General features: G+C 63.7%; 39 protein-coding genes and 1 pseudogene (1 of these 40 running past the window's edge). 28 read left to right on the forward strand and 12 right to left on the reverse strand.

Annotated features, from left to right (window positions below; genetic code table 11):
* From YH64_RS21195 to YH64_RS21280, 18 genes are all read left to right on the forward strand, one after another.
* The coding region (locus YH64_RS21195) for an autotransporter-associated beta strand repeat-containing protein (RefSeq protein WP_185975409.1) at window positions 1-2,548 on the forward strand (2,548 nt) is incomplete at its 5' end.
* Window positions 2,545-5,265: an autotransporter domain-containing protein gene (locus YH64_RS21200; RefSeq protein WP_052946083.1), complete on the forward strand. Its 2,721-nt coding sequence runs from the start codon at window positions 2,545-2,547 to the stop codon at window positions 5,263-5,265. The genes YH64_RS21195 and YH64_RS21200, both read left to right, overlap by 4 nt.
* 136 nt (window positions 5,266-5,401) lie before the next feature.
* Window positions 5,402-6,199, forward strand: coding sequence for a GntR family transcriptional regulator (locus YH64_RS21205; RefSeq protein WP_143215481.1), 798 nt, complete (start codon window positions 5,402-5,404; stop codon window positions 6,197-6,199).
* 18 nt (window positions 6,200-6,217) lie between these two features.
* The gene (locus tag YH64_RS21210; RefSeq protein WP_046806403.1) at window positions 6,218-7,423 is read left to right on the forward strand and encodes an ABC transporter substrate-binding protein; all 1,206 of its coding nucleotides are present in this window, start codon (window positions 6,218-6,220) and stop codon (window positions 7,421-7,423) included.
* A gap of 8 nt (window positions 7,424-7,431) precedes the next feature.
* Complete coding sequence (locus YH64_RS21215; RefSeq protein ID WP_046806404.1) at window positions 7,432-8,304, forward strand: branched-chain amino acid ABC transporter permease; 873 nt, start codon at window positions 7,432-7,434, stop codon at window positions 8,302-8,304.
* Between the two features lie 2 nt (window positions 8,305-8,306).
* The gene (locus YH64_RS21220; RefSeq protein ID WP_104144943.1) at window positions 8,307-9,275 is read left to right on the forward strand and encodes a branched-chain amino acid ABC transporter permease; all 969 of its coding nucleotides are present in this window, start codon (window positions 8,307-8,309) and stop codon (window positions 9,273-9,275) included.
* Window positions 9,268-10,023, forward strand: coding sequence for an ABC transporter ATP-binding protein (locus YH64_RS21225; RefSeq protein WP_046806405.1), 756 nt, complete (start codon window positions 9,268-9,270; stop codon window positions 10,021-10,023). Before YH64_RS21220 ends, YH64_RS21225 begins: the two co-directional genes overlap by 8 nt.
* A complete protein-coding gene (locus YH64_RS21230) occupies window positions 10,020-10,730 on the forward strand; it encodes an ABC transporter ATP-binding protein (RefSeq protein ID WP_046806406.1) in 711 nt (236 codons plus the stop codon). Before YH64_RS21225 ends, YH64_RS21230 begins: the two co-directional genes overlap by 4 nt.
* A 2-nt stretch (window positions 10,731-10,732) precedes the next feature.
* The gene (locus tag YH64_RS21235; RefSeq protein ID WP_046806407.1) at window positions 10,733-12,043 is read left to right on the forward strand and encodes a 3-isopropylmalate dehydratase large subunit; all 1,311 of its coding nucleotides are present in this window, start codon (window positions 10,733-10,735) and stop codon (window positions 12,041-12,043) included.
* Window positions 12,040-12,603 carry a 3-isopropylmalate dehydratase gene (locus tag YH64_RS21240; protein WP_255444633.1) on the forward strand — a complete coding sequence of 188 codons (564 nt, stop codon included), beginning with the start codon at window positions 12,040-12,042 and terminating at the stop codon, window positions 12,601-12,603. Before YH64_RS21235 ends, YH64_RS21240 begins: the two co-directional genes overlap by 4 nt.
* Window positions 12,604-12,613: 10 nt before the next feature.
* Window positions 12,614-14,293 (forward strand): hydantoinase B/oxoprolinase family protein, encoded by a 1,680-nt coding sequence (locus YH64_RS21245; protein ID WP_046806408.1) that lies wholly within the window; start codon window positions 12,614-12,616, stop codon window positions 14,291-14,293.
* A complete protein-coding gene (locus YH64_RS21250) occupies window positions 14,290-16,371 on the forward strand; it encodes a hydantoinase/oxoprolinase family protein (protein ID WP_046806409.1) in 2,082 nt (693 codons plus the stop codon). The genes YH64_RS21245 and YH64_RS21250 overlap by 4 nt, the downstream gene beginning before the upstream one ends.
* A gap of 9 nt (window positions 16,372-16,380) precedes the next feature.
* Window positions 16,381-16,989 carry a cysteine hydrolase family protein gene (locus tag YH64_RS21255; protein WP_046806410.1) on the forward strand — a complete coding sequence of 203 codons (609 nt, stop codon included), beginning with the start codon at window positions 16,381-16,383 and terminating at the stop codon, window positions 16,987-16,989.
* Window positions 16,986-18,434 (forward strand): FAD-dependent oxidoreductase, encoded by a 1,449-nt coding sequence (locus YH64_RS21260; RefSeq protein ID WP_046806411.1) that lies wholly within the window; start codon window positions 16,986-16,988, stop codon window positions 18,432-18,434. Before YH64_RS21255 ends, YH64_RS21260 begins: the two co-directional genes overlap by 4 nt.
* Window positions 18,431-19,291: an oxaloacetate decarboxylase gene (locus tag YH64_RS21265; RefSeq protein ID WP_046806412.1), complete on the forward strand. Its 861-nt coding sequence runs from the start codon at window positions 18,431-18,433 to the stop codon at window positions 19,289-19,291. The genes YH64_RS21260 and YH64_RS21265 overlap by 4 nt, the downstream gene beginning before the upstream one ends.
* A 79-nt stretch (window positions 19,292-19,370) precedes the next feature.
* The gene (locus YH64_RS21270; RefSeq protein ID WP_255444635.1) at window positions 19,371-21,113 is read left to right on the forward strand and encodes a mechanosensitive ion channel family protein; all 1,743 of its coding nucleotides are present in this window, start codon (window positions 19,371-19,373) and stop codon (window positions 21,111-21,113) included.
* Between the two features lie 214 nt (window positions 21,114-21,327).
* Window positions 21,328-23,019 carry an aspartate-alanine antiporter gene (gene aspT / locus YH64_RS21275; RefSeq protein WP_046806413.1) on the forward strand — a complete coding sequence of 564 codons (1,692 nt, stop codon included), beginning with the start codon at window positions 21,328-21,330 and terminating at the stop codon, window positions 23,017-23,019.
* Window positions 23,020-23,047: 28 nt separating this feature from the next.
* Window positions 23,048-24,781: a SulP family inorganic anion transporter gene (locus YH64_RS21280; protein WP_046806449.1), complete on the forward strand. Its 1,734-nt coding sequence runs from the start codon at window positions 23,048-23,050 to the stop codon at window positions 24,779-24,781.
* Window positions 24,782-24,815: 34 nt separating this feature from the next.
* Here YH64_RS21280 and YH64_RS21285 read toward each other — a convergent pair whose 3' ends face one another.
* A complete protein-coding gene (locus tag YH64_RS21285; protein ID WP_046806414.1) occupies window positions 24,816-25,436 on the reverse strand; it encodes a chorismate lyase in 621 nt (206 codons plus the stop codon).
* 56 nt (window positions 25,437-25,492) lie between these two features.
* Between YH64_RS21285 and YH64_RS21290 the strand changes: the two genes are divergently transcribed.
* Window positions 25,493-26,224: a pseudouridine synthase gene (locus YH64_RS21290; protein ID WP_046806415.1), complete on the forward strand. Its 732-nt coding sequence runs from the start codon at window positions 25,493-25,495 to the stop codon at window positions 26,222-26,224.
* 110 nt (window positions 26,225-26,334) lie between these two features.
* Here the strand turns inward: YH64_RS21290 and YH64_RS21295 are convergent, their stop codons facing one another.
* On the reverse strand, window positions 26,335-27,240 hold the full coding sequence (locus YH64_RS21295; protein ID WP_046806416.1) for a LysR family transcriptional regulator: 906 nt from the start codon (window positions 27,238-27,240) through the stop codon (window positions 26,335-26,337).
* Between the two features lie 271 nt (window positions 27,241-27,511).
* On the opposite strand from YH64_RS21295, the gene YH64_RS21300 reads away from it, so the two are divergent.
* The 3 genes from YH64_RS21300 to adeC are packed head-to-tail and all read left to right on the forward strand — an operon-like array spanning window position 27,512 to window position 33,380.
* Window positions 27,512-28,687 (forward strand): efflux RND transporter periplasmic adaptor subunit, encoded by a 1,176-nt coding sequence (locus tag YH64_RS21300; protein ID WP_104144953.1) that lies wholly within the window; start codon window positions 27,512-27,514, stop codon window positions 28,685-28,687.
* 14 nt (window positions 28,688-28,701) lie between these two features.
* Complete coding sequence (locus YH64_RS21305; RefSeq protein ID WP_046806418.1) at window positions 28,702-31,881, forward strand: efflux RND transporter permease subunit; 3,180 nt, start codon at window positions 28,702-28,704, stop codon at window positions 31,879-31,881.
* Entirely contained in the window at window positions 31,881-33,380 is a 1,500-nt protein-coding gene (gene adeC, locus YH64_RS21310) for an AdeC/AdeK/OprM family multidrug efflux complex outer membrane factor (RefSeq protein ID WP_046806419.1), read from the forward strand. The genes YH64_RS21305 and adeC overlap by 1 nt, the downstream gene beginning before the upstream one ends.
* 79 nt (window positions 33,381-33,459) lie before the next feature.
* Here the strand turns inward: adeC and YH64_RS21315 are convergent, their stop codons facing one another.
* Window positions 33,460-33,711 carry a GlsB/YeaQ/YmgE family stress response membrane protein gene (locus tag YH64_RS21315; RefSeq protein ID WP_046806420.1) on the reverse strand — a complete coding sequence of 84 codons (252 nt, stop codon included), beginning with the start codon at window positions 33,709-33,711 and terminating at the stop codon, window positions 33,460-33,462.
* A gap of 136 nt (window positions 33,712-33,847) precedes the next feature.
* Window positions 33,848-34,462 carry an SCO family protein gene (locus YH64_RS21320; RefSeq protein ID WP_046806421.1) on the reverse strand — a complete coding sequence of 205 codons (615 nt, stop codon included), beginning with the start codon at window positions 34,460-34,462 and terminating at the stop codon, window positions 33,848-33,850.
* Between the two features lie 303 nt (window positions 34,463-34,765).
* Between YH64_RS21320 and YH64_RS21325 the strand changes: the two genes are divergently transcribed.
* Window positions 34,766-35,524 carry a bifunctional 2-polyprenyl-6-hydroxyphenol methylase/3-demethylubiquinol 3-O-methyltransferase UbiG gene (locus YH64_RS21325; protein ID WP_185975411.1) on the forward strand — a complete coding sequence of 253 codons (759 nt, stop codon included), beginning with the start codon at window positions 34,766-34,768 and terminating at the stop codon, window positions 35,522-35,524.
* 223 nt (window positions 35,525-35,747) lie between these two features.
* On the opposite strand, the gene YH64_RS21330 is transcribed toward YH64_RS21325, so the two are convergent.
* The 4 genes from YH64_RS21330 to YH64_RS21345 all read right to left on the reverse strand — a co-directional run bounded on the left by YH64_RS21330 (window position 35,748) and on the right by YH64_RS21345 (window position 41,240).
* The gene (locus YH64_RS21330; protein ID WP_046806422.1) at window positions 35,748-37,814 is read right to left on the reverse strand and encodes a M3 family metallopeptidase; all 2,067 of its coding nucleotides are present in this window, start codon (window positions 37,812-37,814) and stop codon (window positions 35,748-35,750) included.
* A 200-nt stretch (window positions 37,815-38,014) separates the two neighbouring features.
* Entirely contained in the window at window positions 38,015-38,866 is an 852-nt protein-coding gene (gene folD / locus YH64_RS21335; protein ID WP_046806423.1) for a bifunctional methylenetetrahydrofolate dehydrogenase/methenyltetrahydrofolate cyclohydrolase FolD, read from the reverse strand.
* Window positions 38,863-39,489, reverse strand: a complete 627-nt coding sequence (locus tag YH64_RS21340) for a response regulator transcription factor (protein WP_006219003.1) — start codon at window positions 39,487-39,489, stop codon at window positions 38,863-38,865. Before YH64_RS21340 ends, folD begins: the two co-directional genes overlap by 4 nt.
* A complete protein-coding gene (locus tag YH64_RS21345) occupies window positions 39,486-41,240 on the reverse strand; it encodes a PAS domain S-box protein (RefSeq protein ID WP_006219004.1) in 1,755 nt (584 codons plus the stop codon). The genes YH64_RS21340 and YH64_RS21345 overlap by 4 nt, the downstream gene beginning before the upstream one ends.
* Window positions 41,241-41,593: 353 nt before the next feature.
* Between YH64_RS21345 and aceE the strand changes: the two genes are divergently transcribed.
* From aceE to lpdA, 3 genes are read left to right on the forward strand one after another with little or no spacing between them, the layout of a single operon-like run.
* On the forward strand, window positions 41,594-44,302 hold the full coding sequence (gene aceE / locus YH64_RS21350; protein WP_046806424.1) for a pyruvate dehydrogenase (acetyl-transferring), homodimeric type: 2,709 nt from the start codon (window positions 41,594-41,596) through the stop codon (window positions 44,300-44,302).
* Window positions 44,303-44,314: 12 nt separating this feature from the next.
* Window positions 44,315-45,997 (forward strand): dihydrolipoyllysine-residue acetyltransferase, encoded by a 1,683-nt coding sequence (gene aceF / locus YH64_RS21355; RefSeq protein WP_046806425.1) that lies wholly within the window; start codon window positions 44,315-44,317, stop codon window positions 45,995-45,997.
* A gap of 12 nt (window positions 45,998-46,009) precedes the next feature.
* Window positions 46,010-47,803: a dihydrolipoyl dehydrogenase gene (lpdA, locus tag YH64_RS21360; RefSeq protein ID WP_046806426.1), complete on the forward strand. Its 1,794-nt coding sequence runs from the start codon at window positions 46,010-46,012 to the stop codon at window positions 47,801-47,803.
* Between the two features lie 139 nt (window positions 47,804-47,942).
* Here lpdA and YH64_RS21365 read toward each other — a convergent pair whose 3' ends face one another.
* Together YH64_RS21365 and YH64_RS21370 are read right to left on the reverse strand one after the other, a co-directional pair.
* A complete protein-coding gene (locus YH64_RS21365) occupies window positions 47,943-48,134 on the reverse strand; it encodes a putative motility protein (RefSeq protein WP_046806427.1) in 192 nt (63 codons plus the stop codon).
* Between the two features lie 207 nt (window positions 48,135-48,341).
* Entirely contained in the window at window positions 48,342-49,256 is a 915-nt protein-coding gene (locus YH64_RS21370; RefSeq protein ID WP_255444636.1) for a hypothetical protein, read from the reverse strand.
* A gap of 340 nt (window positions 49,257-49,596) precedes the next feature.
* On the opposite strand from YH64_RS21370, the pseudogene YH64_RS30615 reads away from it, so the two are divergent.
* Window positions 49,597-50,716, forward strand: a pseudogene (locus YH64_RS30615) (IS3 family transposase).
* A 160-nt stretch (window positions 50,717-50,876) separates the two neighbouring features.
* The gene (locus YH64_RS30845) at window positions 50,877-51,143 is read left to right on the forward strand and encodes an integrase core domain-containing protein (RefSeq protein ID WP_082134588.1); all 267 of its coding nucleotides are present in this window, start codon (window positions 50,877-50,879) and stop codon (window positions 51,141-51,143) included.
* A gap of 323 nt (window positions 51,144-51,466) precedes the next feature.
* Here the strand turns inward: YH64_RS30845 and YH64_RS21390 are convergent, their stop codons facing one another.
* Window positions 51,467-55,783, reverse strand: coding sequence for an FkbM family methyltransferase (locus YH64_RS21390; protein ID WP_052946084.1), 4,317 nt, complete (start codon window positions 55,781-55,783; stop codon window positions 51,467-51,469).
* 304 nt (window positions 55,784-56,087) lie between these two features.
* On the reverse strand, window positions 56,088-57,671 hold the 3' portion of the coding sequence (locus YH64_RS21395; protein ID WP_046806431.1) for a flagellin. Its footprint extends 144 nt past the window's final position; the window shows 1,584 of its 1,728 coding nt (coding positions 145-1,728); the start codon falls outside the window, past its right edge; the stop codon is at window positions 56,088-56,090.

The following is a 57,671-nucleotide window of genomic DNA, read 5'->3' on the forward strand; positions in this document are numbered from 1 at the left end:
AGCCAGCGGGCCGGCCGGTGGCAGCAACACTGGTATCGACGGCGGCGCGGGCGGCGCACCCGGAACCTTGGGCGGCGCAGGTGGCCTGGGCGGCGGCGGTGGTGCCGGCGGCCCCAGCGGCGCCACCGGAGGCGGTGGCAGCGGCGGTGGTGCTCTTGGTGCAGGAGGCGGCCAGGGCAACGGTGGGGCCGGCGGCGACGGCGGGGCCATTGTCGACATTGACGGAACGTCTTTTGCAGGCACGGCAGGCCAGGGCGCCCAAGCGGCTTCCTCGGGCGTCATTACCTTGCCGGCCACCTACGACTATGTCGGCATCGGCGGCGGCGGCGGCGGGGCCGGAAAGATCGTTGCGGGTGGCGCCGGCACGGCCGGCGACCTGACCGTCAACAATGCGACGCTGACGGTGAACCGATCGCTGTTGCTGGGCGGGTCTGGCGGAGGCAGCAGCTACGGGGGCATCGGCGGACGCGGCGGGGATGGCGCATTGACGCTGATGGGGTCGTCGCTTTCCGTCGCGGGCGCCCTTCTGATCGGCGGCGCGGGCGGGGGCAGTGCCAATGTCTCGTACATAGGCGGGCAGGGCGGCAACGGTACGCTGACTGTTGGCGGTAATTCCACCGTGGCGATCGGAAGCGGCGCGCGCGTCCAGCTTGGCGGCGGCACGGGCGGCGGGACCGGTGTGTTCAACCTGGGCCCGGGCACGGCCAACTTCGCCGGGGGCGGCGGGTTCACCATCAACGGCAACGGCACGCTCAATATCGGTGGCGCTTCGCCGGGCGTTGCAACGGGCGGCACGATCGTCAACCTGACCTCGTTGGTCAACAACGGGCTTATCAATTTCAACCAGTCCGATGCCGGCTCTTATGTGTTGACACCGGCCATCGCCGGGTCCGGTTCCGTGGCGGTCAACAGCAGCGGCACGACGGTCCTGACGGGCAATAACACCTACACCGGCGGAACGACGGTATCCGCGGGGACGTTGCAAATCGGCGCCGGCGCCACCACGGGTTCGATCGCCGGCAATATTGTCAATAACGCGTCGGTGGTGTTCAGCCGGTCCGACACCGTTGACTATGCAGGCGCCATGAGCGGCAGCGGCAACCTTGCCAACAACGGTACGGGCATGCTGCGCCTGTTGGGCGCGAGCACGGGAACAGGCGACGTCTACGTGAATCGCGGCACCGTCGAGCTCACGGGCGCCACGGCGCGGCTGGGCAGCGGGACTTCGGAAATCATCGTCGGATCCACGGCCGACGCGACCTTGACCGTGAGCGCCGGCGCGCAATTGAATTCCCATGATATCCAAATCGGTTCAAACGGTACCGGCACTGCCATCGTCACCGGTGCAGATTCCAAATGGACTGCCTTTTACTTCAATGTAGGCGCCGGCGGCCTGGGCGAGCTGCGATTGCTGGACGGCGGCCAATTGTCCGTCGCGCGAGTCTTCGTCGGTTTGTATTCCAACGGCACGGCCCTGGTCTCCGGCGCGAACTCGCACCTGGACACTGCAACCGGAATCCTGTTGGGCAATCTGCCAGGGACGACGGGCAGCGTGGTTATCGAAAAGGGCGCCACGGCTAGTGCACCCCGGGTCGAGATCGGGGGGCAAGGCGGGTCGCTGTTTGTCTATGGCCTGGACCCGGCGTTGCGGGGCGTCCTGGAAACGGGACCCATCATCCGGCATGCCGGCACGGCAACCGGCACTGTCGATTTCGATGGCGGCATCTTGCGCGCGACTACCGCGCAAGCGGATCTCTTCCAGGGATTCAGCGCGGGCGACGTCACGCTGGGTGCCAACGGCATGTACCTGGATTCCAACGGCTTCGACGTGGGCATTTCGACGGGGCTGGGCGGCACCGGGCGGCTGACGAAAACAGGCGGGGGCACGTTGACCCTTGCGGGCGTCAATACGTATTCGGGCGGCACCGAAATCCAGAGCGGTACGCTATCGGTTGCGTCGGACGCCAACCTGGGGGCGGCCGGTGGCGCGCTGGCGATGGCCGGCGGCACGTTGACCACGACGGCCAGCTTTGACTCGGCGCGCGACGTTGCCCTGGTCCAGAACGGCATCTTCAATGTGGCGGCCGGTATCGAACTGGGCTTGGCCGGCACGGTTTCTGGGGCCGGCGCGCTTGTAAAGGATGGCGCTGGCACGCTGACGTTGTCGGGTGCCAATACCCACGCCAGCACACAAGTGCTGGCGGGCAGCTTGATCGGCGACAGTGCGTCGATCCGGGGCAATCTGCTCAACAACGGTACTGCCATCTTCAACCAGAGCGTGGACGGCAGCGCGTCGGGCGTGTTCACCGGCAGCGGCGCATTCGAAAAGCGAGGCATGGGCGTGCTGAGCCTGACGGCCGACAGCAGCGCATTTGCCGGCTCGACGCGCGTGCGCGGTGGTGTGCTGACGGTGGCCAACCAGCTTGGCGGCAGCGCCGACGTGATCGGCGCTCGGCTGAACGTCACGGGAACGCTGCTTGGCGGCGCCACCATCGCAGCCTTGGTTTCCTATCGGGCAGTGGCACGATCGGCCAGAACGTCAGCGTGACGGGCGGCACGCTGCAAGGCGCGCAAGGTGGCACACTGACCATCAACGGCGACCTTGCGCTGGACAGCGCCAGCCGGGTCAATGTGGCGCTGGGTAGCGCCCCGTCATCGAACGCGTTGTTTGACGTGGGTGGCAACCTGGCTTTGGCCGGCACGCTGAACGTCAGCGACCAAGGCGGATTTGGCCCCGGCATCTATCGCCTGTTCAACTATGGCGGTGCGTTGACCACGAACACGCTGGCCCTGGGCACCGCGCCGACGGGCGTATTGCCCGGCGATCTGCGCATTCAGACCGCCGTGGGCGGCCAGGTGAACCTGGCATCCACCAGCGGCGCGACGCTGGGTTTCTGGGACGGCGGCAACAGCGCCGGCCACGACAACGGCATCATCAACGGCGGCACGGGCGCGTGGCGCGCCGACGGCCGCAACTGGACCAATCTGGACGGCACGCTGAACGGCGTGTTTCAGCCCAACCCTACCTTTGCCGTGTTCCAGGGGCAAGCCGGCACGGTCACGGTCGACGCGTCGGCCGGCGCCATCGGCGTCACCGGCATGCAGATCGCAACCGACGGCTACCGCATTGAAGGTGACGATATCGCGCTGCAAGGCGCAGGCGGTGAAAGCGTCATCCGAGTGGGGTCGGGCCTGGCTGCCGGGGCTGGCATGACGGGGACCATCGCCTCGCGTCTGACCGGCGCCAGCACGCTGGCCAAGACGGATTACGGCACCCTTATTCTGGCGGGCGACAACACCTACAGCGGTGGCACCGATGTGCGCCTGGGCACCGTGTCGGTGTCGAACGACGCCAACCTGGGCGCCGCCACCGGCGGTTTGACGCTGAGCGGCGGTGTGCTGGCGACCACGGCCAGTTTCAACACGAATCGCGCCGTCACGCTGACGCCGGGGCAGGCAAGCGGCATCAACGTGGCATCGGCCACATCGCTGGGCTTGTCCGGCACGATCACCGGCAGCGGTGACATGAGCAAGACGGGCGCGGGCGTGCTCAACATTGCCGGGGACGGCAGCGCGTATGCCGGCAACCTGCTGGTGCAGGCCGGTGTGCTGAACATGGCGTCCGCCGGCAAGCTTGGCGGCACGTTGACCATGGCCAACGGCACGCTGTTGCAAGGCACGGGCCAGGTCGGCACGACCACGCTGCAAAACGGCGCGGTGCTGGCCCCGGGTAACGCCAACAGCACGCTGAAGGTGGCGGGCGACCTGACGTTCATGCCGGGCTCGGTCTACCAGGTGAGCGCCGACCCGGCCTCGTCGGCAAGCTCTCGGGTGGCGGTCAGCGGCGCGGCAAATCTTGCCGGTTCGCTGGTGCACGTCGGGCCGGAAAGCGGTTTTGAAAGTACGCGGCAATACACGATCCTGACGGCCGGCTCGGTCAACGGTCAGTTCAACGCCGTGTCGTCGAACTACGCTTTCCTGGCCCCGACGCTGCGCTACGGCGCGCAGGACGTCACGTTGCAACTGGGACGCAAGCAGGTGCCGGTGGACCCCGCGACGCCGATCACGCCGACCCCACCCACCGAGCCGGCTGCGCCCACCCCGCCCAGCCGTCCGATTGCCTTTGCCGACGCCGCGCGCACCAGCAACCAACGCGCCGTCGCCAACGCGCTGGACAGCCTGCCAGCCGGCAATGCGCTGCACGAGTACATCCTGACCTTGCCTGACGGCGCTCCGCCCGCCGCGTTCAACAGCCTGTCCGGCGAAGCGCACGCCAGCGTTGCGTCCAGCCTGATGGGTTCGGCCGGCACGACGCGCACGCTGCCGCTGTCGCACCTGCGCGCAAACCTGAACGCCGGCATGCGCCCGGGGTCGCCTACGGCGCAGGCGGGCGGCACGCTGTCCGCCTCTGCCTTGCCGTCGTCAAACGCGCAGCCCGCCTGGGCCGAGCTGGTTGGCAATTGGCAAACGCAGAACGCCACCGACAACACGGCGCAAGTGCGTCAGCACACCGGCGGGCTGTTTGTGGGCGCCGACCATGCCGTGGGTAACGGATGGCGGCTGGGTGCGGCGCTGGGCTACACGGACAGCAAGATCCGCGTCGACGACCGCGCCTCGAAGGCGGACGTGTCCGGCTACAGCGCCGCTGTCTATGGCGGCAAATCGTTTGACGCCGGCTCGGGCAAGCTGAACCTGCTGGTCGGCACGTCCTACACCTGGCACGACGTCGCCAGCGAGCGCTACGCCTCGGTAGCCGGCGCCTCGCAAAAGCTGACCGCCGACTACGGCGCCAGCACGACGCAGCTTTTTACCGAGCTGGGCTATGCGCTGCCTTTGTCCGACCGCACCACCCTGGAACCCTTCGCGGGCGTGGCCTGGAGCGACTTGCGCAGCCGCAGCTTCAGCGAGTCGGGCGGCTCGGCGGCGCTTAGCGGCCAAAGCAGCAGCAACAAGCAGACCAGCAGCACGCTGGGCGTGCGCACGCAAACGAACGTCTCGTTGGCGGGTGCCGAAGCGCGCTTGCAAGCCACGCTGGGCTGGCGCCATGCCTTCGGCGATGTACTGCCGCGGTCCACCATGGCGTTCGATGGCGGGCAAGCGTTCACGGTGTCGGGCGCGCCCATCGCCCGCAACGCCGCCATCGCCGAACTGGGCGGGGAAGTGGCCGTGTCGCGTAATGCGACGCTGGGCTTGAACTACAGCGGCCAGTACGGCGGCGGCAACCGGGAACATGCAGGGTCGTTGAACGTGCGCTGGCGGTATTAAGGCGGTATTGAGCCGGGACCGAGGCGGGATCGAGGCGGGGTCGCTCGAACCCGACCTCGGTGTTTTCCCGATAGAACAACCCATCCGGCCATTTGTTCCATTGACGGTACATTAGGACACCCCTAGAGTTTCCGGCATGGGAACCACACTGCCTCTGCCGAAGTACCACCAGATCTACCTTGTGTTGCGCGAGCAATTGCAAGAAGGTCGTTTCGATCAGGACGGGCTGCCGGGCGAGCACGCGCTGGCGGCGCAGTTCGACGTGGCCCGCATCACCATCCGCAAGGCGATGGAGATGCTGGTGTCCGATGGGCTGGTGTCTCGCCGCCCAGGGTTGGGCACCTGGCCGTTGCGCGCGTCCACCGCCGCGCAGGCCGTGCCCGCCGCCAATGCGTCGCAAAAGGCGCACCTGACCGGGCTGCTTGAGAACATCGTCAACATGGGCCTGTGCACCTCGGTGCAGGTACTGGACAGCACGCTCGTGTCCGCGCCGCCAACGGTGGCCGAGTCGTTGCGTATTCCCGCGGGTGCGCCGGTTCACAAAAGCCTGCGCGTGCGCAGCACCGAGGCCGGGCCGCTGTCCCACATCACCACCTACGTGCCGCAAGCGGTGGCCGACTTCACACGGGAAGACCTGGAACGCGAGCCCTTGCTGATGCTGCTGGAAGCGGCCGGCGTGGAATTTGGCGGCGCCACGCAGACCATCTCGGCGCGTCTGGCCGATGCGCAGGTGGCGCGCCATCTGGATGTGTCCGTGGGTTCGGCGCTGCTGGCCGTGACGCGAGTCGTGCGCGACGTGAATGATCGCCCCGTCCAGCTGTTGCAGGGCCTGTACCGGCCCGACCGATACCAATACCAATTGCAGCTGTCGCGCGTCGGCAGCATCGACGCCAAGGTCTGGGTCAGCGAAGAGCTGTCGGCCCAATTTCATTGAACCCTTCGGAGATCACCCATGAATTCGCGCCGCACCTTCCTCTATCGTTCCGCCGCCGCCACGGCGCTGTTGTCCGCGCCCTGGGTGGCGCGCGCGCAAGGCGCCGCGCCGGTCAAGATCGGCGTGCTGCATCCGGTGACGGGCGCCTTGGCGTATTCGGGCCAGCAATGCCGCTTGGGCGCGCTGCTGGCCATTGAAGACATCAACAAGGCCGGCGGCATCAAGTCCCTGGGTGGCGCGCCGTTGTCCGCCGTGCTGGGCGATGCGCAGTCGCGCCCCGAGGCCGGTTCCGCCGAGGTGGAAAAGATGAATGAGGCGGGCGTGTCGGCCATCGTCGGCGCGTATGCGTCCGCGATCTGCCTGGCCACCACGCAGACGGCGGCCAAGTACAACCTGCCGCATGTGGTGGACGTGGGCGTGGCGGATCAGATTGTCGAGCGCGGGCTCAAGAACACCTTCCGCTTCGGGCCGGGCTACCGGGCTTGCAGCGAGCGCGCCATTACCGACCTGGTGGCGTTGAACGAGGCGGCCGGCAAGCCGGCCAAGACCGTGATGATCGTGCACGAGGATTCGCTGTTCGGCACCGGCACGGCGGCCCTCTTGTCCAAGTCGTTGCCGCAGCACGGCTTTGAAGTGAAGGAAGTGGTCAAGCACCCGAACCCCACGCGCGACTTCAACAACATCGTGCTGCGCATGAAGTCCGTGAATCCGGACATCGTCATCCCCGCCAATTACTACAACGAATACGCGCTGTTGCTGCGCGCCATGAAGCAGCAAAAGGTGCAGCCCAAGGCGATTTATTCGGTGCTGGGGGGCGCGGCCTCCAGCTACAAGTTCTTGAAGGAATTTCCGGATATCGCCAACGGCATCATTGACTGCAACCACTGGTTCAATCCAAAAGACCCGCGTGTTGCGCCGTTGAAGGCGCGCGTCGAGGAAAAGGGCGCGTACTTCAGCTACGAAGTGTTCATGACGTACGTGGCGGTGCAGTTGCTGGCGGATGCCATCGAACGCGCCAAGTCCGCCGACCGCGCCGCCATCATCGACGCCCTGGCGGCCAGCACCTTTCACGACAACCTGATGCCCTACGGCCCAACCAAGTTCGTCAACGGCCAGAACACGGGCGCGCAGCCGCTGCTGACGCAGGTGATCGGCGGCGACATCAAGGTGATCATCCCGGCGGAGTATCGCCAGGCCGACGCGATTTTTCCGTTGAAGGGCTGAGCGCAAGCATGCTGGACCCGGCCATCCTTTTCTCGTCGGTGCTGAACGGCCTGACGACCGGCGCGGTGTACGCGCTGATCGCCCTGGGGCTGACCCTGATCTACGGGGTGCTGCACATCATCAATTTCGCCCACGGCGCCGCGCTGATGGTGGCGCTGTACGCCGTCTATCTGCTGAAGGACCGGCTGGGTATCGACCCGTATGCCGCGCTGCCCCTGGTGGTGGCGGGCATGTTCGGGCTGGGCTATGCGCTACAGCGCTTCGTCATCAACCGGGCCAGCCATGGCAAGGACGAGAACATCCTGCTGGTGACGCTGGGCCTGGCCATCGTGCTGGAGAACCTGGCGCTGGTGTGGTTCAAGTCCGACACGCGCAGCATCGACACCGCCTACACCCTGTCCACGCTTGAAATCGGCCCGGCCATGATCGCGCTGCCCAAGGTCATTGCGTTCTTCGGCGCGCTGGCGGTGGCGGCGGTGCTGTTCTGGATCATCCGCGGCACCGACCTGGGCCGCGCCATCCGCGCGGTGGCGCGCGAAAAGCAGGGCGCCAAGCTGATGGGCATCGACGTGGAAAAAGTCTATGCGCTGTCGTTCGGCATCGGCATGGCCTGCCTGGGCGCGGCGGCCTGTTTCCTGCTGCCGGCCTATTACGTGAACCCGCAGGTGGGCAGCGGCTTCGTGCTGGTGGCCTTCACGATCGTGGTGTTGGGCGGCATGGGCAGCTTCGTGGGGGCGCTGGTGGGCGGGCTATTGATCGGCGTGGTGGAATCCATCGGCGGCCTGTTCCTGGGCGATTCGTTAGGCCAGATGGGCATCTTCGCGATCTTTATCGCGGTGCTGCTGTTTCGCCCGCAGGGGCTGTTCGGGGCGAGGGGCTGAACATGAATAGGGATCTTTGCGCCATCGCGCTGTTCGGCCTTGCGTTGGCCGCCTTGGCAACGTTTGCGCAATCGGGCGTGCTGCTGACGTTCGTGATGATGTCGTTGTACGCCGCGCTGCTGTCGCAGGCCTGGAACATTCTGGGCGGGTATGGCGGGCAGCTGTCGTTCGGCCATGCGCTGTTCTTCGGTGTGGGCGCTTATGCGCAAGCGCTGGGGCAATTGAACTTCGGCATCAATCCGTGGCTGGCGTTGCCGGTGGCGATTGCACTGGGCGCGCTGGTCGGCCTGGCGGTGGGCGGGCTGACGTTTCGCTACGGCCTGAAGGGGTCTTACTTTGCCCTGGTGACGCTGGCGTTTGCCGAAGTGTTTCGCATCCTGGCCTTGTCCGCGTCCTTCACGGGCGGCGGGGTGGGGCTGATGGTGCCGCTGCAAGAGGGCGCGGCAAACATGCAGTTTGCGTCGCGCCGGGGCTACATCTATCTGCTGCTGGCGTTTGTGGTGCTGGCGTTGCTGGTGACGGCCTGGCTGCGGCATTCGCGCTTTGGCGCGTACTTGCAAGCGGTGCGCGACAACGAAGACGCCGCGCGGGCCATCGGCGTGAACCCCTTGCGGGTGAAGCTGGGCGGCATTGCACTGTCGGCGGCGTTCATGAGCGCGGCGGGCGCGTTCTATGTGCAGGTGTTCCAGTACATCGACCCGGGCATCGCCTTCGGTTCCGCCGTATCGGTGGAAGCGCTGGTGGGGGCCATCGTGGGCGGCATGGGCACGTTGTGGGGGCCGGTGCTGGGCGCCGTCGCCCTGCATGGGCTGGCCGACCTGACGCGCAATCTGTTTGGTGAATTGCCCGGCATCAGCATGGTGATCTACGGCGTGGTGCTGATTTTGATCGTGATGTTCCTGCCGCGCGGCATCAGTGGCAGCGGCCAATCGTTGGGCCGGCTGTTCGGCAAGGAGCGCGCCCGTGCCTGACATCCTTTTGCAAGCCAGCAATCTCTCGATTTCGTTCGGCGGCCTGAAGGCCGTGCAGGACGTGAACCTGGCCGTGCCCGAGGGCTCGTTGACCGCGCTGGTCGGCCCCAACGGCGCAGGCAAGACCACGCTGTTTGCGCTGCTGTCCGGCTTTTTGAAACCGGGCGCCGGGTCGGTGCGCTTTGCCGGGCAAGACATCACCGGACGCGCACCGCATGAATCCGCGCAGCTGGGCCTGACCCGCACTTTCCAGATCGTGCAGCCGTTCGGTGCGCAGACGGTGCGCCAGAACATTGCCGTGGGCGCGCATCTGCGCCTGCGCGATCGGCGCGCCGCCCTGGCCGCCGCCGAAGACGTGGCCGCGCGCGTGAACCTGCACAAGGTGCTGGACAAGCCCGCCGCCGACTTGACCGTGGCCGGGCGCAAGCGGCTGGAACTGGCCCGCGCGCTGGCCACGCGCCCGCGCCTGCTGCTGCTGGACGAAGTGCTGGCCGGCCTGAATCCAAGCGAGATCGACGAGATGATTCCGGTGGTGAAAAAGCTGGTGGACGATGGCGTTACCGTCTTAATGATCGAACACGTGATGCGCGCGGTGATGAGCCTGGCCGAACACGTGTGGGTGCTGGCGCAGGGGCGTTTGATTGCGTCCGGTACGCCGGGCGAAGTCACCCGCGACCCGACGGTGGTGGAGGCCTACCTGGGGCATGGCGCGGCCGCGCGGCTGGCCGCACAAGGGGCGCCGGCATGAGCGCGCTGCTTGAAGTGACCGGCTTGCGGGCGGGCTACGGGCGCATGGAGGTGCTGCGCGGCGTGGACCTGGCGGTGGGCGAAGGTGAAATCGTCGTCCTGCTGGGCAGCAACGGCGCCGGCAAATCCACGTTGAACAACACCGTCTGCGGGCTGTGCAAGCCCTGGGGCGGATCGGTGCGTTTTGACGGTCACGACCTGACCGGCAGGCACTACCGTGACGTGGTGCGCGCCGGGCTGATCCAGGTCCCTGAAGGCCGCCGCATTTTTCCCAACCTAAGCGTGCGCGAAAACCTGGAGCTGGGTTCGTTCACCCGGGCGCGCGAGCATCGCACGGGCAACCTGGACAAGGTGCTGGATATTTTTCCGCGCCTGCGCGAACGGCTGGCGCAGCTGGCCGGCACCATGTCGGGCGGTGAGCAGCAGATGCTGGCGATCGGACGCGGCCTGATGGCCGAACCGCGCCTGTTGATCCTGGACGAACCCTCGCTGGGCCTGTCGCCCTTGATGGTTGAAGAACTGTTCGGCCTGATCCAGCGCCTGCACACCGATGGGTTGGCAATTCTGCTGGTCGAGCAGAACGTGGGGCAATCGCTGGAAACCGGGCAGCGCGCCTATGTGATGGAAAACGGGGCGGTGCGCTATAGCGGATCGTGTGCGCAACTGATGGCCAGCGACGACGTGCGCCGGGCCTATCTGGGGATGTAGCGATGCCTGTTGTTGACCAAGCCCTCCGGCCCCAGGATTCACCGCAGCGCTCGCCGCAGACCCTGGCCCAGAAGTTGATCGCCGCCGCCTGCGGACGTGCCTCGGTCCAGCAGGGCGAAATCGTGACCTGCGCCGTGGATCTGGCGATGTTCCATGACTCCAGCGGGCCGCGCCGCTTGCAGCCGATGCTGCAAGAGCTGGGCGCGTCGCTGTGGGACCCGAAGAAGATCGTGCTGGTCATCGACCACTACGTGCCCGAATCCGACGACGAATCGCGCCGCATCGTGCGCATTGCGCGCGACTGGGCGGCGGGGCAGCAACTGCCCAATGTGTATGACTCGGTTGGCATCTGCCATGTGGTCGTGCCGCAGCATGGCCACATCCGCCCCGGCATGTTCTGCGTGGGCGGGGATTCGCATTCGCCCACGGGCGGTGCGTTCGGCGCGTATATGTTCGGCATCGGCAGCACCGAAATGCTGGGCGTGGCCGTCACCGGCAAGATCTGGGTCAAGGTGCCGCAAACGTTGATGATGCGCTGGAACGGGCGGCTGGCCGCCGGCGTGACCGCCAAGGACATGATGCTGCACATGATCGGCCGCTACGGCATGAACGGCGGGCGCTACCAAGCCGTGGAGTTCTGCGGCGAGGCCGTGCGCGCGCTGCCCATGCAGGAACGCATGACGCTGTCCAACATGAGCGCCGAGCTGGGCTCGCAGGTGGGCCTGATCGCGCCGGACGAGACCACGGCCGCCTACTTGCGCAAGGCGGGGGTGACCGACAGCCTGGACTTGGCGCGCTGGCAAAGCGACGCGGACGCCGACGCTGAATGGCACGACTTTGACGCGGCCTCGCTGGCGCCGCAGGTGGCCGCGCCGCACAGCCCGGCGAACGCGCGCGACGTGGACCAGTACCGCGATGTGCCGGTGCAAGTGGCCTATATCGGCGCGTGCACGGGCGCCAAGCTTGAGGATCTGCGCGCCGCGGCCAGCGTCTTGCGCGGGCGCCGCCTGGCGCCGGGCATGAGCCTGATGGTGGCGCCGGCCAGCCGCCTGGACCAGCAACAGGCCGAACAGGAAGGCGTGATGCAAGTGCTGCAAGACGCCGGCGCAGAGGTGCTGGCCACGTCATGCGGGGCCTGTGCGGGCTATGGCGGGTCCATTCCCGACGGGGCCAGCGTCATCTCCACCACCGCGCGTAATTTCAAGGGCCGCATGGGCTCCGAGACGGCGCGGGTTTACCTGGCGTCGCCCTACACCGTGGCAGCCTCGGCCGTTGCCGGCCGCATTGCAGACCCGCGCGAGGTGATGGCATGACGGACCGCACTGCAACAACTCCCATCGCCGTCGAAGCCGGCGCGGCGCGGACCACGTCGACGCCCGCCACATCGACCCATCGCGTCTGGCGCGTGGGGGCCGATATCGACACCGACGCGCTGGCCCCAGGCGCCTACATGAAGTTCGGCATCGACGAAATCGCGCGCCACTGCCTGCAACGCGTCCGCCCGGAATTCGCGGCGCAGGTGCAGCCGGGCGACGTGTTGGTGGCCGGGCACAACTTCGGCATCGGCTCCTCGCGCGAGCAAGCCGCATCGGCGCTGGTGCGCCTGGGCGTAGCCGCCGTCATCGCCCCGTCTTTCAACGGCCTGTATTTTCGCAACGCCTTCAATGTCGGCCTGTTGCTGTTGACCTGCGCCCAGGCGGATGCGCTGGCCGAAGGCGAACGCATCACGTTCGACCCCATCGCCGGGCGTATCGGCCGCGCCCAAGCCGCCGACCCCGCTGCATTGCCTTGCGAGCCCGTACCTGACTTCCTGATGGACATGGTGCGGGCCGGCGGGCTGCTGAATCTGCTGAAACAGCGCCAAACCTCCTAGGAAGAACACGATGCTAGATCCCGTCACCCTGGCGGTCCTGAAGGGCCGTCTGGAACAGATTGCCGATGAGATGGACGCGACGCTGTACCGCAGCGCGTTCAACCCCATCATTGCCGAGGCCCACGACGCCTGCCACGGCATGTACGACGCGGCCACGGGCGCCACGCTGATCCAGGGCAAGTCCGGCCTGCCGGTCTTCGTGGGCGCGATGGCGTTTGCCGTGAAGGCGGCGGCCAAGGTGGCGGCCGAACGCGGCGGCATGGTGGACGGCGACGTCTGGCTGTTCAATGACCCGTACGAAGGCGGCACGCACGCCAACGACTTCAAGCTGGTGCGCCCGGTGTTCCGCGACCAGAAGCTGTTCTGCTTTCTGGCGTCGGCCGCGCATTGGCACGACGTAGGCGGCGCGGTGCCCGGCAACTACAACCCGGCAGCCACCGAATGCTGGCAAGAGGCGGTGCAGATCCCGCCGGTGCGCATCGTGCGCGCGGGCGTGCTGGACCCGGACGTGCTGGCCATCCTGAAGGCCAACACCCGCTTGCCGGACAGCTTGTGGGGCGACCTGAACGGGCAATTGGCCGCGCTGGAATTGGGCGCGGGGCGTCTGGACGGGCTGCTGGACGAATATGGCGACGCCACCGTGCTGGAGTCGCTGGACACCTTGCGCCAGCGCGCGCGTCGTTTGATGCGCGACCACATCGCGCGCCTGCCCGACGGCGACTACGCGTTCGAAGACATGCTGGACAACGACGGTGTGCGCGACGTGGCGCTGCGCATCGCGCTGAAGCTGTCGATCAATGGTGACCGGCTGACGCTGGACTTCAACGGCACGTCGCCCGCCTGCGCGGGGCCCGTCAATATCTCCCGCGCCACTGCCATCGCGGCGTGCTACGTGGCGCTGAAGCACCTGTTTCCCGACGTGCCGGCCAACGCGGGCGTGCTGGACGCGGTGGACGTGGTGTTGCCCGATGGCCTGGTCATCTCGGCCGACCGGCCGCGCCCGGTGGGCGGCTATACCGAAACCATCCTGCGCATGATCGACGTGATCTTCTGCGCGATGGCGCAAGCCGCCCCAGAGCGCGCGATGGCCCAGGCCTACGGCACGATCAATGCGCTGTCCATCGCGGGCTATCGCAGCGACGCCGCGCGCAAAGGGCAGCGCTGGGTGATGTTCAGCTTTTTCGGTGGCGGGCACGGCGGGCACGCCGATGGCGACGGGCTGAGCCATGGCAATGCGCCGATTTCCACCGCCACCATTCCACCGCTGGAGATCCTGGAAGCCGCCTATCCCGTCCGCTTCACGCAGTGGGCGCTGCGCCCGGATTCGGCGGGCGACGGCAAGCATCGCGGCGGGCTGGGCGCCATCTACGAAATCGAATTGCTGGAAGACAGCGCCGAAGCGTTCATCTTCGGGGAACGCGGGCGCAGCGCGCCCAAGGGCATCGCGGGCGGCGGCCAGGCTGCACTGAACGTGTTCCGGTATCAGCAGGACGGGCAATGGGCATCCCCCCCGATGAGTTCGAAGATGCTGGGCATTCAGCTACAGCGCGGCGACCGCGTGCGGCTGGAAACGCCGGGCGGTGGCGGCTACGGCGATCCTGCCGGCCGCACGACGGCCGCGCGTGAACACGACCGCAAGATGGGCTATGTGGGCGATATCGCCGGCAACAAGAAGGAGCAGTTGGCATGAGCACGGCAGATCGGGGTTTCGTCCCAGGCAACAACGCGTCGCGGGGGCTCGTGGTGGGCGTGGACGTGGGCGGCACGTTCACGGACCTGTTCGTGCTGGACGAGGCAGGCGGCACGGCGCGCGTGGTCAAGGTACCGTCCACGCGCGGCGAAGAAGCGCGTGGCTTCATGAACGGCATTGCGCGCGTGGCCGACGGCGCGGGCGCCATCAACACCATCGTCCATGGCACCACCGTGGGCACCAACGCGCTGCTGGAGCGCAAGGTGGCGCGCACCGGCATCATCACCACGGCGGGATTCCGCGACGTGCTGGAGATGCGCCGCCGCGACCGACCCCAGACCTGGGGCCTGCGCGGCAATTACGAACCGGTCGTCTCGCGCGACCTGCGCCTGGAAGTCAGCGAACGCGTGCTGGCCGACGGCACCGTGCACACGCCGGTGGACCTGGGCCAGGTCGAGGCCGCGGCGCGCGCGCTGCTGGAGCAGGGCTGCGAGGCCGTGTGCGTGTTCTTCGTCAACGCGTATGCGAACCCGGTGAACGAGGCGCAGGCGGTGGCGCGCGTGCGCGCGATTTGGCCCAACGCCAATGTCACGGCGGCCACCGAAGTGCTGCCCGAGATCCGCGAATTCGAACGCTGCTCGACGGCGGTGCTCAATGCCGCGTTGCAGCCGGTGGTGGGCAGTTATCTGACGCGATTGGAATCCGATTTGCGCGAGAACGGCTTTGACGGCGAGCTGCTGGTCGTGCAGAGCAATGGCGGCGTGATGTCGCGGCAGACGGCGTGCGACGTGCCGGTGCGCACCGCGCTGTCGGGCCCGGCGGCGGGCGTGATTGCGTGCGCGGCGATTGCGCGCGCTTCCGGCTTTCCCAACGTCGTTACCGGCGACATGGGCGGCACCTCGTTCGATGTGTCGCTGGTGGCGGGCGGCGAGGCCTCGCTGTCGGCGCAGACCGTGATCGACTTCGGCATGGTGGTGCGCGCGCCGATGATCCAGATCGAGACCATCGGCGCGGGCGGCGGGTCGATCGCCAGCGTGGACGCGGGCGGCCTGTTGCAGGTGGGGCCGGAATCCGCGGGCAGCGTTCCGGGCCCGGCCTGCTATGGGCGCGGCAATACCCGGCCCACCGTTACCGACGCCAATGTGCTGCTGGGCCGCATCTCGGCAGAGCGGCCGTTGGGCGGCGGCCTGCTGGCCACCATGAACGTGGAGCTGGCGCGCGCGGCCATCGAAGAACATGTGGCCAAACCGCTGGGCCTGGAGGTGCACGCGGCCGCCGAGGCGATTCTGACCGTGGCCAACGCCAAGATGGCCGGCGCGATACGCGTGGTGTCCATCGAACGCGGGCACGATCCGCGCAAGTTCGCGTACATGCCCTTCGGCGGCGGTGGCGCCTTGCATGTGTGCGCCATGATGAATGAAGTGGACGCCGCGCACGGCATCGTGCCGCGCTACCCGGGCGTGACGTCCGCGCTGGGCTGCGTCATGGCCGACATGCGGCACGACGGCGTGCAGACCTTGAACACCGCGCTGGACGCGCTGGACACCGACGACCTGTTGGCGCGTATCGATGCCCTGGCCGCGGCCTGCCAGGAACGCCTGGATTCGGCGGGCGTGGCATTTGAAGGCGTGCGTGAAAGCATCGAACTGGACATGCTTTATGTGGGCCAAAGCCACACCGTCTGCGTGGAAGTCACGCGCGATGCATTGACCCGGCCAGGCATTGCAGCGGCCTTCGACCGCGCCTACCGCGCCGCATTCGGCCGCAGCTTGAGCGGCATCGCCGTGCGCATCCTGAACCTGCGCTATGCGCGGATCGGCCAGCGCCCCAAGTTCGATTTGTCGCTGCTGGCGCCCACCTGCCGCGACATGCCGGCCGCGCTGGGCACACAGCGCGTGTTTCACGCGGGCCAGTGGCGCGACGCCGTGCGCTATGCGCGGCTGGACCTGCCGGTAGGGGCCGAGGTGGCCGGCCCGGCGATTCTTGAGCAGCCCGACACCACCATCTGGATCGAACCGGGCTTTACCGGCCGCGTCGACGCGTTGGGCAATTTGCTGATTACCCGGCAGGACGCCTAGGAGACAAGCATGCAGGTTCTGGACCCTCGTACCACCGCCTTGCTGGTGATCGATCTGCAAAACGATTTCCTGGCGCCCGGCGGCGCCTATGATCGCGGCGGCGCGGTCAGCCCACAGGCGCGCGCCTTGCCGGCCCGCGTGGCGCCCGTTGCCCGCGCGTTGAAGTTGCAAGGCGGCTTTGTGGCGGCCAGCCAGTTCACGCTGTGGCCCGACGCGCACGGCGAGCCCATGATCTCGCCGCATTTGAAGCAACTGCGTCCGTTCCTGGCCAAAGGCGATTTCGCGGCCGGCTCCACGGGGCAGGCCAATGTGGCCGAGCTGGACGGGTTGGTGGACGTGGCGGTGTGGAAGGTGGCGTATTCGGCCTTCTTCAACACGCAGCTGGATTGGGTGTTGCGCCGCGCGGGCATCTCCAGCGTGGTGATTGCGGGCATCGTCACCAACGGCGGCGTGGCCAGCACCGCCCGCGATGCGCACATGCGCGACTATCACGTGACCGTGCTGGCCGACGGCTGCGCCGCGCCCACGCCCGCCATGCACGATGCCGCGCTGGCGGACCTGCGCACGGTGGCGGACGTGATCACGTGCAAGGATTTCATCGGCAGGCTGGCGTCGTGAGCGCGGCTGTCGTCAAACGCGGAAAGCCCGGCGGCCCTTCGGACGCCGACATGATGCAGGTGCCGGTGCTGATCATCGGCGCGGGCGCTTGCGGGCTGACCGCCGCGCTGCGGCTGGCGCAGGCGGGCATTGAAACCGTGTTGATCGAACGCGACGCCGCGCCCAGTGGCTCGTCGGCGTTGTCCTCGGGGTTTATTCCGGCAGCGGGGTCGGCGGTGCAGCGCGCCGCCGGCATCGATGATGACGCGGCGCGTTTCGCCGCCGACATCCAGGCCAAGGCCCATGGCACGGCCGCGCCGCACCTGGTTGCCGCCTACACGGGCGCGGCGGCCCCCGCCATGGATATGTTGGCGCGACATGGCCTGGCGTTCGAGGTCCTGGACGGTTTCCTGTATCCGGGACACCGCGCGCGCCGCATGCATGCCTTGCCGGAACGCACGGGCGTGGCCTTGGTGACCGCGCTGGAGCGCGCCGCCACGGCGGCGGGCGCGCATCTGTTGACGCGCGCGCTGGCCCGCGACATCTGGGTGGAAGCGGGCGAGGGCGACCGTGGCGGCGTGGACGCCGGCAGCCGCATCACCGCCGTGGGCTGCGAACGGCCGGACGGGTCCGTGGACGTGATCGGCTGCCAGGTGCTGATCCTGGCCTGCAACGGATTTGGCGGCAACGCGGCCATGGTGGCCGAACATTTGCCCGCCATGCGCCAGGCCGTCTACGGCGGCCACGTCGGCAACGACGGCAGCGCCATCGAATGGGGCAAGGCCCTGGGCGCACGCCTGGCCGACCTGGGCGCCTACCAGGGGCACGGGTCCTGGGCGACACCGCAAGGCGCGTTGATCTCCTGGGCCGTCATGATGGACGGCGGGGTGCAGATCAATCGCGATGGGCGGCGCTTTCATGACGAAACGCAGGGCTATTCCGAAGCCGCCGTGCATGTGTTGTCCCAGCCGGGCGGCGTGGCCTGGAACGTGTTCGACGACCGCACGCTGGCATTGGCACGCGGCTTTCCGGATTTTGTGGCGGCCGAAGCGGGCCAAGCAGTGAAAACCTGTGCGGATCTGCCCGCCCTGGCCACGCTGATCGGCTGCGATGCCGGCGTGTTGCAACAGACCTTGCAAGCCGTCGGCCCGGATGGGGCGGACCCCCATGGGCGCCGCTTTGAACGCACGCTGCAAGCGCCGTACCACGCCGTCAAGGTCACGGGCGCGCTGTTTCATACGCAAGGTGGCCTGGATATCGATGCGCAATGCCGCGTGTTGACCCGCGATGGGCAGCCGCTGCCGAATTTGCTGGCTGCCGGTGGCGCCGCGCGCGGCGTGTCGGGCAACGACGTGTCGGGCTATCTGTCCGGCAATGGATTGCTCAGTGCGGTGGCGGGCGGCTATATCGCCGCCGCGACCGCCGCATCGCTGCTGGGGCACGAACTTGTACAGGAACCCTCATGAAGCAAACCCTGAAAACGCAATTGGCAGCGGGCGCCGTGCTGGCCCCCGGCATCTACGACCCCCTGTCGGCGCTGATCGCCGAGCAGGCCGGGTTTACCGCGCTGTACCTGTCGGGCGCTTCCATCGCTTACACCCGCTTGGGCCGTTCAGACATTGGCCTGACCACGTATTCCGAGGTCGAGGACACGCTGGCCCGGATCACCGAACGCGTCGCCACGCCGGTGATCGTGGATGCCGACACGGGCTTTGGCAACGCGTTGAACACGCAGCGCACCGTGCGCGGCTTCGAACGCGCGGGCGCGGCCATGATCCAGCTGGAAGACCAGACCTTTCCCAAACGCTGCGGGCATCTGGATGGCAAGGCGGTGATACCCGCGACCGAGATGTGCGGCAAGCTGCGCGCCGCCGTGGACGCGCGGGTGTCAGCGTCCACGCTGATACTGGCGCGCACCGACGCGGTGGCGGTTGAAGGGCTGGAGGCCGCGCTGGACCGCGCCGAGCGCTATCTTGAAGCCGGCGCCGACGCGCTGTTCATTGAAGCCTTGCGCACGCCAGAGCAGATGCAGGCGGCCTGCGCCCGCTTTGCCGCGCGCGTGCCGCTGTTGGCCAATATGGTGGAAGGCGGCAAGACGCCGGTGCAAAGCGCGGACGCGCTGACCGCCCTGGGCTTTCGCATCGTCATCTTTCCCGGAGGCACGGCGCGCGCCGTGGCGCACACCTTGCAGGCTTACTACGGCAGCCTGCGCCAGCACGGCACGACTGCGCCATGGCAGGAACGGATGCTGGATTTTGACGGTTTGAACGCGGTGATCGGTACGCCTGAACTGCTGGAGCAGGGGCGACAGTACGAGGGGTAGGGCAAGGGTAGGCCACGCGCGCGGCCCGATCAGAAATTCCCCCAAAGCGCATCGCATTTCGCGGATCAATAGCGCTAAGATGGATTCGCTGCAACCGCCGGGCCAACTATCGTGCTGGCCAGGCAATCGCCGTCATCGCAAGACGAAGACGGCGGCATCGGCGCGAGAGGGAATCATGACTGGAATCATCCGAGTCTCCATTCTTGCTGTGTTGCTGCTGATCCTGACGCCTGCACTGTCCGCTGGGGCAGAGGACGCGCGTCCGGAACCCTCTCCCCTTGAGCTGGCGCTTGAGACCGCCCCGGTCGAGGTGGACGGCCAGGTGCTCTTCCGGGTCCGAGGGCTGTCCTCATTTCCCGCCGAGCGGCGCGCCGAGGCCATCCGGGAAAGAATCACGAAGGTCGCGGCGGATACCTCATTTTCAAGCGCCGGCCTTCGGACCGAGCCCGTTGATAACGGCACCGTCATCATGGCGGGGGCAACCGCGCTGATCATCGTCAGCGACGCCGACGCCCAGCTTGAACAAACTACCCGTGACAATCTCGCGGCGTTGCATCTGCTGCGCATCCGGCAAGCCATAGACGACTTCCGGCGGGCGCGCGGCACCGAAGCCCTGCTCAGGGCCGGCCTTTACAGTGCCGGCGCAACGGTATTGCTGGCCCTGGGTATCGCCGTTCTGCTGTTGCTTAACCGCTGGCTGGACAAGGCGGTGTCCCGGCTTTTGAAAAGCCGCGTCCGCGCGGTGGATATCCAGTCATTCGAGCTGTTGCAATCGGACACCATCTGGAAGGCGTTGCACGCGCTGGTGCTGGCGGTGGGCGCCGCCACCATCGTCATATCGGTGTATGCGTACCTGCAATACGTGCTTGCGCTGTTTCCCTGGACGCGCTCGCTTTCCAACGACCTGTTCGACCTGGCCACCGGCACCGCAGAAAGGCTGGGAAAATCCGCGGCCGCGGTGATCCCCGACATTCTTATCCTTGTCCTTATCTATTACGTGGCCCGTTTCGCGCTGCGACGGGTCCGCACTTTCTTCGATGCGGTCGAACACCGGCGCGTGAGCTTCGCCCAATTCGAGCCGGAATGGGCCATCCCCACCTACAAGCTTGCGCGGATATTGATCCTGGCGTTTGCGCTGATCGTTGCATACCCGTATATCCCCGGTTCCGAGACTGCCGCGTTCAAGGGCATTTCGATCTTCATCGGCCTGGTGGTGTCGCTGGGATCTTCCACGGCAATCTCCAACTTTATCGCCGGCTATCTGATGACCTATCGACGCGTGTTCAAGGTGGGGGACAGGGTGAAGGTGGGTGACGTGGTGGGGGAAGTGGTGTCGGTGCGCCTACAGGTGACCCACGTCCGGACGAACAAGAATGAAGAAATCACGATTCCGAATTCGCAGATCCTGAACAGCGACGTCACCAACTACAGCTCGCTGGCCGCCTCCCAAGGCTTGATTCTTCACACCAGTGTCGGCATCGGCTACGAAGTCCCGTGGCGGCAGGTTGAAGCCATGCTCCACGCCGCCGCCGCCCGCTGCGCGGTGGTACTGGCCGAGCCCGGCCCCTTCGTGCTGCTGACCAAGCTGGGAGACTTTGCGGTTACCTACGAGCTGAACGCCTACACCCGCGATACGCAAAGAATCGCCAAGACCTATGCCGAACTGCACCGCCACATTCTTGACGTCTTCAACGAATACGGCGTGCAGATCATGACGCCTGCCTACGAAGGGGACCCGGACCAGCCCAAGGTGGTGGCGCCGGCGCAATGGTATACGGCGCCGGCGGTGCCGGCAGTATCGGATGATCGCGCGGACCGCTGATCGGTTCGGCGTCAAACCCGTGGTCGGCCGGCCTGGGCGGTGCGCACACCCACGGACGCGGCCGATTGCCGGTCTGACGGAATTTTGCCGGATATAGCATGGACTTTGCGATCCGTCGGTAGCAACAATGCCATGCAGGTTTCGCACTTGAGGGGGCTTCCCCGGAGGTGGTAGGTCGGGGGTCCAGAACGTCGTCTTTCGAGGGCCGAACGCCATGGACTTCTTAGGCAACTTGCTGCAGCGCTACCCCGAGCTTGCCGTTTTCCTGGCGATCGGCCTGGGCTATTGGGTCGGCGGATTCAAGATTCGCGGGGTCGGCTTCGGGCCGGTGACGGGGTCTTTGCTGGCGGGGTTGCTGATCGGCTATTTCTTTCTCATACCGGTATCCGACACCGCCAAGCAGGTGCTCTTCCTGCTGTTTATGTTCGGAATCGGCTACTCGGTGGGGCCAAGTTTCTTTCGAGGCATGAAGGATGGCGGCTGGCGGTGGGCGGTGCTGGGCGTCGTCATACCCGTTGCGGGGCTGCTCACGGCCTGGGCGCTGGCGCTCTTGCTGAAGCTGGAGCTCGGTTATGCCGTGGGCTTGATCTCGGGCGGCTTGACCGAGTCGCCCGCTATCGGCACGGGTAGTGAAGCCATCCGCAATCTTCCCATCGGCGCTGCCGAGAAGGATCGCCTGATCAGCCAGATCGCGGTTGCCGATGCGCTCTGCTACATCTTCGGGACGTTCGGAATCATCTGGTTCTGCTCCAGCCTGGGGCCGAAGCTATTGCGCGTGGACCTGAAGGCAGAGGGCGCGCGGCTTGAGCAGGCGTACGGCATACAGCGTCAGAAAGCCGGCGTGGCTTCGGCGTGGCGTAAATTCGACTTGCGCGCCTATCTTCTTCAGCCCGACCACCCCGCCGTGGGCCATAGCGTTGCGCTGGTCGAATCGCGATATGCCCCGGACCGGATGTTCGTGGAACGCATCCGGCGTGACGGCAGCTTGCTTGCCGTCGAGCCCACGACGGTCCTGCGCGCGGGCGACGTGGTGGCGGTCTCGGGCAAAAGCGAAGTGATACTGAAATGGCTGGACGGCCACGCCGTCGAACAGGCAGACCGCGAACTGCTGGATATTCCAAGCGCGATGTACGACGTCGTGTTGTCCAACCCTGCGCTTGTCGGCAAGACAGTGGCTCAGATTGCGGAGCAGGCACAGGAAGTGCGCGGTGTGTTCCTGCGCGACATCCGGCGCAACGGCGTGCAGATACCGGTGGGTTCCAAAACGGTGCTGTTGCGCGGCGACGTGCTCAGTATCGTCGGGCTTGAACCCGCGGTTGAACGCGTGGCCGAGCGCATGGGCAGCATCGTGCGGGAATTGAACGCCACGGACTTTGTTGCGCTGGGATTCGGCATATTCGTCGGCGCGGTGGTGGGGACGTCGCTGGTGCTGCCCATCGGCAGCATGCATATTGCCATTGGCAGCAGTGTCGGGACACTGATTCTTGGGCTGCTGGTGGGCTGGCGAAATTCCGCCAGGCCTTTGTTTGGGCGCATCTCCCACGGCGCCCTTGAATTCATGAAGTCCATCGGGTTGGCGGGCTTTGTCGCGATGATCGGGCTGAAGGCGGGGCCGGTATTTGTGCAAGCGCTTCAAGAAGTCGGGCTGACGATTTTTCTGGCGGGCATCGTGGTGACGATGGTTCCGCAGTTTGTCGGCTTGCTGTTCGGGCGCTACGTGCTGGGGCTTGAGCCCCTGTTGCTGCTGGGCGCGCTGGCCGGCGCGCAAACGATGACGGCCGGGCTTGCCGCGGTGCAGGAAAAATCACAGAGCCCGGTCGCGGTCATCGGGTATTCCGGCACGGTGGCGTTCGGACACATTTTGATCACGACGTGGGGAACGGTGATCGTCTGGCTGCTTTACTGATCGACCCCGCGACGGACGGTTGCCCACCATGCCCGCATCCTCGCCCACGCCTGCCCCCGTCGACTCGGCGGTTACGCGCTGGATGCCCGGGCTGTCTGTACTACGGTCATATCAAGCGGCTTGGCTACCCAACGACCTGGCGGCGGGCCTGGCATTGGCCGCGATGCTGGTACCGGTGGGCATCGCCTATGCCGAGGCGTCGGGCGTGCCGGGCATCTACGGGCTTTACGCCACGATCGTGCCGCTGCTGGCCTATGCCATTTTTGGGCCAAGCCGCATCCTGGTGCTGGGGCCGGATTCGGCGCTGGCCGCGCCCATTCTTGCGGTGGTGCTGAGCGTGTCCGGGGGCGACCCCGTGCGAGCGGTGGCCGCGGCCAGCCTGATGGCCGTTATCGCCGGGCTGGTCTGCATTGTTCTGGGCTTGTTGCGCCTGGGGTTCATCACCGAACTGTTGTCCAAGCCCATACGCTATGGCTACATGAACGGCATTGCGCTCACCGTGCTTGTCAGCCAGCTGCCGAAATTGTTCGCCATTCCGATCGAAGGTGGCGGCCCCTTGCGCGAACTGTGGCAATTGGGGCGGGCAGTGGCCGATGGCAAAACCAACGGCTATGCCTTCGCGGTAGGGGCGGCCAGTTTGGTGACGATCTTGCTGCTTAAGCGTTTTAAGCGCGTGCCCGGCATCCTGGTCGCCGTTGTCCTGGCGACATTGGCGGTCAGCATTTTTCGGCTGGATGTTCACGGCGTGAAAGTGCTGGGCGAGATCCCGCAGGGCTTGCCGACATTCACCTGGCCATGGCTGGATAACGCGGACTGGCTCACCATCATCGTCGGGGGCGGCGCGGTGGCGATGATTTCCTTCGCGGATACAAGCGTGCTGTCGCGAACCTACGCCGCACGCACGCACTCCCATGTCGATCCGAATCAGGAAATGGTGGGCTTGGGCGTGGCGAACCTGGCGGCGGGATTCTTCCAGGGGTTTCCGATCAGCAGCAGCGCATCACGCACGCCCGTGGCCGAAGCGGCGGGTGCGCGCACGCAGCTGACGGGCGTGGTCGGGGCGGCGGCCGTGGCGCTTTTGCTGTTGTTGGCGCCTGACCTGCTGCGCTACCTGCCCAACAGCGCGTTGGCCGCCGTGGTGATCGCCGCGGCCATCGGCCTGTTCGAAATCAAGGACCTGCGCCGTATCTACCGCATCCAGCAATGGGAGTTCTGGCTGTCGATGTTGTGCTTTGCCGGCGTGGCGGCGTTTGGGGCGATACCCGGCATCGGCCTGGCGGTCGTCATCGCCATCATCGAGTTTCTGTGGGACGGCTGGCGGCCGCATTTCGCGGTGTTGGGGCGCGTGCCCAACTTGCGCGGCTATCACGACTTGAAGCGCTATCCAGATGCCGCACTGATCGACGGCCTGGTGCTGTTTCGCTGGGACGCGCCGCTATTCTTCGCCAATGCCGAGCTGTTTCAGCAACGGCTGTTGGAAGCCGTCGATGCCTCGCCCACGCCGGTGCGCCGGGTCGTGGTGGCGGCCGAACCCGTCACCAGCGTTGACGTGACCGCGGCGGACATGTTGCGCGAACTTGCCCAACATCTGTCCAAGGAAGGCGCGGCACTGCATTTTGCCGAGATGAAGGATCCGGTACGGGACAAGCTCAAGCGCTTTGAGCTGGCGGAAATTTTTGGCGACGATCATTTCCATCCAACGGTGGAAAGCGCCGTGGAGCTTTATCTGGGCAAACCCGGCGCCGACGGTTGCGAGCAATAGCGCCAGGCGGTTCCGGCGTGCCTGCCGGCTACGGTTATCGCGCCGTGCGCTGATGCGGCACCAGCGGGGGCGTGGGCTGGCCGGCGATCACATCCCAGAAGCCGGGCAGGAAGCACTCGGCCACCAGCAGCGGCTGGCCCTGGCGCCAGAAGACGGACCGTCTTGCCCACACGCGGTGGGCGTCTTGCGAGTGGCCGTCGGTGGGCAGCACGTCGCGCGCCGTGGCGTAGAACGGCACGGGCGAGGCCAGGCGGCGGCAGGCAAAGCGGGAACGGATGACGGTGCTGTCGTGATACAGCATGTCGGCCAGCGGCCGGGTCAGCAGGCGGCGCATGCCTTGCCACGCGCCATGCGATGCGCGTAGCGGCGTCAGGCTGCGGGCGGGCACGCTGTCCACGCCGTTCACCGACATCAGCACTTCGCGGATCCAGACCGGCGAGCCGGGCGCGATGCCCATGGCGCGGGCTTCGTCGGGCGGCGCGCCGTCGGCGTATTCGGCCAGCACGCGCAGGCGCACCTGGCCTACCTGGCGCAGGCCGGCGGTCAGGGCGCCGGGGCGAAACAGCCAGTGGCGCATGGCGGGGGGCAGGACGGGTGGCGCGACGGCCAGCCAGCCGGGAGCAAGCGGGGGGAGATGGGCGGCGGGTTTCATCATGGCTGCGTATTATGCCAAGCCCGAAGGGCGGCTCGCCAACGCATACAATACCGGCCATGGAAAAAGTACGAATCTCCAAGCTCATGTCCGAGCGCGGACTTTGCTCGCGCCGCGAGGCCGACAGCTATATCGAACGCGGCTGGGTCCGCGTGGACGGCGAAGTGGTGTCCGAACTGGGCGCCAAGGCGTTTCCGGATCAGGTCATCACGCTAGAGCGCGCCGCGCAGGCGCGCCAGACCTCGCGCGTGACCATCCTGATCAACAAGCCGGTGGGATATGTGTCCGGCCAGGCCGAAAAAGGCTATACGCCCGCCGTGGCGTTGATCGACTCGCGCTCGCGCTTTGCCGGCGACCGCCATCCGCAGCGCTTTGAACGCGCGCACCTGGACGGCCTGGCGGTGGCGGGGCGGTTGGACATCGATTCGCAAGGCTTGCTGGTGCTGACGCAAGACGGTCGCATCGCCAAGCACCTGATCGGCGAAGACTCCAGCGTGGACAAGGAATACCTGGTGCGGGTGCAGGGCGATTTGCCCGACCGTGGCCTGGAACTGCTGAATCACGGCCTGTCGTTGGACGGCAAGGCGCTGAAGCCCGCCCATGTGCGCTGGCAAAACCACGACCAGCTGCGCTTCGTGCTGCGCGAAGGCAAAAAACGCCAGATCCGCCGCATGTGCGAACTGGTCGGGCTGAAAGTCGTGGGCCTGAAGCGCGTGCGCATCGGCCGCGTGTCGCTGGGCGACCTGCCGCTTGGGCAGTGGCGGTATCTGCGCGACGACGAGGGCTTTTAATCCCGCTGTCGTTCAGCAACTAGTCAGCCCGGGCCCGCCCGGGCTGTTCTTTCTGGCCGACAAGTGAATTCGGGCGTCAGCAGATTTTTCAGTCTGTTTCGAACCTGCCGTTATTTCATGAAGGCGGGCGTATCCTTCGCTTGCCCATTGCTGCCCAGGCGCTCCATCAGGAATTCGATGAAGATCCGGGTCTTGGCCGGCAGCAGCCGCGTCTCGGTCACGGCATAGACAGGGAAGGGGCCCAGTTGCCAGTCCGGCAATACGCGCCGCAACTGCCCTGATTGCTGTTCAGCCGTCTGGCCGCCCACCAGCACCGCGATGCCCGCGCCCAGCATGGCCAGCCGCCGCGCCATGGCGACGCCGTTGACCGAAAACCGGTTGCCCGGCGTGAATTCGATGTGTTGATCGCCGTTGCTGAGCGGCCATCGCGTCACGCGGCCCGCGCCTTCCGCGCGGAACTCAATGCACTCATGGCGAGTCAAGTCACTGGGATGTTTGGGTTCTCCGTGTTTTTCCAGGTAGTCGTGCGAGGCATACAGGTGGGCGGGCAGCATGCCCAGCAGCCGGGCGATTTGCGTCGAGTCGGGCAGGTCGCCGATTTCGATTGAGATATCGCAGGTCTGGAACACGCGCGAGGCGTGGTCCGGGTTTGCCAGGTCCAGGAAAAACGTGACGTCGGGATAGCGGCGGGAGAACTCCATGAACGATTCAGCCAGGAAGTCGGTGCCGAAATCCGCGGGCATGTTGACCCGCAGCGGCCCGGCCGGCGTGTCGACCAGCTTTTGCAGTTCTTCATGGGCGATCTGCGCCTCGGCCACGATGCGCTGGCAGCGTTCGAAGTACAGCCGCCCGGCATCGGTCAGCTCTACCTTCCGGGTGGTGCGGCTCAACAAGCGCAGCCCCACCGATTTTTCCAATTCGGCCACCTGGCGAGACAAGGTCGATTTCGGCACGCCCAGCGTTGCTGCAGCGCGGCTAAAACTACGTGTCTTGGCCACTTCGACGAAGAGTTCCATGCCTTGTAAGCGTTTCATGTCGAGATTCTTTCACAGACTTGGTGTGGGAAATTGTCCCATAAATGGAATGATGTTTTCTTTATCCGCCCCTTTGTTTCTGGGGCGGGATAACTCAGAATGCGGGTTCTGCAATGCAGCAATGCAATAAAGCCCTCTTGCGTTTTCAATGCCAATCCACCCATTCGATGCACAAGACCTTCCCCTTATCGTGGGCGGAGGCGGGCTCCTTTTTTGTCGGAAATCGGGAATATCTATGAATAAGAAAAGCGCTATGTGGCGCAGCGCGGCAGTGCTCACGCTGACGGCATCGGCTCTCACCCTGGCCGCTTGCGGCAAGAAACAAGACGCACCGCAAGCGGGCAAACCGCAAGTGACCGTGGTGACCCTGACCACGCAACCCGTTTCCCTGACCACCGAACTGCCGGGCCGCACGTCCGCGTTCCGCGTGGCCGAAGTGCGGCCCCAGGTGAACGGCATCGTGCAAAAGCGCCTGTTCACCGAAGGCGGCGAGGTCAAGGCCGGCCAGCAGCTCTATCAGATCGACCCGGCGCTGTACCAAGCCAGCCTCGACAGCCAGAAGGCTGCGCTGGCCCGCGCCCAGGCGCAGCAGAAGACGGCAGCCTTGCTGGCCGAACGCTACAAGCCGCTGGTGGCCACGCGCGCCGTCAGCCAACAGACCTACGACAACGCCGTGGCGTCGCGCGACCAGGCGGCGGCCGATGTGCTGTCGGCCAAGGCCGCGCTGGATACGGCGCGCATCAACCTCGTCTACACCAAGGTGCTGTCGCCCATCGACGGCATCATCGGCCGTTCCGCGGTGACCGAAGGCGCGCTGGTCACGGCCAACCAGACCGCCGCCCTGGCGTCGGTGCAGCAGATTGACCCGATCTACGTCGACGTGACGCAGTCCAGCGTGCAGCTGCTGCGCTTGCAGGACGCGCTGGCCAGCGGCCAGCTGAAGAAGGCCGATGGCGAACAAGCCGCGCTGGTGTCGCTGACCCTGGAAGACGGCTCGCAATACAAGCAGACCGGCAAGCTGCAATTCTCGGAAGTCACGGTGGACCAGGGCACCGGTTCCATCACGTTGCGCGCGGTGTTCCCGAACCCCGACCGGCGCCTGTTGCCCGGCATGTTCGTGCGCGCGCGGCTGGCTGACGGCGTGGCCGCCGACGGGCTGCTGGTGCCGCAACGCGGCGTGACGCGCAACCAGCGTGGCCTGCCGACGGCGCTTGTCGTCAATGACAAGAACCAGGTCGAGCTGCGCCAACTGACGACCGACCGCGCCATTGGCGACAAGTGGCTGGTTACCGACGGCCTGGCCGCCGGCGACAAGGTGATCGTGGAAGGCTTGCAAATGGTGCGTCCGGGCGTCGAAGTCGTCGCTACCGAGGCTGGCGCCAACGCACAGCAGCCGCAGGCGGCCAATGCCGCCCCGGCCAAGCAGTAATCAGGGAGCCTTGCATGGCAAAGTTTTTTATCGATAGGCCGGTATTCGCGTGGGTGATCGCGATTGTGCTGATGATGGCCGGTGCGCTGTCCATCCTGCAATTGCCGGTCTCGCAGTACCCCAACATCGCCCCGCCGGCGATCGGCATCGCGGTGACCTACCCGGGTGCGTCCGCGCAAACCGTGCAGGACACCGTGGTGCAGGTCATCGAACAGCAGATGAACGGGCTGGACGGCTTGCAGTACATCTCGTCGGAAAGCAATTCCGACGGCAGCATGTCCATCACGCTGACGTTCAAGCAGGGCACCAACCCGGACACGGCGCAGGTGCAGGTGCAGAACAAGCTGGCGCTGGCGCAGCCTTTGTTGCCGCAGGAAGTGCAGCAGCAGGGCATCCGCGTCACCAAGGCCACGAAGAACTTCCTGATCGTGGCGGGCTTCGTGTCCACCGACGGCACGATGACCAAGGACGACCTGGCCGACTACGTGGCCTCGTACGTACAGGACCCCATCAGCCGCACGCAAGGCGTGGGTGACTTCCAGCTGTTCGGCTCGCAGTACGCGATGCGGATCTGGCTGGACCCGGCCAAGCTCGTGAACTACGGGCTGACCACGGTGGACGTGGTGACGGCGATCAAGGAACAGAACGTGCAGGTGTCGTCCGGCCAGCTGGGCGGCCTGCCGTCCGTGCGCGGGCAGCAATTGAACGCCACCATCATCGGGCCGTCGCGCCTGGAGAAGCCGGAAGACTTCGGCCGCATCCTGCTCAAGGTCAATGCCGATGGCTCGCAAGTGCGTCTGGGCGATGTCTCGCGCATTGAACTGGGTGGGCAGACCTACGCCATCGACAGCTTCTACAACGGCAAGCCCGCCTCGGGCCTGGCGATCAAGCTGGCCCCGGGCGCCAACGCGCTGGACACGGCGCAGGCGGTGCGCGACACCATCAACAATCTGAAGCCGTACTTCCCGCCGGGCATGGACGTCGTCTATCCGTACGACACGACGCCGTTCGTCAGCTTGTCGATCCATGAAGTGTTCAAGACGCTGGTCGAAGCCATCATCCTGGTCTTCCTGGTGATGTACCTGTTCTTGCAGAACTTCCGCGCCACCATCATCCCCACGCTGGCCGTGCCGGTGGTGTTGCTGGGTACGTTCGGCGTGCTGGCCGCGTTCGGTTATTCCATCAACACCTTGACGATGTTCGGCATGGTGCTGGCCATTGGTCTGTTGGTGGACGATGCGATCGTGGTGGTGGAAAACGTGGAGCGGGTGATGGCCGAAGAGGGCTTGACGCCCAAGCAGGCCACGCGCAAATCCATGGGCCAGATCACGGGCGCGCTGATCGGTATTGCCATGGTGCTGGCCGCCGTGTTCATCCCGATGGCGTTCTTCGGCGGCTCCACCGGCGTGATCTACCGCCAGTTCTCGATCACGATCGTGTCCTCGATGGTGTTGTCGGTGCTGGTTGCCATCGTCTTCACGCCGGCCTTGTGCGCCACCTTGCTCAAGCCGATCCCCAAGGGCCATCACGGTACGAAGAAGGGTTTCTTCGGCTGGTTCAACCGCTCGTTCGAGCGCAGCAGCAACGGCTATGCCAATACGGTCGCGCGCGGGCTGAACCGCACCAAGCGGCTGATGGTCGTGTACCTGGCCTTGGTCATTGCCATGGGCTGGCTGTTCACGCGTATTCCCACGGCGTTCCTGCCGGCCGAGGACCAGGGCATCTTGTTCGCCCAGATCCAGACGCCCGCCGGCGCCACCGCCGAAGCCACCAAGGCCGTCATCGACGACGCGACCAAGTACCTGCTGACCGAGGAAAAGGACGCCGTGACATCGGTGTTCGCCGTCAACGGCTTTAACTTCGGCGGCCGTGGCCAGAACGCGTCCATCCTGTTCATCAAGCTGCGCGACTGGGAAGAACGCGGCGACGCCAGGCTTAAGGCCGGCGCCGTGGCGGCACGCGCCAACGCGCACTTTGGCAAGACCGAGCGCCGCGCGCAACTGTTCGTGGTGCCGCCGCCGTCCGTGATGGAATTGGGCAACGTCACCGGCTTTGACTTCCAGCTGATGGACCGCGCCGGCGTGGGCCACGAAAAGCTGCTTGCCGCGCGCAACCAGCTGCTGGGCGAAGCCGCCAAGAGCCCGGTGCTGGTGGGCGTGCGTCCCAACGGCATCGAAGACGCACCGCAGTACCAACTGGATATCGACCGCGAAAAAGCGCGTGCGCTGGGCGTGGCCGTGTCGGACATCAACAGCACGCTGGCCACGGCGTGGGGGTCGTCGTACGTCAACGACTTCATCGACCGGGGCCGCGTGAAGAAGGTGTTCGCGCAGGGCGAGGCATCCTCGCGCATGCTGCCGGAAGACCTGAACAAATGGTACGTGCGCAACAATGCGGGCGACATGGTGCCGTTCTCGGCGTTCTCGAAAGCCACGTGGAGCTTCGGCCCGCAAAAGCTGAACCGCTATAACGGCGTGCCGTCCTACAACATCCAGGGCCAGGCGGCGCCGGGTTATAGCTCGGGCGCGGCCATGGAAGAAATGGAAAAGCTGGCGGCCAAGCTGCCGGTGGGCGTGGGCTTTGAATGGACGGGACTGTCGTTCGAAGAACGCCTGTCCGGTTCGCAGGCACCGGCGCTGTACGCCATTTCGTTGATCGTGGTGTTCCTGTGCCTGGCCGCGTTGTATGAAAGCTGGTCCATCCCGACGGCGGTGATGCTGGTGGTGCCGCTGGGCATTATCGGCGTGCTGCTGGCGACGCTGGCACGCGGCCTGTCCAACGACGTGTACTTCCAGGTGGGGCTGTTGACCACGGTGGGGCTGGCGGCCAAGAACGCGATTCTGATCGTGGAATTTGCCAAGGAACACTTCGAGGCAGGCGCAAGCCTGACGGAGTCGGCCATCCACGCCGCCCGCCAACGCTTGCGCCCCATCCTGATGACGTCGCTGGCGTTCATCTTGGGCGTGACGCCGCTGGCGATTTCGTCGGGCGCCGGTTCGGGCAGCCAGAACGCCATCGGCACGGGCGTGATCGGCGGCATGCTGACCGGCACGTTCCTGGCCATCTTCTTTGTTCCGGCTTTCTTCGTCATCATGCTGCGCGTCTTCAAGGTCAAGCGCATGAGCGAAAACCAAGACAAGCACGACACCAGCGCCAACGGCTCGCAGGAAGTGTCCGCCGAAGGACAACCGTAATGAAACTTCAGATGAGAACCTTGTTGTCTGTTTCCCTGGCGGCGGCCCTGGCGGGCTGCTCGCTGGCCCCGACCTACGAACGGCCCGACGCGCCCGTCAGCGCCAACTATCCCACGGGCGATGCCTACAAGGCCGATGGCTCGCAACTGGCGCAGGGCATGTCCACCGCCGACGTCGGCTGGCGCGACTTCTTCAGCGACCCGCTGCTGCAACAGCTGATCGAACTGTCGCTGGCCAACAACCGCGACCTGCGCGTGGCCGCGTTGAACGTGGAAGCGGCGCGTGCACAGTACCGTATTCAGCGTGCCGACCTGCTGCCCAGCGTGGGCGTGGCCGGCAAGGAAACCGCGCAGCGCACGCCGGCCGACCTGTCGCCCAGCGGCAGCGCCACCACCAGCCACAACTACCAGGTGGGCGCCGCACTGTCGGCCTGGGAACTGGACCTGTTCGGCCGTATCCGCAGCCTGAGCGACAAGGCGCTGGAGTCCTATCTGGCGCTGGACGAAACGCGCACGGCCACGCAGCTGACGCTGATTGCCGAAGTGGCCAATGCCTACCTGACCTTGCGCGCCGACCAGGAATTGCTGGGCCTGACGCGTGACACGCTAAAGAGCCAGGAAGATTCGTTCAAGCTCACGCAGCAAAGCTACGACCAGGGGCTGTCCACGGCGCTGGACCTGAGCCAGGCGGAAGTGTCGCTGCGCACGGCCCAGCGCAACCTGTCGCAATACACGCGCCAGGCCGCGCAGGACCGCAATGCGTTGACGCTGCTGGTGGGCCAGCCGATGTCGCCGGAAATGGTGGCGGCGCTGGACCAGGCCGTAAAGCTGGATGACGGCATGTTGCCCACGACCTTGCCGGCCGGCTTGCCGTCGGATCTGTTGGCGCGCCGCCCGGACATCCGCGCGGCCGAACATCAGCTCAAGGGCGCCAACGCCAACATCGGCGCGGCGCGCGCGGCGTTCTTTCCCACCATCAGCCTGACCGGCCAGGCGGGCACCGCCAGCGCCAGCCTGGGCGGCTTGTTCGAAGGCGGGTCGGGCGCGTGGAGCTTCGTGCCGCAGATCACCGTGCCGATCTTCGCCGGCGGTTCGCTGCAAGCGAATCTGGATTTGGCCAAGGTGCAGAAGAACATCCAGGTGGCGCAGTACGAAAGGTCCATTCAGACGGGCTTTCGTGAAGTGGCCGACGCCCTGGCCGGGCGCGGCACGCTGGACGACCAGATCCAGGCGCAGCGCTTGCTGGTGGACGCCAACCAGCGCGCCTACGACGTGTCGGACCAGCGTTTCCGCCAGGGCATCGACGACTACCTGAGCGTGCTGGATTCGCAGCGTTCGCTGTACACATCGCAGCAAGCGCTGGTGGATACGCGGCTGGCCCGGCTGTCCAACTTGGTTACCTTGTACAAGGTGCTGGGCGGCGGTTGGACCGAGCGCACGGTCACGGCTACGACCGCGCAGGGGTCGGGCGCGGGCGCGAGCGCAGGCTCGGGTTCGTAACCGCAACGGACTCGCCAAAAACAAAACGGGCCGATCGAAAGATCGGCCCGTTTTTTATTGATGCTTGCCTGGCAGGGCGTCAGGTGCGCTTGCGGGCGACAAGGCCAACCACGAACAGCACGATGATGGCGCCCACAACCGAGGCGATCCAGCCAGCCGGTTCGCCCTCTGCGTACCAACCCATCGTCTGACCCAGGAAACCGGCAACCACGGCGCCGACGATACCCAGGATGGTGGTCATGATGATCCCCATGTTCTGGTCTCCGGGCATGATGGCGCGGGCGATCAAGCCCACGATGAACCCGACGATGATCATGATGATAATGCTCATGCGCATACTCCTTGCTTTATTAAAAGGGGGCGATGTGCACTGATGATACTCACGCTTTTTGGGGGGCGGCTGTAACAACTGGTATGTGGCGCGGCCATGCAACAAGTCGGGCAATCGGGCCTGGATGGTGTCCGGATCAGGAGGTAATGTCGATCAGTTGGGCGACGTCCTTGGTCAGCGCCGAGACGCTGTCGGTGTCAGACGCCAGCAGCCGCGCGTGGCCGTCCTTGTCGAAAATGTACACGCCACGGCTGTGCGTGACCTCGTACATGTCGGCGTCGTCGCCCGGGCGCGGCTTTTCAATCTGGTAGGCCACGCGGTAGCGCCGAGCCAGGTCGGCGATCTGTTTTTCGTCGCCCGTCACGCCGATGGCGTTGTTGTTGAAGGCGTTGACGTAGGCTTGCAGGATGTCGGGCGTGTCGCGGTGCGGGTCGACGCTGACGAACACGATGCGCACGTTCTTGGCCTTGTCGCCCAGGTTTTGCAGCACGGCCGTCAACTGCGCCATGGTGGTGGGGCAGATGTCCGGGCAACTGGCGTAGCCGAAGAACAGCATGACCGTCTTGCCCTTCAGGTCGTCGCTGCTGATGGTCTTGCCGCCCGCGCCGGGCAGCGAGAATTTCAGGTCGGGCAGATGCCCCTTGACGTTGTACAGCGTCCAGTCCACGTTCCGATCGCCGCAGGCGGCAAGAAACACGCAAAGGGCCAACAGCAGACCACGCCAGGCGCGGCCGGTAATGAGGTGTCGCATGAGTCTCAGGAAAGGCCGAAAGAGTTGTAGGAGCAATCCGTCCCGGATCAAGCCGGTCAAACCCTTTGATTCTACCTGCATGGATGCGGCGGGCCGGCGGCCGGCCAGGGGCACGGGGCGTTGGGCGCGCCCGGTTCTTGTCCTGGCGCAAACATCCGCTTCGGCCTGGGGCCCCGGGCCGATTTGTGAAGCTTTGTGGGGAGTGTGTTTGAGATGTCGCAAAGTCATTCCATCGACGATGCGCGCGGTCTATATTCAGAGCCTCGTCAGTAACGCAGCTACAGGAAGGTCCTGAACGTGGATATGGCATCCGGCACGGCAATTCGTTATCCGTTGTTCCCGTATTACCCCGCAGTAATCGACATCCTGCATAACCGCAACGCCGGCCGCGTGCTGGACGCGCCCTGCGGAACAGGCTGGCTGGGCGATATGCTCTCGGCCCAGGGCAGCCGGCAAATTGCCGTGGACGGCGTAGGCCTGTGGGAATTTCCGCCCGCCGACGCCGGCTATCAGTCAGTCACCGAGCACGATCTGGACACGCCCCTGAAGGTGGACACCGCCTACGACGCGGTGGTGTGCTGCGAGGCGATCCACCTGATGACCAACCCGGGCGTGCTGGCGCAGAGCCTGTACCAGGCGCTGCGGCCGGGCGGTACCTTGATCGTCACCACCCCAAATACGTGGTATCTGCGGTCCCGGTGGCAATTTCTGATGCGCGGGTTTCATTCCGGCTTTCGCCCCATGGTGGGCAAGCAGCGCGGCGTGGATTACATCGCGTATTTTCCGTTCAGCTTTCCGCAACTGCACCTGCTGCTGACGCATTACGGCTACACGGACATTACGCTGCATGAAGTCAACGAGCCCAAGCCCAAGCGCATGATCGAGCGTCTGCTGGCCGTGCCGTCGCGCCTGTATTACCGAGGCCGGGTGAAGGGGGCCGAGAACGAAGACGTGCGTCGATTCTGGAAGCAGGCCGGGTCGGATCAGTCGGTGTATGGACGCTGGCTGGTGGTGTCGGCGCGTCGTCCGGACGAGCCGATGTTTGCGCAGACGCAGGCGTAGGCGACGGGGAAAGGCGAAGCGAAGTCGAAGCCGAAGTCGAAGTCGAAGTCGAAGTCGAAGTCGAAGCCGTAGCCCTAGCCCTAGCCGTAGCCGTAGCCGTAGCCGTAGCCGTAGCCGTAGCCGTAGCCGTAGCCCTAGGCGCAGGCGCAGGCGCAGGCGCAGGCGAAAAAAAGCCCGCAGCGGATTGCAACCGCTGCGGGCTTTTCTGCGCGGGGCAGGGCGATCAGCTGCCGCTCATTCCACTGTGGCGCAGCAGGGCGTCGATGCGAGGCGCGCGGCCGCGGAACGCGGCGAACGATTCGGCCGCCGGGCGCGAGCCGCCCACGGCCAGCACTTCGCGCCGGAAGCGCGCGCCGGTTTCCGGGTCCAGCGTGCCCAAGGGGTTGCCCGGCTGCTTGGCCGCGGCTTCCTCGAAGGCCTCGTACGCGTCGGCCGACAGCACTTCCGCCCACTTGTAGCTGTAGTAGCCCGCGCCGTAGCCGCCGGCGAACAGGTGCGAAAACGCGTGCGGCAGACGATGCCAGGACGGCGGGAACAGCACGGCCACTTCCTGGCGCACTTCCTGCAACAGCGCCAGCACTTCCGTAATGGTGGCGCCCTTGGGGCGGTCGTGCATCAACATGTCGAACAACGCGAATTCGATCTGGCGCACCGCCTGCATGCCGCTTTGGAAATTGCGCGCGGCGACCAGGCGGTCGTAAAGCGCGCGCGGCAGCGGCTCACCGGTGTCCACGTGCGCCGACAGCTTTTGCACCACGGCCCATTCCCAGCAGAAGTTCTCCATGAACTGCGACGGCAGTTCGATGGCATCCCATTCAACGCTGGCGAAGGCCGCCGCGCCGGGTTCGTCCACCTCGGACAGCAGCGCGTGCAGCGCATGACCGGTTTCGTGGAACAGCGTGATGACGTCGTCGTGCGTAAGCACGGCGGCGCGGTCGCCGTTGGGGCGCGAGAAGTTGCAGGTCAGGTAGACCACGGGCGTTTGCACGTGGCCGGCGACGACGCGGCGGGCGCGTTCGCTGTCGACCCAGGCGCCGCTTTGCTTGCCCGAGCGGGCGTACAGGTCCAGGTACAGATAGCCGATCAAGCCGCCATCCGCGCGCTCGACGCGCACGCCGCGCGCGTCGCTGTGCCAGGTGGAGACGGGCGTTTCGGTCAGGCGCACGTCGAACAGTTTTTCGATGACGTCGAACAGGCCGGCCAGCACACGCGGTTCGGTGAAGTACTGCTTCACTTCGTCTTCGGAATACGCATAGCGCGATTCGCGCAGGCGTTCCGAAGCAAAGGCCACGTCCCAGGGTTGCAGCTCGTCCAGGCCCAGTTCGCCCGTGGCGTAGGCCTTAAGTTCAGCCAGGTCGCGTTGCGCAAACGGCTTGGCGCGGGCGGCCAGGTCACGCAAAAAGACGGTGACTTCGCCGGCGTCGCGCGCCATGCGGGTCTGCAAGCGCAGCGAGGCGTAGGTGCCCAGGCCCAGCAGGCCGGATTCTTCGGCGCGCAGCGACAGCAGCTCTTCGATCAGGGGGGAATTGTCGAACTTGGCATCGCCTTGTTCGGATGCCACGGTGCCGTAGCCGCGATACAGCGCTTCGCGCAGCGTGCGGTCTTGCGCGTACTGCATCACGGGCAGGTAGCAGGGCATTTTCAGGGTCAGCTTCCAGCCCGTCTTGCCGTCTTCTTCGGCGGCGGCGCGGGCGGCGGACAGCACATCGGCCGGGATGCCGGCCAGGCGCGATTCATCGTCCACCAGCAGCGACCAGGCGTCGATGGCGTCCAGCACGTTCTCGGAAAACTTCTGCGACGCCTGCGCTTCGCGGTCGGAGATCTGCGCGTAGCGTTCGCGGTCGGCGCCTTGCAATTCCACGCCGCTCAAGCGGAAGTCGCGCAGCGCCATGTCGACGATGCGGCGGCGCACGGGCGACCACGATGCAAAGTCGGGCGCGGCGGCCAGACGCTGGTATTGCTGGTACAGGCCTTCGTGCAGCCCGACCCAGGTTGAAAATTCGGTGATCAGCGGCAGCGCGGCGTTATAGGCTTCGCGCAGTTCGGGCGTGTTGACGACAGCGTTCAAGTGGCCGGCCACCGACCAGGCGCGCCACAGGCGTTCAGAGGCGGTGTCCAGCGGTTCCACCACGGCTTCCCAGGTGGGCGCCAGCGCGGCATCGGCGGCGTGGTCCACGGCCTTGCGGGCGATGCCCAGCAGTTCTTCCACGGCCGGCACGATGTGCTCGGGCTTGACGGCCGCGTAGTCGACCAGATCGGAAACGGGGGCAAGCAAGGGGTTCTGGGTCATGGTGTTACCGGGATCGGGATGTGAAAAGGCGGGGGCGGACCCAGCACGGTGCCGAAAGAAGGCACGCGGGGCCGCAAAGACATAAGGATCAGATAGGGACGATCCGCCCGAAAGCAAGGGCAGTCAAGCCCACATGCGGCAAGGGCAACGCGCAGCCGTTGGCGGCCTGCGCATTGCCCTTGTGATGGGTCTGGAACGTGTCAGCCCGCCGCGCGTTCGGCGGCTTCGACCGTGTTGACCAGCAGCATGGCGATGGTCATGGGGCCCACGCCACCCGGCACGGGCGTGATGGCGCCGGCAACTTCCTTGGCGGACGCGAAGTCCACGTCGCCGCACAGCTTGCCGTCTTCGCCACGGTTGATGCCCACGTCGATGACCACGGCGCCGGGCTTGATCATCGAACCGTCGATCATGCCGGGCTTGCCGGTGGCCACCACCAGGACGTCGGCGCGGCGGGTCTGGGCCGCCAGGTCGCGCGTCTTGGAATTGCAGATGGTGATGGTGGCGCCAGCGGCAAGCAGCAACATGGCCATCGGCTTGCCGACGATGTTGCTGGCGCCGACGATCACGGCTTCCGCGCCGCGCAGCGTCACGCCTTCCGATTCCAGCATCTTCATCACGCCGTAGGGCGTGCAGGGGCGGAACAGCGGCTGGCCGGTCATGAGCAGGCCGGCGTTGCTGATGTGAAAGCCGTCCACGTCCTTCTCGGCCGAAATGGCTTCGATGACCTTGTGGGCATCCATGTGCTTGGGCAGCGGCAACTGCACCAGGATGCCGTGGATGGTGGGGTCCTGGTTCAACACGGCGATGCGGGCCAGCAGTTCGGCCTCGGTCATGTCGGCCGGGTACTGTTCCTTGACGGAATGCAGGCCGGCTTTTTCGCAGGCGGCAACCTTGTTGCGCACGTAAACCTGGGACGCGGGGTCCGCGCCCACCAGCACCACCGCCAAGCCGGGGCGCGTGCCCTTGGCCGCCAGGGTGGCGACGCGCTGGGCGACTTCTTCACGAATGCGCAGCGACAGGGCCGCGCCGTCAATAATCCTGGCGGTCATGCATGCGCCTCGGGTTTGGCCAAGGCCACTTTCATCAAATCAGCAACGGTAGTCACTTCCAGTTTTTCCATAATGTTGGCGCGGTGCGCCTCGACGGTCTTGATGCTGATGCCCAGGTCGTCGGCAATCTGCTTGTTCAAGCGGCCGGCGACGATGCGCTCCAGCACCTGCTGCTCGCGCGCGGTCAGGCGTGCCAGCATGGCTTCGTGGTCCTTTTGGGCCTGGTGCTTGGACACGCGCTGCGTGGCTTGCTCAAGCATGCGCGCAACGATCTCGCGCAGGTCCGATTCGTTGAAGGGCTTTTCCAGGAAGTCGACGGCGCCTTTCTTCATCGTGGAAACGGCCATGGGCACGTCGCCGTGGCCGGTGATGAAGACGATGGGTAGCGGCGCGTTGCGGGCGATAAGCTGCTCCTGGAGTTCCAGGCCGCTCATGCCGGGCATGCGCACGTCGGCGATCAGCACGCCGATCTGGCTGGCGTCGTAGTCTTCCAGGAAGGATTCGCCGCTGGCATAGGCGCGAACGCGATAGCCATTGGCTTCCAACAGCCAGCGCAGCGAATCGCGGACCGCTTCGTCGTCGTCAACTATGAATACCGTGCTCGACAGGTGGGGCGTGTTCATGCGTGCAACTCCTCGGACTGATCATTCTGGGCCTGCGGCTGGGAAGCAGCGCAGGGCAGGGTAAAGCGGAAAATAGTACCGCCAGCGGGGTTGGGGTCCGCCCACAGGCGGCCATGGTGCGATTCAATAATGGTACGGCAGATGTTCAGCCCCATGCCCAGGCCCTGGGTCTTGGTGCTGAAGAACGGTTCGAACAGGCGTTCGGGCTCGGCCAGGCCATGGCCGCGGTCCACCACGGCCACTTCTATATGTTGCTCGTGCAGGATCACGGCGACTTTCAATTCGTCCGATTCGCTGTTTTCCATGGCTTCCAGCCCGTTCTTGAGCAGGTTCAACAGCACCTGTTCGATCAGGATCGGGTCGGCCAGCACGTCGGGCGCATTCGACGGTACGAAGCTGTCGATGCGGATGCGGCGCTTGCGGGCGTCGATTTCGGCAAAGCCGATGGCGTTGTCGACAATGCGGCCAATGGCCACGCGTTGGCGGCGCGGCTCGCTGCGCTTCACGAATTCGCGGATGCGGCTGATGATCTTGCCCGCGCGTTCGGCCTGCGACGCGGCTTTTTCCAGCGCGGGCAGCAGCATGTTGGGGCTGGTGTGGCCGGCCTTGACCAGGGCGACCGCGCCCATGCTGTAGTTGGCGATGGCCGTCAGCGGCTGGTTCAGTTCGTGCGCCAGCGACGAGGCCATTTCGCCCATCGTCGTCAGGCGGCTGGTCAGCTGGATCTTTTCCTGCTGTACGCGGGACGCTTCTTCGTGGCCACGGCGCTCGGTGATGTCGCGCGCCACCTGCATGCGCACGCGGCGGCCGTCCGTCCAGGCCAGCATGCGGTGGTGCACTTCAAACCAGCGCTGCACCGACGGCGCGAACACTTCCACGGATTCATCGGTGAAGCGGCCACGGCGGCCGGCCAGCAGTTCGTCGTGGCCGCCCGTCTGCGCGCCAAACACGCGGCGATAGGTGCGGTTGGCAAACAGCAATTCCAGGCCGTCGTGGGTGTCCGCCGTGACCGAGATGGCGTCGTCCAGGCCTTCCAGCACGGTCATGAAGCGTTCGTGCGCGGCCGTCAGGGCTTCGCGGATGCGCTTGGGTTCGGTGATGTCGGTCATCGACGTCATCCAGCCGATCTGGTTGCCGTTCGGGTCCAGCAGCGGCGACACATACATGCGCGCGGTGAAGCGCGACCCGTCGCGGCGTTGCGCTTCCACTTCCAGGCCGCTGCTGGGCGTCTTGCCCGACATCAGCACGTCCAGCGTGTGCTGGTGTTGTTCATGGCGGCCGGGCACCCAATAAGGAAAGGGCGGGCTGCGGCCGATCAGGTCGGCTTCGTTCCAGCCGATCATGCGGCAGAACGCCGGGTTCACGTAGGCGATGCGGCCTTCCATATCCAGCACGCGCATGCCGGTGGACATGGAATTTTCCATGGCGCGGCGAAAGCCGGTCTCGGCGATGAGCGCGGCTTCGGCGGTGGATCGAAAGCGGGTATAGCGCCACAGCATCAGCAGGCTGATGACGATCACGCAGGACAATGCCAGCACCACCCATATCAGGCGCTGCTGGCGCATTTCCTGGTCGATCGTCACAAACATGACGCTATCGTCATGAATGCGTTGCAGCCAGAAGAACACCCCCATCACACAGATGTACAGGATCAGCACCATGGCAGGCGTGACCCAATACACGCCGCGGCGGCGAGTGCGGGCGTGATCGTGGAACGGCGTAGGAATATTGGACTTGGGCGCGCTGGACATGGAATTCGGGCCAGATAGACCGCGCATTTTAGTGCGTGTTGGGCGGGAATTGCCGGGAATCAAGCCCTGCTTTTGGCCTAGGCCATAAAAAGACGCGTCAGAGGCCGTTCAGCGGATGGTCAACATTTCGCATTATGAAATGCCGTACCGCAACATGAAATTTTCCTTGCGACCGGTTAATCTTCTTTCTTAGAATGCCGGCTGATAGGGAACCGACCCAAAGCAGGTCTCTAGAAAAACACCCCGACCCATGCCTGACATGGTAGCCCGGATGATCCCGGCTACCATGCAGAGTCCGCGAGTTGAACCATCAAGCGGGTGTGGTCACGACGAACCCCAACAGGAGACACACGATGTCCTCTTTCGCCCAGGCTGGCGCCCCGCAGGCTGCCAACGACGAAGACACCCTTGAAACCCAGGAGTGGCTCGAAGCCCTGGCGGCAGTCCTTGATCGCGAAGGGCCGCAGCGCGCGCACTACCTGCTGGAACGCCTGATCGACGAAGCGCGTCGTTCGGGTGCCCACATCCCGTTCTCGCCGAATACCGCTTACGTCAACACGATTCCGCCGGGCCTGGAGCCCGCGCATCCGGGCAATCTGGAACTGGAAACGCGTATCCGCTCGTATGTGCGCTGGAACGCCATGGCCATGGTCGTCAAGGCCAACAAGCACAACCCGCCGGACGGCGGCGACCTGGGCGGCCACATCGCATCGTTTGCCTCGCTGGCCACCATGATCGGCTGCGGCCAGAACCACTTCTGGCACGCCGAAGACGAAAACCACGGCGGTGACCTGGTCTACTTCCAGGGCCACACGTCGCCCGGCATGTACGGCCGCGCCTACCTTGAAGGCCGCCTGACCGAAGAACAGCTGAACCACTTCCGCCAGGAAGTGGACGGCAAGGGCCTGTCGTCCTACCCGCACCCGAAGCTGATGCCGGATTTCTGGCAATTCCCGACGGTGTCGATGGGCCTGGGCCCGCTGATGGCCATCTATCAAGCCCGCTTCCTGAAGTACCTGCACGCCCGCGGCATTGCCGACACCAGCAACCGCAAGGTCTGGGTATTCTGCGGCGACGGCGAAATGGACGAACCGGAATCGCTGGGCGCCATCGCCCTGGCCGCGCGCGAAAAGCTCGACAACCTGATCTTCGTGGTGAACTGCAACCTGCAACGCCTGGACGGCCCGGTGCGCGGCAACGGCAAGATCATCCAGGAACTGGAAGGCGACTTCCGCGGTTCGGGCTGGAACGTCATCAAGCTGATCTGGGGCGGTTACTGGGATCCGCTGCTTGCGCACGACAAGGAAGGCATCCTGCGCCAGATCATGGAAGAAACCGTGGACGGCGAGTACCAGGCGTACAAGGCCAACGACGGCAAGTTCGTCCGTGAACATTTCTTTGGCAAGCACCCCAAGCTGCTGGAAGCCGTCTCGCGCATGAGCGACGAAGACATCTGGCGCCTGAACCGTGGCGGCCACGACCCCCACAAGGTGTACGCCGCGTTCGACGCCGCCACCAGCCACACCGGGCAACCGACCGTCATCCTGGCCAAGACCATCAAGGGCTACGGCATGGGCCACGTGGGCCAGGCCAAGAACCCGACCCACCAGCAAAAGAAGCTGGAACTGGAATCCATCCGCGAATTCCGCGATCGCTTCGGCATCCCGATTCCGGACGACAAGCTGGAAGACCTGCCGTACTTCAAGCCGGCCGAAGATTCGCCCGAAATGAAGTACCTGCACGAGCGCCGCGCCGCGCTGGGCGGCTATCTGCCGCGCCGCCGCGCCAAGGCCGACGAGCAGCTCAAGGCCCCCGCGCTGGACGCCTTCAAGGCCGTGCTGGAACCCACTGCCGAAGGCCGTGAAATTTCCACCACGCAAGCCTTCGTTCGCATCCTGAACCAAGTGCTGCGCGACAAGGAACTGGGTCCGCGCGTGGTGCCGATCCTGGCCGACGAATCGCGTACCTTCGGTATGGAAGGCCTGTTCCGCCAGATCGGCATCTATGCGCCGGAAGGCCAGAAGTACATCCCGGTCGATAAGGACCAGGTCATGTACTACAAGGAGTCGGCCGACGGCCAACTGCTGCAGGAAGGCATCAACGAAGCGGGTGCAATGAGCTCGTGGATCGCGGCGGCCACGTCGTATTCCTCGAACAACCGCATCATGATTCCGTTCTTCATCTACTACTCGATGTTCGGGTTCCAGCGCATTGGCGACCTGGCCTGGGCGGCGGGCGACATGCAGGCGCGCGGCTTCCTGTTGGGCGGCACTGCCGGCCGCACGACGCTGAACGGCGAAGGCTTGCAGCACGAAGACGGCCACAGCCACATCCTGGCGTCCACCATCCCGAACTGCGTGTCGTACGACCCGACGTTCGGCCATGAGCTGGCCGTGATCATCCAGCATGGCTTGAAGCGCATGGTGGAAGACCAGGAAAACGTCTATTACTACCTGACGGTGATGAACGAAAACTACCCGCAACCCGGTCTGACCCAGGGCGACGAGGAAGGCATCATCAAGGGCATGTATAAGCTGAAGACGCACGGCAAGGGCAAGAACCGCGTGCAGCTGATGGGCTCGGGCACGATCCTGCGCGAAGTCATGGCCGCGCAGGAACTGCTGGACGCCGACTGGGGCGTGGCATCGGATCTGTGGAGCGTCACCAGCTTTACCGAACTGCGCCGCAACGGCCTGGACGCCGAGCGCCACAACATGCTGCACCCCGACGAAAAGAAGCCGCAAGTGGCTTACGTCACGGAACAGCTGGCCAAGACGGAAGGCCCGATCATCGCGTCGACCGACTACATGAAGCTCTTTGCCGACCAGATCCGCCCGTTCGTGCCCAAGGGCCGCGAATACAAGGTGCTGGGCACCGACGGTTTCGGCCGCTCGGACTTCCGCGCCAAGCTGCGTGAGCACTTCGAAGTGGATCGCCACTTTGTCGTGGTCGCCGCGCTGCGCGCACTGGCAGACGAAGGCAAGGTTCCGATGGCCAAGGTGGCGGAAGCCATCAAGAAGTACGGCATCAATCCGAACAAAGCCAACCCGCAATACGCCTGAGGGTAAAGAGACATGAGCAACATCGTGCAAATCAAGGTTCCCGATATCGGCGACTTCAAGGAAGTGGAAGTCATTGAGGTGTTGGTGGCGGTGGGCGACACGATCAAGGCCGAACAAAGCCTGATCACCGTCGAGTCCGACAAGGCGTCGATGGAAATTCCCGCGTCGCAAGGCGGCGTGGTGAAGTCCATCTCTGTGAAGGTGGGCGACAAGGTTGCCGAAGGCGCGGTCGTGCTGGAAGTGGAAGCCGAAGCCGAAGGCTCGGGCGCCGCCCCGGCCGCCAAGGAAGAAGCCCCCAAGGCCGCTGCCAAGGAAGCACCGAAGCAGGCCGCCGCTGCCGCGCCTGCTGCCAAGGCGCAAGCCGCGGCGCCGGCCGCCAGCAGCGGCCCGGTCAATATCGAAGTGCCGGACATCGGCGACTTCAAGGAAGTGGAAGTCATCGAAGTGATGGTCGCCGTGGGCGACACCATCAAGGCCGAGCAAAGCCTGATCACCGTGGAGTCCGACAAGGCCTCGATGGAGATTCCGGCCTCGCAAGGCGGCGTGGTCAAGGAAGTGAAGGTCAAGGTGGGCGACAAGGTGGCCAAGGGTTCGGTCGTGGTCGTCGTTGAAGGCGACGCCGGCGCCGCCCCTGCTGCCAAGGCTGAAGCCAAGCCGGAAGCCCAGGCCGAAGCCAAGACCGAAGCGAAAGCAGAATCCAAGGCTGACGCACCCGCCGCTGCTCCTGCTTCGCGCCCGGCACCCGCCGCCGCGCTGGAAGACCCCAACCTGAAGCCCGGCCAACTGCCCCACGCGTCGCCGTCCGTGCGCAAGTTCGCGCGCGAACTGGGCGTGAACCTCAGCAAGGTCAAGGGTTCGGGTCCCAAGGAACGCATCACCGCCGACGACGTGCGCGGTTTCGTCAAGCAGGCGCTGGCCGCTGCACCGGCTGCCGCAGCCGGCGGTTCGGCCGATGGCGCCGCGCTGGGCCTGTTGCCGTGGCCCAAGGTCGACTTCACCAAGTTCGGCCCGATCGAAGCCAAGCCGCTGTCGCGCATCAAGAAGATTTCCGGCGCGAACCTGCACCGCAACTGGGTCATGATCCCGCACGTCACCAACAACGACGAAGCGGACATCACCGACCTGGAAGCGCTGCGTGTCACGCTGAACAAGGAAAACGAGAAATCGGGCATCAAGGTCACGATGCTGGCCTTCCTGATCAAGGCCGTGGTTGCCGCCTTGAAGAAATTCCCCGAGTTCAACGCGTCGCTGGATGGCGACAACCTGGTGCTCAAGCAGTACTACCACATCGGTTTCGCCGCCGACACGCCCAACGGGCTGGTGGTGCCGGTGATTCGCGACGCCGACAAGAAGGGCATCTTGCAGATCGCGCAAGAAATGACGGACCTGTCCAAGAAGGCGCGTGACGGCAAGATCTCGCCCGCTGAAATGCAGGGCGGCTGCTTCTCGATTTCGTCCTTGGGCGGTATCGGCGGCACGTCGTTCACGCCGATCATCAACGCGCCCGAAGTGGCCATCCTGGGTGTGTCGCGTTCCGCGCACAAGCCCGTCTGGGACGGCAAGCAGTTCGTGCCGCGCCTGATGGTGCCGCTGTCGCTGTCGTACGACCACCGCGTCATCGACGGCGCCTCCGCTGCCCGCTTCAACGCCTATCTGGGCGCCTTGCTGGCCGACTTCCGCCGCATCGCGCTGTAAACGGGGAGCCCTATGAGCAATACCGTTCAAATCAAAGTGCCGGACATCGGCGACTTCAAGGAAGTGGAAGTCATCGAAGTGCTGGTCGCCGTGGGCGACACGATCAAGGCCGAACAAAGCCTGATCACCGTTGAGTCGGACAAGGCGTCGATGGAAATTCCCGCGTCGCAAGGCGGAGTGGTGAAGTCCATTGCGGTCAAGGTCGGCGACAAGGTCGCCGAAGGCGCGGTCGTGCTGGAAGTGGAGGCGTCGGATGCCGCCGCTGCGCCGGCCGCCAAGGAAGCTCCGGCAAAGGATGCCGCCAAGGCTGCCGAAGCCCCCAAGAAGGCCGAAGCCGCCGCGCCGGCTGCCAAGGCCGCTGCACCCGCCGCTGCCACCTTCAAGGGTTCAGCCGACGGTGAATACGACATGCTGGTGCTGGGCGCGGGCCCCGGCGGCTATTCCGCCGCCTTCCGCGCCGCCGACCTCGGCCTGTCCGTGGTCCTGGTCGAGCGCTACGCCACGCTGGGCGGCGTCTGCCTGAACGTGGGCTGCATCCCGTCCAAGGCGCTGTTGCACAACGCCGCCGTCATCGACGAAGCCCGCGAGCTGGCTGCCCACGGCATCAGCTTCGGCGAGCCCAAGATCGACCTGGACAAGCTGCGCGGCTACAAGGACAGCGTGGTCGCCAAGCTGACCGGCGGTCTCGCCGGCATGGCCAAGGCCCGCAAGGTCACCGTGGTGACGGGCGTAGGCGAATTCGCCGATGCCAACCACCTGACCGTGACGTCGGCCGACGGCAAGAGCCAGACACTGCGCTTCAAGCAAGCCATCATCGCGGCCGGCAGCCAGTCGGTGAAGCTGCCGTTCATGCCCAAGGACGACCGCGTCGTCGACTCCACCGGCGCGCTGCTGCTGCGTGAAGTACCCAAGAAGATGCTGATCGTGGGCGGCGGCATCATCGGCCTGGAAATGGGCACGGTGTATTCCACGCTGGGCGCCCGCCTGGACGTCGTGGAAATGCTGGACGGCCTGATGCAAGGCGCCGACCGCGACCTGGTCAAGGTCTGGCAAAAGAAGAACGCCTACCGCTTCGACAACATCATGTTGAAGACCAAGACCGTGGGCGCCGAAGCCAAGAAAGACGGCATCTACGTCACCTTCGAAGGCGAGGGCGCGCCCAAGGAACCGCAACGCTACGACCTGGTTCTGCAAGCCGTGGGCCGCAGCCCCAACGGCAAGAAGATCGGCGCCGACAAGGCCGGCATCGCCGTGACCGACCGCGGTTTCATCGAGGTCGATCGCCAGATGCGCACCAACGTGCCGCACATCTACGCCATTGGCGACATCGTCGGCCAGCCGATGCTGGCGCACAAGGCCGTGCACGAAGGCCACGTGGCAGCGGAAGCCGCAGCCGGCCAGAAGTCGTTCTTTGACGCCCGGGTCATCCCGTCGGTGGCCTACACCGATCCGGAAGTGGCATGGGTGGGCCTGACCGAAGACGAAGCCAAGAAGCAAGGCATCAAGATCGAGAAGGGCGTGTTCCCGTGGGCCGCCTCCGGCCGCGCCATCGCCAACGGCCGCGACGAAGGCTTCACCAAGCTGATTTTCGACGCGGAAACGCATCGCATCCTGGGCGGCAGCATCGTGGGCACCCACGCCGGCGACCTGATCAGCGAACTGGCCCTGGCCGTGGAAATGGGCGCCGACGTCGTCGACATCGCCAAGACCATCCACCCGCACCCGACGCTGGGTGAATCGGTGGGCATGGCGGCGGAAGTGGCGGAAGGCGTCTGCACGGACTTGCCGCCGATGAAGAAGAAGTAATTGCCGGTGGGGCGGCTTGGCCGCCTCACGCAAGCCACGCAACGGCAAACAAAAAGCGCCGGCCCTGTTCAGGGTCTGGCGCTTTTTTTATCGGCTGGCCGCGTAGGTAAGCGGCGCCGTGGGACTGAACGCGTGCGCGTCAGGCCTGGGTATTGATACGCGAACCCAGCGTGCTGTCAATCGCCATCGGCGCCACGGATTGCATCAACGTTGCGACCGTATCGGCTTGCGCGTTCAGCGCCTTCTTAAGCACGGTGGCCTGCACTTCCTGGACCACATTCGCGTCCTTCAAAGCCAGCGCGGTGTTGACGGTGTTGTTGATGGAATCCATGGTTGTGTCCTTGTAGAGGAAAGCGTGTGGCAGGCAAGACGGCTAAGCCGACGCGGCCTGGCCAAAAGAAACATGTCGCATTATTACGCAGGTTTGCGGTTTTGGTGCAAAGAATTGTCGGTGTTTTGCGTGGCCGGGATGTGACAGCGTGGGGGCGTGAGTGCATCCTTGATCAAGGTAGGGATAACAAACCCAGGCTGATCAAAGTCAGGGTTGGGCAGGGCATTCCTTGACGACGCCCCAGCCCTGGTTCGGCTCGCAAAATTGCCTGCGTGCTTCCCAGGCGCAATCCGGACGTTCAAAGAAGCCCAGCTCAGCGCAACGCGCCAATTCGCCCTGCAAGGTGTCAACCCAGGCCAAGGGGTTAACAGCCGGAATCTCGGTGATGCGCAGCGTGGACTTTGGCGCGGATGATGTCGCGGGCGGTGCGGCGCTTGGCGTGGTGTTGGATGACGCCGCTGACGCCGCGATTGACGCTTCGTTTGAAGCGTCGTGCGGTGCGCTGTTTGATGAGCTACTTGATGCGTTATTTGACGTGCTGCTTGATGCGCCGATTGTCGCTCCGTTCAGCGCTTCGCTCGACGACGGGTCCTCATGAGGCACAGGCGTCACGTCGGCAGGCATCGCGTCCGAGGATGGTGCGGGCTGCAAGTTTGGGGCCGGCACAGGCGTTGACCCCGCCGTTTCCCAATCGCTGGGGGAGCCATCGGCGGGCTGTAGCGGCAAACGTGTCAGCGGCACGCGGCCCGAACTAGCAGGCGTCGCGTCAGGGCCAGTAATGCCATTGTTCGGCGCATTCCACGACACCACAAGCAGCACCAGCGCGGCATAAATGGCCAAGGTGTACAGCACGGTCAACGTCGCCGAGCCAACCTTGCGCCCGGTAATCGGCGCGTCATCGTCACGGCCCAACAAGGCGCGCCAGCCCACCAGCGCGGCGCCTGGCGCGGAAATAAGCGCCCAGCCGATGCGGCGTATACAGCTCGGCTCGGGCTGCGGGGGCGGTGGCGGTGCAATGGCCTGCACCTGAGCGGCCAGCAATTCGCGCAATGCGCGGTTCTCTTCACGCAGACGCCGGGTCTGCGCGTCATCGACCGGTGCCGTGGCATCAGGATCCGTCATGCTGTCATGCTGCGTAGCGAAAGGATCGGGTGGCGTGGCGGTCATGGGGCTGAAAAATATAGATACAAAGCGGTGCGACGGCAATTATGAAGGAAGCGGCAAGGACCTCAAAAGGGGAATAGCGTGGAAAAAGTGCGGTTTGGTGAGGATTGGATGTGGCGGGGGCGAGAAGGCGGCAAAAAAACTGGCTTCCATGTTTGCTGAACGTAAGCGGCGTATCCAGCCCTGATATGAATCTCATCAACAGCCAAGTCCCGTCCTAAGCTCCCCCTCCAGGTAGTGACCTGCTCCCCGTGATTAGTACGAAATCGATGTAGAGTCCGTTCCCAAAGGAATGGCAATGAAGAAACGATTCACGGAAGAACAAATCATCGGCGTGCTCAAGGAGGCCGATGCGGGTGCCAAGCCCGCAGAACTGTGCCGCAAGCACGGTATTTCCGAGGCAACGTACTACAGTTGGAAGGCGAAGTTCGGTGGCATGACGGTGTCGGACGCTCAGCGGCTCAAGGAGCTGGAGCAGGAGAACAACAGGCTCAAGAAGCTGTTGGCCGAGTCGATGCTGGACAAGGCGGCGCTTCAGGATTTGCTAAGCCGATAGTAGTCAGCCCGCAGGCCAAGCGCGAGGCGGTCAGGACATTGATGGCCGAGCGTAGCATGGGTGTTACCCGGGCCTGCGGGCTGGTAGGAATTTCGCGGTCGTTGTTTGCCTACGAGAGCACGCGCACAGGCGGTGCTGCTCTGACCTAGCGCATGACAGAGATGGCAGCGGCCAAACGACGCTATGGCTATCGGAGAATCCATGTGCTCTTACGTCGCGAAGGCTGGCAAGCAAATCACAAGCGAGTCTGGCGGCTGTACAGCTTGGCAGGGTGAGCGTGCGCAAACGCAAGCGTAAGCGCATCGCGGCGACCGAGCGCGTGATTCGTCCCGCGGCAACGGCGCCCAATCAAAGTTGGTCGATGGACTTTGTGGCCGACGTCCTGGCCTATGGCCGCCGGTTCCGTTGTTTGAATATCGTCGATGACTACACTCGCGAATGCCTGGTCATCGAGGTCGATACGTCATTGCCGGGAGTGCGTGTCGCCACGGTGCTGCAACGGCTGGCTGAAATGCGTGGCCTGCCGCGATCTATTACTGTGGACAACCGGCCGGAGTTCGCCGGAAGAGCCTTGGATGCCTGGGCCTACCAAGCTGGCGTAAAGCTGTCGTTTATTCGGCCGGGCAAGCCGGTGGAGAACGCTTATATCGAAAGTTTCAACGGCAAGTTCCGAGACGAATGCCTTAACGAGCACTGGTTCTTGTCCCTGCGACAGGCCAAAGACTTGATCGAAAACTGGCGGGTCGAGTACAACACTGATCCGCCCCACAGTGCACTCGGATATTTAACTCCGGCGCAATTCGTGCAGGCTCATCAGAAAGAAGGTCTTTTACCCCTGGACTCTATGTCGGTGCCGTACTAAATCTGGGGGCAGGTCACTGATCAATTGCTATGGGCCTCCCGACGCAATGCGCCTGCACAACGCCCCGGAGATGATTTCAGACGCTTTTATCGAATGGGCCGCTGCCAAAGGCATTTGGATTCGCTATATCCCAACCTGGCAAGCCTAACCAAACGCCTTTATGGAGCGCTTCAATCGCCCTTATCGCACCGAAGTGCTCGATGCACATCTGGTCACCAAGCTCGAGCAGCTCCAAGCAATCACCTATCGATGGCTCGTCGATTACAACGAATACCGCTCGCATGAGTCGCTGGGCGGGCCTCCTGCCGGTGCGCTTCATGCTCCGGCTAACTCTTGCTCCGAGGGTCTATCAACCGGTGTCAACTTGACAGGCGTGCTTACGCCATTTGGCAGGTTGCCCGAGTTGACGGTCTGGTTAACGACGTAGGTGACGTATGTCGAGAGCTATCCAGTAATCCCGCGCAAAATGTGTTCAGCCTTCACCGTGCGTTGGAGTTCCGTCTGAGCGAAGAAGTGCGTTGGCCGTTGTCGACTTCGTGGCGCTTGACCTGCGACAGCAGCATCTGCGCAGAGCAGCCGATTTAACGTCCTATGGACTCGGCTACTACTCTCTGCAACGGGTACTTACCAGGATGCTCCTACATCAAACGAACCGCAGTGGCGCACTTAAAGGAAAAACTGGTTTGCGTTGATCCTGCTCATGGCTCATATTCATTCAAAGGTCGGAGCTGCTGCGATACCTGCGGCGATTCAGCCTGGCGCAAAAAGATACGTTGCAGTTGCATTGAATCGATGTGTAGGGCGGTAACCGAGAGGTGAAAAGAATTGCTGCAAAACTGAAAACTCTGCTTCGGTCCCCGCCTCAGCATAAATTAAGGGCCTATGGTTCGACACTGTTCTATAGGCACCCTTCAAAACGTCAAGTTCCATACCTTCGACGTCAATCTTCACCACCGAAATGGGGGGGAGGTCCGGTAGGCCGGTTATTACATCATCTAACTTCAGTACCGTGATATCGCCCTCGGGGTCTATTTCTATTTTGGTCATTCCGGTGTTTTTTTCATCGATTTTCCCTAGTTTCGCCCTGCGAGCTTCTTTGCCTAAACCTACATTGAAAGCTTGCACATGCTCAGTGCCTGCATTGCTCGCGATGTTACGAACCAATGTGTGGAAAATCTCAACTTGTGGCTCAAATGAGAGTACTTTCGCGGCACCACAAAACAACGAAAAGTAAACTGTGTGATTGCCAATGTTGGCCCCGATGTCAATTATCGTCGTTCCAGGAGGAGTGCGTGAGGCAATGTCCTTGAGCATCTCAATCTCATAGAAATTTTTCGCTGCCCTAATAGAGCGTTGAATATGATCGTTACTGTGAGGTAGATAGAGACTTACAAGCTTTTTTTGATGTGAAAATGAAAATAGATTCATTTCTATTTCATCGGGTTCCGCGCTCGCTCCGGTGTCGATTCCAGGGGTAAATCCATATTGACTGATCATTCTTTTGATATGAATGTCATTTTCACCCTTTAACAAATTGCTGTGCCACAGTGATTCTTCTTGGCTTCCGGGCCAAGTGATTAATGGCAGGGGCTTTCCGACTACCTTAAAAACTTTACCATTTTGAATGCACATCCAATACAGCCAGACGTCATCGGCGTCCGGACACAGCGCAAGAAATTTCTCTGTGTTTAGTACGTCTGGATGGAATGCTCCGGGTGGGTAGAGTGTTCCCGCGCCAGTGGTCGGGAATATCAGCGATGAAGCGACATTCGATGCTACGTACTCCCATTCCCACTCTTTATAGGCGATAGGCAAATCGTCATGACCCAGTTTGATTTTGTGAGCACGCCAAGACACCACGACGTTCGGATCGCCAGGCCAGCTTTCAGTTAGTTCTTTTAGCCAATCTTTCGGGTAATGAAGGTCATCATCAGCAGTGACAATAAATGAGTGCGATTCTTCACGTAGAGTGGGGATAATTTTCTTGAAAGACCGTATGTCGTCGCAGAACTTGATTTCAATACCTTCGCTACGGAGAGCAAGTACCTCGTCGGGAAGGAGGTGTTCCTCCGTTTCTGCTATCCATAGAACTAGGCGGTCGGGTTTAACCGATTGCTCCAGCAGGCAGCGCAGGGTGAGATGGAGTGTGTTAAATCGCTTGTGGTAAGAGGTCAGACTCACCACAAGCTTGTTCGGCAGGCCGTGCCGCTGTTTTAGTAATGTATTAGATTTCAGCCCAGCCTTCCGGAAATTGGAATATAGCGTGTCGCTGCGTGGTTGTAGCCAGCCTTCCGTTTTTAGGTATGCTTCCGCATCTAATGGATCTATCGTTTCAAGTATTCCCGCGACCATGTCTGCAGCGTTATAAATAGAGTGAAGCAGGAATGCCAATTTCAGTTTTTGGTTTTTTTCCAATGCCTGTAGTTTGCTAGGCATAGGAACAAATACCGCTTCGGCCGAAAGCAATTGCGATTTTGGAAAACTATTGAGTGCGGGCGTTTTGGGCAGGAAAGAGGTTACATATTGTTGATTTTTAAGCTGCATCAGCATAAATCCATGCTGCCCTAATAATTTGGTGAGGCTATGAAGATCAGTCTGATCACGAAAGATAGGGGTAAATTGAATCTTCACTTCAATGAGCAGAATTTCTTTGAGCAGTGATCCGCCGTGCTGAAGGATCTTTACATTGTCATGCCGATCGTCCAAGACCAGCCAATCAATTCGTTCCAACCCATGAATGGCATTAAGCTCTACTGTGGGAATAGGTATTTTGGCTATTATGCGCGTCTCGACTAAGGGCTTAACAAGGAGCTTGTGATCTGGCTGTAGCGGCTCCATCGTGCTGGATTGTGTGCACTCCAGCTGAGCATAAAGGATAGCTGCATTCCCATCACCAAGCGCTACGGCCGAGTTGTAGTGCGCAAAGCATCCAGCGTGGAGGAAGTGAGCAGGATTGGATAATGTGGACGCCGGGTCTAGAGCGATAATGGACCAAACCTTTAGCGCACTAAGTGGATTGAACTTGGAGCTTCGAGCAAACGAAGCTCCATGGTCTACGACGACGATCTTGCCTGTTAGCCTAAACTGGAAGTCTTCGTCTGTTTCAGTTGCGGGCTTAGCGAGTACCGGGTGCTTTAAGACGTCCGGGGCGGCCTCATCTTCAAACCAGGGTTTGCCCTCCTGCGTGAATGCCAGCGATGCGGGCTCCTTGCTATTGCAATAGCGCTGCCATATCGCCCGCAGCGCATCCCCCAGATGGCGACCAAACTTCTCTCCGTCACAAACCGGTGATTCAAGCAGGATACGGCGGAGATGGCTGCGAATCGTAGCCAGACTTTCCAGATCCGACGCCAGGCCGACCGCGCGAGCCTGATATTCATCCCAATCGCTGACGACGAGTTCCGGCATGCCTGCATTGACCAGATGCGTAGCCGAATGACGTCCCGCAAAGGTGGGTCCAGGCAGCGTAATGACGGGCACTCCCATCAACATCGCTTCGCACGTCGTGAGGCCGCCGGAGTACGGCCAAGGATCTAAGGCGATATCAACTTCGTTATAGCTATCCAGTAATTCAAAATGGTGGGATTGACCCTCAATCCGGACCCTGTCGGCGTTGATGCCGTGACTGGCAAGAGTATCTAGCGTTCGCTGACGCAAGTAGTTTGTGCCGAATGGCCCGCCTTTCAGGTACAGATGCGAGCCAGGAACGGCATGCAGTAGCTCGGCCCAATGGCCTAGAACAACGTCGTTTACCTTGGTTGGATTGTTGAAGCAACCGAAGGTCACAAACCCGTTCCGCTGTGCGGGTAGCGACCGCACTTCAGGGATTTGATCTGGCGGCATATAGCAGATGTAGTCATCAGGCATGCGGATGAGCTTTTCTGTGTAGAACGCATCGCTACCCGGTGGCGATTCCACGGGATCGGTGATCAGGTAATCTATCGCCGGTACACCGGTGGTGTTTATAAGCCCTCCTACCCACTTCACAATCACTGGAGCTGGTTCCAGCGCGATTGCTTTCATGCGAGTTCCGGCATTGTGCCCGGACAGGTCAATCAGGATGTCGATTTGGTCATTTCTTATGCGCTGTGCTAGGTCGCCGTCAGAAATATTGAAGATTGATGTCCATTGGTCGGCCGACGCCATCAGCTTTTTCGTCACACTATCGACGGCACTGCTAGACGTATACATGTAAAGCTGCACGCCAAAGCGCTTAAGGTGTGATATTGCCGGTGTGATCATCGCGCCGACGGGATGCTGGCGAAAACCGTCGGACAGCATGGCAATTCTTAACACTTTGTCTGGAGACGAATTACTGGGCTTAGGCCGAACTACGGTTTTGCGTGGCGTGAATGTTTGCCCCCATCTTTTGCACAATTCCAGGATGTCAGATGGATCTCGATCCGGCATGTAGTGCAGCAGCGTAATTTGGTTCGAAAGCGCAACGGATTTGGCGCCAGAGTAAGCTGCGGCCTTGCGGTAACAGTCCAGCGCGTCCTCTAACTGAACCACCTCTCGCTTTATGTTCCCAAGGTCGTTCCAGTAGTCGTGCGTATTCGTCTTGTCCTGCCGGATTAGGCGTTCAAATATTTCGATTGCCTCTTCGTGCTTCGACGAGACGGTAAGTAGCTGTGCCTTTACTCGCAACGCCAAAGTGCTATTTGGCTGCATCGAAAGAGCCTTCTCGATATGCGTAATGCTGGTACCAGTCTCGTTGCGGCGTAAGTAAAGATAGGCCAGGTTCAAGTGCGCTTCGAAGATGTCATTCTGTAAAGACAAGGCGTGCTCGAAACGCGCGATGGCAGGCGATTCTTCTCCAGCATTAAGCAATGTGTAACCGAGCAACAGCCAGATGCCGTGGTCAGTTGGATCGAGTTTGGCGGCCCGTTCGAGAGCGACCTTGGCACCTTCTAGGTCGTCCGCATTGAATAGATGACGGCCATGCTCTTTCCAGCCATGCGGATCTTGTGGGGCACGCTTCGTTAGCGCTAGCGCCTGCTTGGCCGTCAATTGCACCTTACCTACGGTGGGGCTTTGGGTACTTGTGGGCGGGGCGGACTTTGCCATGGTTGCTGGGAAATTCGGATGAGCTGAGATCCGGCCAGCTTAATTGAAGTGACCGCGCATCAATGTCGGGTTGAAGACGGGAAATTCCCCGCATTTCTACAGACCTGTTTGCGCTGTGTTCGCAGTCATAGAGTCGGATCGTTCGACCAAAGTAAAAACCCCCACGTGGACGAGGATCGTCGTGTGGGGGTTTGCTGACCGTCTTACGGAGCTTACGGAAATATTCAGAAGGCTGCGCCTCTTGAGTTGCGGATGGTCACCGCCTTCGTGTTTTCCGAACAATGTCCGGAATGTGTTGCGGCGATTAGCGCAGCAGCGACAGAACGGTTTGCGGCACTTGGTTGGCTTGCGCCAGAACCGAGGTACCAGCCTGTTGCAGGATCTGAGCCTTGGACATGTTCGACACTTCCGTGGCGTAGTCGGCGTCTTGAATACGCGAACGAGCGTTGGACAGGTTGTTGACCACGTTGTTCAGGTTCGAGATCGTCGATTCCAGACGGTTCTGCACGGCACCCAGTTCACCGGTCAGCTTGTCCAGCTTCGTGAACGCTGCGTCCAGAGTCTTCATCGGGTCGCTGGTCTTGGTTCCTTTGCTGGTGGTTTCGGTGGTCAGTTTGCCGGAACTGTTCACAGTAACCTCAGTGCCAATAGCCTGGGCATAAGCACTCGCGTCCTCACCATTGGTGCCGGTGGCGGCATTTGCCTTGACGGTCACCTTGCCAGTGTTAGGGTCAACGGTGTAGTCGGTAACGTAACCGTCAACGCGAGTGAATTCACCCTTGCCATCGACATAGGTGTCAGTAGATTTACCAGACGTGAAATCCAACGTGGCGCTGGTGATGCCTTGGCCGAGCGTGACCGATACGTTGCCCGACGTATCGGCATTCACCGTCGCCAGCAACGCGTCACTGCTGATCGTGTCGGTGTATTCCAGTCCATCGCCAGTGGCGTTGTTGGCGTACGTCTTGCCGCCGATGGAGATGCTCGCCTCGCCACCAGCGCCGGTCACGCCTGCAGCAGCCTGCATCACGCCTTCAAGCGTGGCGGCCGAGGTCGTGCCGGCGTTGTTGGTCGTCAAGTTACCCGCAACGTCGAGATATGCATCCTTCCCGCCGATGGTGACTTTGCCCGTGGCGTCGACTTGGAAGGAAGTGGATGCGGAGCCCGCATTATTGTAGGTGCCCGTTACGGTGCCGGTTGCAGGGCGCAAGGATTTGGCCAAGCTGTCCACCGAGCCGGTGGCGGCCGTACCGGCGGCAACGGAGTTCGTGAACGTAAAGTTCTTATTGGCGGCATTGTACGTATACTCCACCGCAGTACCGCCGGCGCCGACGGTGATCGTGTTGCCGTTTTGCATCTTGCCAAAGGCTTGCTCGGCTGTCACAGCTTCGTGCTTGGTCGTGACCTTCCAGTCGTTGGCTGCAGCTCCGGTGCCTGCAACACCGCTAGCAGCTTGCAGATCCGACACCGTAGCCGAACGGTTCTGGGTCACGCCCGAGCCGTTGACGTTGAAACCGTCCAGACCCAGCGTCTTGACGCTGATTTCCGACAGGTTCAGGGTGATCGTTTCGCCGTCGTTGGCGCCGACTTGCAGCGTCAGGGGCTTGGCCGAATCCGACAGAACCTTCACGCCGTTGAAGTCGGTTTGTTCCGAGATACGGTCGATGTCCGACAGACGTTGGTTGATTTCGTCTTGCATCGAGTTCAGCTGTTCTTGCGAGTAGCTGCCGTTCGAAGCTTGTACCGACAGTTCGCGAACACGTTGCAGGTGGGTGTTGATTTCGGAGGCGGCGCCTTCCGTCGTCTGAGCCAGCGAGATACCGTCGTTGGCGTTACGAGCGGCTTGGGTCAGGCCCTTGACGTTCGCGGTGAAGCGGTTGGCAATGGC

Origin of the sequence: Achromobacter sp. LC458, assembly GCF_001005835.2 — a bacterium.
Taxonomy (GTDB): domain Bacteria; phylum Pseudomonadota; class Gammaproteobacteria; order Burkholderiales; family Burkholderiaceae_B; genus Achromobacter; species Achromobacter spanius_B.

Excerpts from the sequence above, each read along its gene's own strand:
- YH64_RS21325 (WP_185975411.1), top strand. The coding sequence starts at position 34,766 with ATGGCATCCGGCACGGCAATTCGTTATCCGTTGTTCCCGTATTACCCC.
- YH64_RS30845 (WP_082134588.1), top strand. The coding sequence starts at position 50,877 with ATGGAGCGCTTCAATCGCCCTTATCGCACCGAAGTGCTCGATGCACAT.
- YH64_RS21390 (WP_052946084.1), bottom strand. The coding sequence starts at position 55,783 with ATGGCAAAGTCCGCCCCGCCCACAAGTACCCAAAGCCCCACCGTAGGT.
- YH64_RS21320 (WP_046806421.1), bottom strand. The coding sequence starts at position 34,462 with ATGCGACACCTCATTACCGGCCGCGCCTGGCGTGGTCTGCTGTTGGCC.
- YH64_RS21220 (WP_104144943.1), top strand. The coding sequence starts at position 8,307 with ATGAATAGGGATCTTTGCGCCATCGCGCTGTTCGGCCTTGCGTTGGCC.
- YH64_RS21255 (WP_046806410.1), top strand. The coding sequence starts at position 16,381 with ATGCAGGTTCTGGACCCTCGTACCACCGCCTTGCTGGTGATCGATCTG.
- folD (WP_046806423.1), bottom strand. The coding sequence starts at position 38,866 with ATGACCGCCAGGATTATTGACGGCGCGGCCCTGTCGCTGCGCATTCGT.
- YH64_RS21365 (WP_046806427.1), bottom strand. The coding sequence starts at position 48,134 with ATGGATTCCATCAACAACACCGTCAACACCGCGCTGGCTTTGAAGGAC.
- YH64_RS21240 (WP_255444633.1), top strand. The coding sequence starts at position 12,040 with ATGACGGACCGCACTGCAACAACTCCCATCGCCGTCGAAGCCGGCGCG.
- YH64_RS21285 (WP_046806414.1), bottom strand. The coding sequence starts at position 25,436 with ATGATGAAACCCGCCGCCCATCTCCCCCCGCTTGCTCCCGGCTGGCTG.
- YH64_RS21245 (WP_046806408.1), top strand. The coding sequence starts at position 12,614 with ATGCTAGATCCCGTCACCCTGGCGGTCCTGAAGGGCCGTCTGGAACAG.
- YH64_RS21315 (WP_046806420.1), bottom strand. The coding sequence starts at position 33,711 with ATGAGCATTATCATCATGATCATCGTCGGGTTCATCGTGGGCTTGATC.
- aspT (WP_046806413.1), top strand. The coding sequence starts at position 21,328 with ATGGACTTCTTAGGCAACTTGCTGCAGCGCTACCCCGAGCTTGCCGTT.
- YH64_RS21230 (WP_046806406.1), top strand. The coding sequence starts at position 10,020 with ATGAGCGCGCTGCTTGAAGTGACCGGCTTGCGGGCGGGCTACGGGCGC.
- YH64_RS21250 (WP_046806409.1), top strand. The coding sequence starts at position 14,290 with ATGAGCACGGCAGATCGGGGTTTCGTCCCAGGCAACAACGCGTCGCGG.
- YH64_RS21305 (WP_046806418.1), top strand. The coding sequence starts at position 28,702 with ATGGCAAAGTTTTTTATCGATAGGCCGGTATTCGCGTGGGTGATCGCG.
- YH64_RS21205 (WP_143215481.1), top strand. The coding sequence starts at position 5,402 with ATGGGAACCACACTGCCTCTGCCGAAGTACCACCAGATCTACCTTGTG.
- YH64_RS21345 (WP_006219004.1), bottom strand. The coding sequence starts at position 41,240 with ATGTCCAGCGCGCCCAAGTCCAATATTCCTACGCCGTTCCACGATCAC.
- aceE (WP_046806424.1), top strand. The coding sequence starts at position 41,594 with ATGTCCTCTTTCGCCCAGGCTGGCGCCCCGCAGGCTGCCAACGACGAA.
- YH64_RS21340 (WP_006219003.1), bottom strand. The coding sequence starts at position 39,489 with ATGAACACGCCCCACCTGTCGAGCACGGTATTCATAGTTGACGACGAC.
- YH64_RS21270 (WP_255444635.1), top strand. The coding sequence starts at position 19,371 with ATGGATTCGCTGCAACCGCCGGGCCAACTATCGTGCTGGCCAGGCAAT.
- adeC (WP_046806419.1), top strand. The coding sequence starts at position 31,881 with ATGAAACTTCAGATGAGAACCTTGTTGTCTGTTTCCCTGGCGGCGGCC.
- YH64_RS21290 (WP_046806415.1), top strand. The coding sequence starts at position 25,493 with ATGGAAAAAGTACGAATCTCCAAGCTCATGTCCGAGCGCGGACTTTGC.
- lpdA (WP_046806426.1), top strand. The coding sequence starts at position 46,010 with ATGAGCAATACCGTTCAAATCAAAGTGCCGGACATCGGCGACTTCAAG.
- YH64_RS21215 (WP_046806404.1), top strand. The coding sequence starts at position 7,432 with ATGCTGGACCCGGCCATCCTTTTCTCGTCGGTGCTGAACGGCCTGACG.
- YH64_RS21370 (WP_255444636.1), bottom strand. The coding sequence starts at position 49,256 with ATGACGGATCCTGATGCCACGGCACCGGTCGATGACGCGCAGACCCGG.
- YH64_RS21300 (WP_104144953.1), top strand. The coding sequence starts at position 27,512 with ATGTGGCGCAGCGCGGCAGTGCTCACGCTGACGGCATCGGCTCTCACC.
- YH64_RS21235 (WP_046806407.1), top strand. The coding sequence starts at position 10,733 with ATGCCTGTTGTTGACCAAGCCCTCCGGCCCCAGGATTCACCGCAGCGC.
- YH64_RS21280 (WP_046806449.1), top strand. The coding sequence starts at position 23,048 with ATGCCCGCATCCTCGCCCACGCCTGCCCCCGTCGACTCGGCGGTTACG.
- YH64_RS21295 (WP_046806416.1), bottom strand. The coding sequence starts at position 27,240 with ATGGAACTCTTCGTCGAAGTGGCCAAGACACGTAGTTTTAGCCGCGCT.
- YH64_RS21210 (WP_046806403.1), top strand. The coding sequence starts at position 6,218 with ATGAATTCGCGCCGCACCTTCCTCTATCGTTCCGCCGCCGCCACGGCG.
- YH64_RS21330 (WP_046806422.1), bottom strand. The coding sequence starts at position 37,814 with ATGACCCAGAACCCCTTGCTTGCCCCCGTTTCCGATCTGGTCGACTAC.
- YH64_RS21265 (WP_046806412.1), top strand. The coding sequence starts at position 18,431 with ATGAAGCAAACCCTGAAAACGCAATTGGCAGCGGGCGCCGTGCTGGCC.
- aceF (WP_046806425.1), top strand. The coding sequence starts at position 44,315 with ATGAGCAACATCGTGCAAATCAAGGTTCCCGATATCGGCGACTTCAAG.